The following is a 56,410-nucleotide window of genomic DNA, read 5'->3' as shown; positions in this document are numbered from 1 at the left end:
GCCGGAAATCACCCGGCAGGCCGGTCTGGCGGATTTGTCGCTGCTAAACATCGACGAAACAGGCAGCGAACAGCTGAACAGCAGCCGGGGACAGGGTACGGAGATTTTTCTGCAACGGGTTCGGTTCGATCTTAAACGCAGCGACTGGCTGTGGCTGGCCAACAGCGACAAGCTGGTGATTGCCAACACCGATCTGAGCCAGGGCGTCGACAGCCGTTTTAACTACCGGGGGCCGCTGCAACTGGACGGATGCAGCCATTTTGTACTCCGGGGAAATACCTTTACTTACGCTGTCGATGGGCTCAATCTGGACAAAACCCGCGACGGGGTTTTTGAGAACAACGTAGTCATCCGCGACGGCTCGGCCCGGTATCCAACCAATACGATCCACCACGTTCTGATCATGAATTTTGCGCAGAATGTAGCGGTGCTCAAGAACGAATTCAAGGTCGTCAACGGCCCGGCTCAGAACGGCAGAGATGGCGAAACGATCATCAGCGAGGGGGGAGGGGGCGACCGTATCGATGAAGATGCCGGAACGGTGAGCGGAGCCACGGCCACAACCTTGCAGGACCAGAGCAAGACCTGGGGGAGCTTTCGCCGGCAGCCGGTGGTGGCCATTGTAAGCGGAAAAGGGATGGGACAATGGCGCCGGATCACCAGCCGGAGCGGCTCGACACTGCAATTGGATCGGGCCTGGGACGTCATTCCGGGCGTGGGCAGCCGGTATGCGGTTTTCAACTGGGGGGCACGCAACTGGCTGATTCAGGGCAACCGCTTGTCGGGTAATCACCGCGGCATCACGCTGTATCACACATCGACAACCCAGGTAGCGATTGTCAACAACACCCTGCTCAACAGCGGCTCGATTGACCTGACACCGATTCAGCAGCAGTCGGACGGTCGTCAGCAGTTTATGCCGATGTATAACACCCAGATTGTGGGCAACACCGTTTCGAACACGAATGGGGCCAATGGCGTGTTCATTGGCGTCCATCCCGTGCAGCACGCCCAGGAAAAAACCTTTGGTACGTCGGTGGTGGGGCTGGAGGTGCGGGGCAACACGTTGCGGGCGGGCGTTCCGAACATCCCGGCGGTGGTGGATGCGGAATATCCGGAAGGGTACCTTAATTACCTGGAATATCATCCCGTGGCATTTTATCAGGATGAGCAGGTTCCGGCGATTCTGGGGAGTATTTTCGAGAACAACACGGCTATCAATTGCGCGAATGCGTTGTATCTGAACAGCGGTTCCTACAACACGCTGGTTTGCAACCTGAAGCTGGAAAGTTCACCGAACGCGATTCGGGACGACCGCTTTGATCGGGTTAGCCACGCTGCGGTGGCAACGGTTTTGTGCGTTAAACCCAGCCCGACGCCTACGGCCAATAAACCTCCGCAGCCGCCCTCTCCCACCGTATTGATTGCCCCGCTGACGGCCCAGGTGGGGGTACCTTTCTCGGGAACGCTGGTGGCTTTCACCGATCCCGAAGGCGGAACCCTGACGTATGGATTAAGCGAATTACCGGGCGGATTGAGTATGAATACCGGCAACCGAAGTCTGAGTGCAACGGCGTTCAATCACATTATCACCGGTACGCCGGTCAAAGAAGGAACCTACAAACTGACGTACTCGGCCACCGATGAGCAAGGGGCAACGAGCCAGGTCAGTTTTGATTTGATCGTTAAACCTGCCGCCGTCACTCCCGTCGTAACCGGGGATTTTGAGGGTTTTCTGGATAAACTGGAATGCGGAAGCATCCGGGGTTGGGTCTGGGATCGCAACAAGCCGAACACACCCTTGACGGTTGAGTTCTACCTTGAAAGCGGGTCGCCGGTTGTTACTACGATTTTAGGGCGCGCGGAGGCTGCGATTTACCGGACAGATTTAAAGACGGCGGGGAAGGGCAACGGGGTTCATGCGTACAATTTTTCACCTCCGGCAGGTTTAAAAAATGGCGCGATGGTTCGGGCCAGGGTGCTGGGCAGTACGTACCTTCTGAAGGGGTCTCCCAAAGCCTATCAGTGTGCGAACGCGCGTTTATCAGCCGAAGAAACAATGGATCTCAGCGTGACTGTGCTGGGAAATCCGATTATGGGGGACGCGCTGGAAATCGAGATTCGGGGCGCCGAAGACCAGCCGGTTCACTGGCAATTATCGGATGTGCAGGGTCGACTGGTCACCCAGCATCGGATAGGACGGGCCGGTGCCGTTGAGCGGCAGACGGTGTTGATTGCCGGTCAGCCGGCGGGGCTTCTGTGGCTCCGGGTCAGCACAGCCGACCAAGTCAAAACCGTACGGGTGCTGAAGGCAGACTGAGGCAATCCGGTATCTGGATTAGCAGCAACCGCCCGGTTTTCAGATCAGGCCGTGGCCACTTTCGCGTTTCCTTTCTTCATCAAAAATATTTTCAGTTTACCAGCGAAATGTAAACCGGGAAGGCGGACCGACCCGAAACCCCTTCCTTCTGCTATTCTGGAAATGCCCCGGTTGATCCGGTCACTTCGTGCTTCGGGGAGGATGCGTTTGCGCCGGAAGCCCTGCTACTCGCGCCCGGTTTGAATTATCATACATAAAAATCACCGCCATATAATAAAGTAAGGGAAATTCAATGAATAAAATTCATTGAATTTCTTTGTCTGTTAAATAGGATGGTTGATCAATACGATACAAGGTAATGACAAATTGTTGTGCAAGCAAATAAAATGGTTATAAATACTACATACCTAAGCAGGGTTAGCACAATTTGTAGAAATTATATTCCCGTAAAAACTTGAGTAATGTCTGATTTTTTACCGTTTCCGGAACGGTAGTCGATTCTGCGATCAAAGTCGTAAGGAATTCGTAAGTCATGTGTCTGATAAAAGAGATTGCGGAATTACTTAACGTATTTACAAAATTAAATTCTATTTTTATTCAATTTATAAGTATTATTTTTGTAATACAGTTGCTTCCATCAGGAATGGTAATAGCATCCAGAGAGTTTACGTAAGGATCAGGCAACCCAATCAGTACCCCGAAACGTCAGGCCGTGTAAATTGTTTTCGTTTTTTGAATTGAGTAATTTTACTTAACTTGCAAAACTTTTTGACAAGGGTAACGTCTTGTTCGCGAAGTGGATGAGTTAGTCTGGCAGTAGCAGTCCGGTTATTTGCAGAATCAGTATCATTATTTTATGAAAGTGACGGTATGAATCAATGTAAACTGGGTGTTCGGGGGGCGATTTGGGTGTTGGGCCTGTGTGCTTTTCTGACGAGTTGTATATCAAGCAAGAAACTGGTACTGTATCAGAAAAGCGGGAACGATAAAGACACCATTGCGCTTTCTCCACGGTATATTGCGACCATCAAAGTGGGCGATGTGTTGTCTGTTCAGGTGAGCAGTTTTAGCCCGGAGGCCACGGCTCTGTTCAATCCCTATACCTCCATCACAGCCATGACCGGGCAGAGTTCCGCCACAACCCCCATGCCTTACGTGACCGGTTACCTGGTTAGCGAAGAAGGGCAGATTGAATTGCCTTTGATCGGGAAAGTGACCGTCCAGGGACTCACCAGCAGCCAGGCGGCCAAACAGATCCGGCAGAAACTGCTCGATTACCTGAAAGAACCAACGGTGAATGTCAGAAACCAGAGCTTTCAGATTTCCGTCACGGGAGAAGTGGCCCGTCCCTCCCTCTTCACCATTCCCAATGAGCGCGTTACGTTGCCCGAAGCCCTGGGGCTGGCGGGTGATATTACCATTTTCGGACAGCGTACGAACATTCTGGTTATTCGTGAAGAAAACGGGCAGCGGACGTTTAACCGCGTTGACTTAACCCGGCGGGATTTGTTTCGCTCGCCATTCTATTACCTGCATCCCAACGATATCGTGTATGTTGAACCCGGTAAGGCCCGAATTGCCAATGCAGACCGGAATTATCAGTTAGTACCTATTATCCTCAGTGCGCTTTCGATCATAGCCATTGTTGTAACGCGTTAATACTATGGTAAATAACTCATACACGCCTTATCAGGCCTATGAAATAGCACCACAGCCCAATCTACGGGCTACGCTCATGCGGTATTTACGCTTCTGGCCGTGGTTTTTGCTTTCGATCGCGATCATGCTCGGAGCGGCTTATGGGTACCTGCTGTATCAGCCGCCGGTTTTCCGGGTGCACGCGAGTTTGCTGATCAAAGATGAAAAGAAGGGGGGCGTCTCGGCCGAGAACCTGATGAAAGAACTCTATCTTTTTAATAAGAACGTCAGCATCGACGACCAGATCGAAATTCTTAAGTCCTACACCCTCATGGACCGGGTGGTGAAAAGTCTGGGGCTAGACGTTCAGTATTATCACCCCACCAAAACGTACAACAAGGAAATCTACGGGGAGTCGCCCATCCGGTTGCTGGTTGAAAAAGAGCATCCAAGCCTGTTTTCCAGCGAGTTGGCGTTTACGTTCGTGGATGAAAAAACATTCCTGTTAAATGGCTACTCCTATCCGTTTAACCAAAATATCAAAACGCCTTACGGGTTGCTTCGCGTATTTGCGCTCAAGCCTATTTCGGCCAGCACACCACCCGTGCTGGTGTCGGTAGCAACGCACTCGCGAGCCGTCAACAGCTATTTGAATAAACTGAGCGTTGAACCGGCGGCCAAAGAGTCCAATGTGCTGGAAATCAGTATGGAAGAAACCGTGCCGGACAAAGCGGAAGCGATCCTGAACCAACTGGTCAATGCCTACAGCAAAGAGGCCGTTTTCGACAAAAACAAGGATGCCAGTAACATGCTCCACTTCATCGAGGAGCGGCTGAGCCTGATTGCCGGTGAACTCTCGAAAGTGGAACAGGAAGTCGAAACCTACAAATCGACCGAGGGCATTACGGATCTAAGCATCCAGGCTCAGACCTTCCTGATGACTGTCAAGGAAAATGATGCCCAGTTGAATGAAGTAAACATGCGGTTGAGTGGTTTGGCGGACATTGAGCGCTACGTGGCCAAACAGATTGGTGACAAGAGTGTTGCTCCCGCCACCATCGGACTGAACGACCCGACCCTGAACGGCCTGCTCACCAAAGTATCGGAACTCGAACTGAAACGCGATGAAATGTCGCGCATGATGGCCAGCAACAGCCCCATGCTCCAATCGATCGACAGCCAGATCAGAACCATCAAAGGCAGCATCAACGAAAACATTCAGACGATGCGGCAGCAGTTGACCAGCAGCCGCAACCACCTGCTGGCGAATAACCGGCGGATGGAAGACATGATCCGGACCGTTCCGGGGAAGGAGCGCACCCTGCTCAACATCACCCGGCAACAGGTCATCAAAAACGGGCTGTATACCTACCTGCTTCAAAAACGGGAAGAAACCGCTTTGTCGGCGGCTTCGACGGTTTCTGACAGCCGGATTGTAGACGCAGCACGCACGGACGAAGGGCCGATTGCTCCGGTAAAAACGTCCATCTTTTTGATCTTCGGCTGCATCGGCCTGGTGTTGCCCATTGGTTTTATTGAACTGAAATCGGCTCTCAATGACCGGGTAATGCGCCGTTCCGACGTGGAAGAATTCACGCAGGTTCCCATTTTAGGCGAGATTGTGAAGGGCAGTAAAATGTCCAGCGACAACCTGGTTTTCAAACCGAGAATGCGCTCCGTCATTGGGGAGCAGATTCGGGCTTTGCGGACGAATCTGCATTTTTTGAAAGGTGAAGAGCAGCGCAGCCAGGTGCTGCTCTTCACTTCCTGCATCAGTGGGGAAGGCAAGTCGTTCATTTCCCTCAATCTGGGGGCCAGCCTGGCGATGGTGGAACGGACGACGGTTATTCTGGAGATGGACCTGCGGAAACCGCAACTGCACAAGAGCCTGCACATGGAAAACCTCGCCGGCATCAGCAATTACCTGCTGGGAGAAGCGACGATCGATGAACTGCTTCAGCCCATCATGGGATACAACAACTACTTCATCATTACGGCGGGGCCACTCCTGTCGAACCCGGCGGAGTTGTTGAGTTCGCCCCGTCTGGGCCAGCTTTTTCGCGAGTTGCGGCAACGGTTCGACTACATTCTGGTGGACTCTCCACCCGTTGGGCTCGTAACCGACTCGCAGGTGATTGCGCCGTTTGCCGATGTTACTCTGTTTATGATCCGGCACGACCATACGCCCAAAAACCACCTGAAAATGGTGGACGCTCTCTACAAGGAACAGCGATTCCAGAATTTGAGCATTGTTCTGAATGCCATTGGAGAAGGCGATTCGCACTACTATAATTATGGCTATGGCGAATATTATGGGGGGACGGATCCTAATCAGCAGAGGGGAAAAGGAAAACACCGAAAAACCTGATCCGACGACCTTTTTAAGTAATTAAATCACCAACAGGCTATGTTGATCGCCTAATACCAAGCTTCGACGGCTTTCCTGACCGTCATTCTCCTGTAACGAACCCGAATTAGACAGTTAAAAGCAATATGCTAAGCCTTAACTCACAATACCAAACCCTTTATGTCTATGCGGAGGAACGGAACCGACGCAGTGATTTTACATACCGGTATTTTGGAAAGCGTGCCTTCGATATTTGCCTGAGTTTTCTGGTTACCGTGTGTATCCTGATCTGGATGATTCCATTGGTAGGCCTGTTGATCAAGTTGGGCTCACCCGGCCCCGTTCTGTTCATCCAGAAACGTACCGGGTATCGTGGTGCTTCTTTTAATTGTCTGAAATTCAGAACGATGACGCATAATCCGGCGGCTTCCTTCAAACAGGCAAAGCGAAACGATGAGCGGATCACGCCGATCGGGCGGTTTCTGCGAAAAACCAATCTGGACGAAATGCCGCAATTCCTCAATGTGCTCATCGGCGACATGAGCATTGTTGGCCCCCGGCCCCACGCCATTCAGCACAGTGCACAATTCTGGAATACAATGCCTGAATACCGGAAACGCTACCGCGTGAAACCGGGGATCACCGGACTGGCCCAGATCAATGGATACCGGGGCGAAATCGACCATGTGATGAAAATGCGCCACCGGGTCAGATATGACCGCTTCTACAACCGGAAAAAATCCATTCTGTTCGATCTCTGGATTTGCTGGCTGACGGTGAAGGCCATGGTTGGTGAAAATAAAAACGCCTGGTAACGGGATAATCTTTTGCAAGCCTATGTCCTGGTACGTATTGTATACGAAGTCCCGAACCGAAAAGGCGGTGGCCGACAAGTTGAAAGAGCGCGGGATCGAAGTGTATTGTCCGCTGGTTAAAACAAAACGAAAGTGGTCGGACCGAATGAAAACCGTCGAAGAACCACTTTTCCGGTCCTACTGCTTTGTGAATCTGGAAGAACAGCAACGCGATCGGGTATTTGGGGTACCCGGTATTGTTCGCTACCTGTTCTGGATGAATAAACCGGCCGTGGTTCGGGACTCCGAAATCGAGATCATCCGGCGAATGCTGAAAGAAACCGATAACAACCACATTCAGGTTGAGGCCTTTTCATCATCCGACCGCATCAAAATAAAATCCGGCTGTTTTCAGGATCTGGAAGGCAACGTCATGAACCAGCAGGGGAAAACACTGCAAGTGTTTATCGATTCGCTGCAAATGGTCATAAAAGTTGATTTATCGAAGACGCTGGTTACGGCTTGAAGGCCACGTTTGAGCCCCTGCAATTTCTGACTACCCTAAAACACTGCAAGTTAGGTCCAGCCTGGGACTGAAAGGGCGAAGCCGTATCAAAACCAGCCGGTATTTCTTAATTCCGGAACGTTTACGCGAAAAAAAACCGGATAACGGGCGAGAAACGACGCTCAAATCAGTCTGTCAATTCATGAAAAAAATAGCGCTGGCGGCCCTTATTTTTTGTCTCTTTCTGCTGCTGGTGGAGCTGGGCGGTCGCTATTACGGATTAACCAGCTATCCCCTCTACGACGCCAGTAACGAATATGAATACCTGCTAAAACCCAATCAGGATGTCAGGATTTACCGGAATCGATTTACCACCAATGAATTCTCCATGCGCAGTGCGCCCGTTGCCAAAACCGATACCCTCGTGGTTTTATTGGTGGGCGACTCGATCATCAACGGCGGTAATTCCATCGATCAGGATAGTCTGGCCAGCACCCTCGTAGAGAAAGAACTGCTTCGTCAATACGGTAAAAAAGTACGTGTCTTAAACATCAGTGACAAAACCTGGTCGCCCGACAATGTGGTGGCTTATTTGAAGAAATTCGGGATGTTCGGTGCCGATATGATTTTGATGGTGGCCAATAGTGGCGACGCATTCGACCCGATGACTTTTCAGCCCATTGTAGGCGTAACGTCAACGCATCCGGATAAGAATGACGCGTTTGCCTGGCCCAAATTGGTCGTAAAAGCGTGGGCAACCGTAGAAGATCGCTATTTCAGATCCGAAGAGCCCGCTACGAAAGAGGAAAAAACCGCTGAAGAACCTGAGAATCTGGTCAAAGGGTTTGCCGATTTAGACAGTATTTCCAGACAGTTAAAAATACCGTTCTTTCTGTATCTACACCGCTCCCAGTCGGAACTGACGAAAAATACGGTCGACCGGGGCGGCCTGGTAATCGAAGAATTCTGCAAAAAAAATCAGATTCCGATGCGCATCAACCGCATGGCGTTCGACATGTTCAATGATGAAATTCATTTGAACAGCAAGGGACAAAAAGCATTAGCGAAAGATTTATTGCCCATCATTCAGTCGGAATTAAAGCTGTAAAGAAGGCGTGATAGGAGAAGTTTTTGAGTTTAATCCATGATGAGCAAACCAATGTATGTCAACCACTAAACGACTGATTTCAGGTACAGCGGCTTCCTGGGCAAGAATTGGGGTTACCATGCTCACTCAGGTGGCTCTTGTTCCCATCTTTCTGAGCTACTGGGACATTCAAACCTATGGGGTATACATTGCCATTCAGGCTCTGATCAATGTTTTAAATACCCTGGGGAGAGGCTACAGCGATTATTTACAATTTGAATTTTTGAAATTTGGCACCACCAACCGACCCCAAATTGCCTCCCTGCTTTGGTCCGGGGTCAGTGTCATTCTGATTCTGAGTGTTCTGGAACTCTCCATTTTATATTACATCGCCTTTTACAGCAATATCGAGTTCTTGTTCAACGAAAAAAGCGTCAGCAATCCGGGCTTTAGAAATCAGGTTGGGTGGTCGCTCATACTGCAATGGGTTACGTGGATAGCCTCCAATATTATCGGGCTGTTTTTTAGAGCATTAAACCCCTTTGGTTACTACCCCCGGATGGAGTGGTGGAACGTGATTTCGTCCATTCTTACTTCACTCATTACGGTGGCCTTTATCATAAATGGTGCCGATTTACTGGGGGTTAACATCGCGGCATCCGTAGGGTCAATGGCGATCATGTTCATTCAATTTCTGGATACCAACACGCTGTTAAAACGGGAAAGCATTCAAATCACGACGGCTTCCGTGCGGATGGGCTTCGAAAAGTACGTTACTTCCATTACGTTGTCGGGCCGGTATTTTCTGGAAAATTTCAAACAGCAGGGCGTTCGGCTGTTGCTGTCTCCCCTGGTGGGCGCAGCCAGTCTGGCGGCTTTTGTAACGATGCGAACCGGTGCCAATGTGGCCTTGCAAGGGCTTTCTACCATTACCAACCCGTTGATGCCGGAGTTGATGCGGTTTTTGCACACCAAGGATCAGGAACGAATGCAGGTCGCTTTCGATAGCATCTGGCTGGTGGTGGTGGCTGTTCTGGCTCCTGCCGTGCTGGTGATCCATGCCATCGCTCCTTTCCTGTTTACGATGTGGACGAAAGGCCAGATTGTATACGATCCTTATTTGTTCGCGACGCTGTCGTTGAGTGTGCTGGTGTATGGCATCGCCCAACCGGCCACCGCGATCGTCACCGGGAATAATTTGCTCAAATTACAAATGGGTATTTCGCTGGTATCGTCACTGATCGTTATCGCCGGTATCTTTTTTCTCGTACCCCAAATCAGCATCGTCGGTGCCGGCATCTCGCTATTAACCGCCGAAATTGCAGCCGCTATTGGGTTCCGGTATTACGCCAGAAAATGGCTTCAGTCGCATCACATGCGCTGGCCGAACCAATCGTACGGCATCGCGATTCGATCCGTCCTGATAGCGGCTTTTGGCATGATCATGATGAGTGCATTCCCGGACTATTATCTGTTGTATCTGGCCGTATCTTTTGTGGCGTTATGCTGGAATATAAAGAAATATTGGGAGCTGTTTTCGAAGATTGGGGTGGAGAAAACCTTGTTATTATTAAGTCGTCTGCCCGTTATCGGCAAGTACTGTTACAGCAAAACTGCCTAATTCAATCATGAAGGTTACCCAGTTGGCGATCGGAAGGTTTCATCACTTCCACCTCGCAAGACAATTAGAACGATTAGGACTGCTGGAAAGGATATACACGGGCTTTCCTAAATTCAAATTAAAAGATGAACAGGGTATTCCGAAGGATAAAGTAAAAACGTTTCCGTGGATTCATACGCCCTACATGAAAAGAGGGTTGATTGGAATTCAGTACTGGGAGTGGTTATCGGAAGAGTGGGAATGGATCGATAAACAGGTGATTGATAAATATGTAGCCGGAAAAATTGACCATCCGACCATCCTGATTGCTTTGTCGGGCAACGGCTTGCACGCCGGTAAAAAAGCGAAAGACAACAACGGTTATTTCATCTGCGACCGGGGTTCATCCCACATCCGGTTTCAGGATCAAATCCTGCGCGAAGAATACGCCCGCTGGGGATTTACGTTTCGGGGAGTCGACCCGCGGGTGATCGAAAAGGAAGAAATTGAATATGAACAGGCCGACCGGATTACGATTCCTTCTGAGTTCGTAAAGAAAACATTTATCGATCAGGGCGTTCCCGAAAGTAAACTTTCTAAAATACCGTATGGTGCCCGGCTTGAGCGGTTTTATAAAGTGGCCGAACCCGGTACGGATAAATTTAAAGTACTCTGGGTGGGCAATGTCTGCCTTCGGAAAGGGTTCATGTATGCCTTACATGCCTTCCAGAATCTCCGGCATCCCAACAAGGAATTTGTCGTCATCGGAACGGTTGAATCGGAAATAAAACAATTGCTGATCGGGCAAAACCTGGACAAGGTGTTTTTTTTAGGCCTGATCCCGAACGTTCAGCTTCCCCGCATGTATAGCACCGCCAGCGTCTTTATCATTCCGAGTTTAGAAGAAGGATTGGCCATGGTGCAGGGAGAAGCCTTAGCGTGTGGTTGTCCGGTCATTGCCAGTGTGAATTCGGGATCGGAAGATTTATTCAAAGACGGTCAGGAAGGCTTTATCGTACCCATTCGGAATCCGGCGATCATGACCGAAAAATTAGTGCAGTTGGCTGATGACCCGGCCTTGCGGGATAGCATGTCGGTGGCGGCTATCGAGTGCGTGAAAAGCATGGGCGGGTGGGATCGCTACGGCGAAGGATTTCGGGAAACACTACTAGCCCTGGTCGAAGGAAAATGAGCATGGTAGCCAGTCAGAAACGGCCTCTTACATCCGCACCGCAGACGCCTGTTCTGCCGGTTCAGCCGCGCTTTATTTTTTTAGGGCTCTTCAAACGGTGGATCTGGATAGCGGTTTTTGTGGCGGCTCTGCTGCAAAGTCTGTTTTTCTTTAGTCCTGCCAATCTGTTTGCGGTGGTTTTTGTCCTCTTCGCGTGGGGATTAGCCGATAAATTTGTTCTGACGGCTTTTAACTTATCGAAATATACCTTTTCAACCGTCATCATCCTGGGTTTTTCACTCACCCAGTATGTTTTGCCGCTGATCTTTACACTGCTCGAAGGAAAACCGATCACCTATAATCTTAAATTTCCGTACAGCGTTTTTATTCATTCTTTACTGGCATTGGTGGTTTTTATAACGTCCCATCACCTCTATAAAAAATGGCGCGAAGGGCTTGCGGGCAGACTGTATTATAAACTGAGTCTGGTTTTAAAGCGGAATTATTTTTTTGCGACACCTTCCAATCTCCAAATCTGGATTATTGGCTTCGTGGGATTAGCCGGTATGGCCGTTACGTACCTCAGTGGCAGCCATTTTGATGGAACCGCCGAAGCAAGAGGAACGGTGGCGAAATTTTTTCAGGGATTGGTACCCTACGCCTATACGCCCTTATTCCTGTTATTGAGACCCTTATTCTCGTTAAAAAGACCACCTTTCGTTAAACCGCCGACGCTTAAAGTCCTGATTTTTGCTTCCATGCTGTTGTTTGTCGGCATGGGCGGAAACAGCCGCGGACTTTTCATGACCGGTATCAGTGCGGTGGGAATTGCCTATCTGATTGGGCTCTTGTTAGGCAAATTCGACCACAACATCTTCAATTTTAAAAATGCCCTCCTGGCCGGTTTAGGACTCTGGATTATAACCGGTCCGCTCGCGGATCTGGGTACATCCATGGTGATTGTCAGGGCGCAGAGAAGCAATCTGACCAGTACGGAACTGGTGCTGAAAACGCTCGAGGTTTTGCAGAATAAAAAAGCCATCAAGCAGTTCAGAGCCATGAATACGGTGATTGAAGTTCGGGACTGGGATGAGACGTATTTTGATAACATCTTCCTGTCGCGGTTCTGCAACCTGAAATACAATGATGCCAGCCTGGAACTGGCGTATAAACTGGGCAAGCCAAACGATGACATGCTCAGTTATTCCATCGATAAATTCTGGGCTATTCTGCCGTTGCCGGTTTTAAATTTTTTCCACCTAAAAGTGGATAAACTCACCGTCAATGCCTCCTCCTACGGCGATTATTTGTACGATCGATCGGGCGGTAAAGGGGGATTAGGCGGTTTTCGGACGGGCCATTTTGCCGGTACCGGTATGGCGACTTTCGGGTGGTGGTATCTCTTACTGATGGCCGTTGGCGTCATTCCCCTGTTTTTGCTGGTTGACTTATTTGTCATGTATTACCAGCAGGGTGCCGTGATGACTACCTGTTTAAGTCTGGCCGGACTCATTCAGATGAACTTCTTCTTTACCTTATTTTCGGTTTCTAATTTTTCGGAAAGCGTCGTTAATATTTATTCTTTTTTAATGCGGGGCTGGATTCAGGATGCCCTTCTCTACTGGTTTATCCTGTTGGTTCTTCGCAAACTCCGTCTTTTTTAAGGTCGTATGACGATTGTATACATTGGTGAAGACAACCCGTCCTCTACCTCCTTTCACCGGTTTCTGGCGCTGAAAAGACTGGGGCATCTGGTGACGATTTATAACCCACAGGATGCGTGTAAAGAGCAGTTGCAGGGGTTTTTAGGCTCTAAAGTTCATTTTCGTACCGGCTACCAATTTCTACAAAACCGGACCCGGAAATGGCTGTCGACGGTACTCGAAAAACAGAAAACCGTTGATTTAATCTGGGTGGATAGTGGGGAGTTAATTGGCAAATCGGCGCTGGAAACCTTAAAAGCCGCTGGTGCTCCGGTGGTTCTTTACAATGTCGATGACCCTACGGGAAAACGGGACGGCGGCCGGTTTAAATCCCTGCTGAAAGCGCTGCCCTTTTATGATTTAGTCGTCGTGGTGCGTACCGAATCCGAAAAGGAATGCCGTGAACTCGGCGCGTCCAACGTCTTGCTGGTCTACCGGAGTTACGACGAAGAAGCGCATAAACCGTATGATACGCTGGCAGAAATTCCGACGCAATTTCGCTCGGAAATCGCTTTTATCGGCACCTGGATGCGGTATGAAAAAAGAGACGAGTTCTTACTGAAATTGATCCAGAACGGTTTGCCGGTGGCGATCTGGGGCGACCGCTGGCAGAAATCACCGCACTGGAATGCGCTAAAAGCCCACTACCGGGGTGGAGCCCTGGGAGGCCGGGATTACGTGGCCGCCATTCAGGGAGCAAAACTCTGCATCGGGATGCTCTCGAAAGGAAACCGGGATTTGCACACCCAGCGCTCACTCGAAATCCCGTACATCGGCGGTTTGTTCTGCGCTGAACGCACCGCTGAACACACGGAAATGTACCGGGAAAATGAAGAAGCAGTTTTCTGGAACGATGTGGACGAATGTATGCTGATCTGCCGGGACCTGCTGGAGAATGAACCCAAAAGAGAATCGATACGCCGGGCCGGTATGCGGAGAGTCCGGGAAAATAAGGTGGGCAACGAAGACATCTGCACCCGAATCATTGAAGAGCTAAAACGCAATCAGGCCATCTAACATGCAGATCGTTATTTTTTGTCACCCGTCTTTTCCCGGTTCGCAAAGTATGCCGCGCTATGCCCGCTGGCTGGCCAGTGGTATGCAGGAACGCGGGCATGAGGTGGATTCGTGGCAACCGAAACCGTTCTTTTATACGCTGCCCGTTCCGGAAGCTTTAAAAAAATGGCTGGGCTACATCGATCAGTATATTTTATTCCCGATTCAGGTTCGGCAACGAATCAAAGGATTACCGAAGCAGACATTGTTTGTCTTTGCCGATCAAGCCCTCGGACCCTGGGTGCCGTTGGTTGCGGATCGGCCGCATGTCATTCACTGCCACGACTTTCTGGCGCAGCGATCGGCTCTGGGCGAAATTCCGGAAAATCAGACGGGCTGGACCGGGAAATTGTATCAGGCGTATATCCGGAAAGGATACCGGAAGGGCAGGAATTTTATTTCGGTTTCCATCAAAACGCAGGGCGATCTTCATCAGTTTTTAAAAGCATCTCCGGCGTTCTCGGAGGTGATCTACAACGGCGTGAATCCCAATTATACGCCGGGTCAGGCAGCGGAATCCCGCTCGGTGTTGAGTGCCCGGTTTGGCATCGATTTATCGTCCGGTTACCTCGTACACATCGGCGGTAATCAGTGGTATAAAAACCGCAAAGGCGTGCTGGAGATTTATGATGCGTGGCGAAAAGCCTATTTACAGTCTATACCGCTGCTAATGATCGGCGAAGAGCCCACAGCGGAACTGTCGGAACTGGCGCGGACGTCGGCGTTTCAAAACGACATTCATTTTCTGACGGGCGTTGACGATCAGCACGTGGTTCACGCGTACCGGGGCGCTCAGGTGTTCTTGTTTCCGTCTCTGGCCGAGGGCTTTGGCTGGCCGATCGCCGAAGCGATGGCGTGTGGGTGTCGGGTGATGACCACCAGCGAGGCACCCATGACGGAAGTGGCCGGCACAGCGGCCACCTTACTCCGGCGTCGGCCCCTCGATGAGCTCGATAGCCAGCTTTGGGCGGATGAAGGAGCCGTTCGGATTCAGCAGATCCTGAATGAAACGGCTGAAAAACGCCGGGAATGGATCGACGAAGGATTGGCAAATATCAAGCGATTTACAATCGAAAACGCGACCGATCAGCTTGAGGATGCCTACCAAAAAATCCTTGGGACGTATCGTTTTGCCGGGCAAACTCACACACTCGTTTAATTCCGGTCGTACTTATGCACGTTCTTCATGTCGTTTCGGGAATCGATCCAAAAGCAGGCGGAGTAAGCCAGGCCGTACAGACGATGATCAAAGGGTTATCGCAGCTTTCGGTTCAAAATACCGTAGTGACGCTGGATGATCCTCAGGCGGTTTATTTGCAGAACGTAACGTTCCCGGTTTTCGCAACAGGCCCCGCCAAAAGCGCCTGGCAGTATAGTGCTGATTTTTTGCCCTGGATGAAGGAGCACGTTACGCAGTATGATTGGGTGATTGTCCACGGTCTTTGGCAATACCATACCTATGCGACCCACAAAGCCCTGGCACAATTAAAAACGAAAAAGCCGAAACTCTACGTCATGCCCCACGGTATGCTGGACCCCTGGTTTCAGCGGGCCGCCGGGCGTAAACTCAAGGCCATTCGGAACTGGATTTTCTGGCAGCTCATCGAAAATAAACTGGTCAATCAAGCCGACGGTTTGCTGTTTACCTGTGAAATGGAGAAGACGCTCGCCGAAATCCCGTTTCGCCCCTACTCACCCAAAACGGAAAATGTCGTGAGTCTGGGCGTAGAAGCTCCTCCCGCTTTTACACCGGCTATGGCACTGGCTTTTCAGGCAAAATGCGGGGGACTCAGCCGGGAATTTATTCTGTTTATCAGCCGGATTCACGTTAAAAAAGGGGTCGATTTACTGATCGATGCGTACCGGAAACTGAAAGCTGCGGGAGTTTCATTGCCGCAACTGGTGATTGCCGGTCCGGGTCTGGAAACCGCTTACGGGCAGGAAATGCAGCAGCGGGCCGGTGGAGATACCGACATTCTGTTTCCCGGTATGCTCGAAGGCAACGCGAAATGGGGTGGTTTTCACACCTGTGAAGCGTTTATTCTGCCCAGTCATCAGGAAAATTTCGGCATCGCCGTTGTTGAAGCCCTCGCCTGTTCCAAACCGGTTCTTATTTCAGATCAAATTAACATATGGAAGGAAATCGAGCTTGAAAAAGCCGGCATGATCGAAAATGATACGGAAAATGGCACGTATACGCTGCTCCAACGCTGGACTGCCCTGACGGGAGACCAAAAGCAGCAGATGGCGTTGCGGGCCAAAACCGCTTTCGAGACGCATTTCACCATGTCACAGGCTTCCCGTCGGATGCTGCGTGCTTTAAACCGTAACTAATTTTACTATGCGTATTGCCATTATACAAGGGGCATTTTTGCCGGTACCGCCGGTTCGGGGCGGAGCGGTCGAAAAGATATGGTATCGAATGGGGCAGGAATTTGCTGCGATGGGGCACGAAGTTGTCCACATCAGCCGGTCTCATGCCGATTTTCCCGCCAAAGAAAACGTGAACGGGGTAAGCTACGTACGGATTCCGGGCTACGAAACACCATCGTCCCTTCTTAAACTCAAATTTCTGGATTTAATCTACTCGATTCGGGCCATTAAAGCCCTGCCTGAAAAGGTCGATATTATCGTTACCAACACCTTCTGGTCGCCCTTTTTATTGCGCGGTGAACGCGGAAAAAAAGTCTACGTCGATGTGCAGCGGGTGCCAAAAGGGCAGATGAAATTTTACCGCCATGTGGGCGTTTTAAGGGGTTGTTCACCGGCTATCTGTGAGGCCATCATCAAGGAGGTTGCGCCGGAATTTCATCACCTGATTTCCTACGTTCCCAATCCGGTTCCGTTTGAAATCAAAACGCTCCCGATCCGGCGCGAAAAAACGCTGCTCTTTGTGGGAAGGCTGCATCCTGAAAAAGGCGTTCACGTCTTGTTAAATGCCTTTCGGTTGCTGGCCAAAGAGCAGGTATCGGGCTGGAAACTGAAAATTATCGGGCCTTCGTCTTTCGAAGAGGGGGGCGGTGGAGCGGCTTATTACCAGGAACTTCAACAGCTTTCAACCGGAATGAATGTGGAGTGGATCGGGCCGGTTTTCAATGATGAGGTGCTGATTAAATATTACGCCGAAGCCGGTATTTTCTGTTATCCCGCCCAGGACGGCAGTGGCGATGCGGCTCCGGTGGCTCCGCGCGAGGCCATGGCATATGGGGCTGTGCCGGTGGTGTCGGGTCTCGGTTGTTTTCATGATTTCATTCAAAACGGGAAGAACGGTGTCTATTATGACCACACCGCCGACGATCAGGTCGGGGCGCTTGCGCAGGCACTTGCCGCGCTGATGAATGACGAAACCCGTTTAAAGTGGCTCTCGAAACAAGCCATCAAGGTGAATACCGAATATGCCATTCCCGTGATAGCCAGGCGGTTTATCGACGATTTCAGGAAGATTTATCCAGTTTCCCAAAATGATAAAAACCCATCAGCAAGCGTCAGCGTATGACAGTCCCTGGACGGTAGCGCAGCGCATAAAAATGATAAGCTGGCAACTGGTCTGGACGGTATTCTGTTCCTGGACGCCCAAACCCGCCAACCCGTGGCGCCTGTTCTGGCTGCGTGTTTTCGGGGCGCAGCTAACCGGAAAACCGTTTGTTCACCAAAACGCCCGCATTCAGATTCCCTGGAATCTGGTGCTGCATGACCGCGCCTGTTTGGGCGATGGGGCCAACGCCTATTCACTGGACCGGATCGAAATTCACGAACACGCCACGGTGGCGCAGGAAGCCTATCTCTGCACCGGAACGCACGCATTCGATGAGCCGGCCCGGAATTTAATAACCGCCCCCATTGTCATCGGCGCCCACGCTTTTATCGGCGCCCGGGCGTTTGTCATGCCGGGCGTTACGGTGGGTGCCCAGGCTATTGTCGGGGCTTGCAGTGTGGTGACGAAAGACGTCCGTCCGTTCGAGATTGTGGCTGGAAATCCCGCCCGAATCGTTCGAAAAAGAGAGGTTAAAGGCGTTAGTAAGGTCGTAAGTTGATGGCCCAGGGCCGTATTCTGCAAACAAAATGATTTCAGTACTCATACTTACCAAAAATGAAGAACAGGATCTGCCGTCCTGTTTAAAATCCGTATCCTGGTGCGACGACATCCACGTTTTTGACTCCTTCAGTGAGGACAAAACGGTGGAAATTGCCCAGGCCGCCGGTGCCACCATTACCCAGCGTAAATTCGATAACTGGTCGGCCCACCAGAACTGGGGATTGGCCAACATTCCTTTCAAACACCAGTGGGTGTTGTACATCGATGCGGATGAGCGGGTTTCCGAACAACTGAAAGAGGTGCTTTTAACGTTTGTACCCGGCGCCGATGAGGTGGTGGCCTACGAAATTCAACGGCGCGATTTTGCCTGGAACGGCCGGTGGTTGAAACACGCGCAAATGTCGCCCTTCTACCTGCGGCTGTTTCGGCCCGATAAAATGCAGTACAAGCGGCTGGTGAATCCCGTTTCGATTCCGGACGGAAAAGTCGCCCGAATCGGGGGATTCTTGGATCATTTTCCATTCAGCAAAGGCTTCCGGTTCTGGTGGCAGCGGCATTTGGGGTATGCGGATATGGAAGCCGCCATGCGGATGGTGGATATGAACGCCGGCACGTCGTTTTCGCTTCAGAAGGCGGCTTTCAGCAAAGATTTCAGCGAGCGTCGGTATCACCAGAAAGGCATCTTTTACAAACTGCCCGGTCGCCCGCTCATCAAATGGTTTTATCTGGCGATCTGGCGTCGCGGATTTCTGGATGGTCATGCGGGGGTCACCTACGCCGTGTTGCAGGCGATCTACGAATACTTTATCATTCTAAAGACCAAAGAACTGCAAACGGCGCAGTCGTAACGATCCGGTTTTGTCGGCTTACACGCTTCTTTCATGAGAATACTCATTTACGGCATCAATTACTCACCCGAACTCATCGGAATTGGGAAATATACGGGCGAAATGGGCGCCTGGCTGGCTCAGCAGAATCAGGAGGTCGACGTCATTACCGCCATGCCCTACTATCCCGAATGGGCCGTCCAGGCGTCGCACAAGCGCAAGTGGTGGCATACCGAGCGGATTGCGGGCGTACGCGTCCACCGTTGCCCCCTGTACGTTCCGCGTGAGGTAACGGCCTTGAAACGCATTCTGCACGAGTTTTCATTCGTACTCAGCAGCCTGTTTTTCTGGGTGCGGATTTTCTTTACGAAGCGCTACGATGTGGTGATCTGTGTGGCTCCCCCGTTTCATCTGGGCCTGGTGCCGACCATTTACAGCCAAATCCGGCGCGTACCGCTCTGGTGCCATATTCAGGACTTGCAGATCGATATGGCCAAAGAACTGGGCATGATCAAAAACCGCCATTTCCTACAAACCATGTTCCGGGTCGAATCCCATATTCTGAAGCAGAGCCGGGTTGTGTCGACCATCAGCGAGGGAATGGTGCGGAAAGTAGCCCTGAAAAAAGGGATTCAATCCGGGTGCGTTTTGTTTCCGAACTGGGTCGATGGGACGTACATCAAACCCTTGCCGCAAACGCAATCGCTGCGGGCCGAACTGGGCTTGCAACCTTCGGACAAAGTCGTGCTTTATTCCGGAAATCTCGGCGAAAAGCAGGGACTGGAAATCATCATCCAGGCTGCCCGGGCTTTTGTGAGCCAACCCGATGTGAAATTTTTGTTTTTCGGAACCGGCGGGGGCCAGGGCAAACTCGAAACGCTCGTGCGGGAGTATGCCTTGACGAATGTGAAATTTTACCCCTTGCAGCCCTATGAAAAGTTGTCAGCCCTTTTGGCGACGGCTGATATTCACCTGGTATTGCAGAAAAAATCGGCTTCAGACTTGGTTCTGCCGTCAAAATTAACCGGAATTCTGGCCGCCGGCGGTTTCGCTCTGGTTTCTGCCGTTCCGGGAACGACTTTGCATGATGTCGTGCAGCACCACCGCATGGGCGTCCTGATTGAACCGGAATCGGCTGTAGCCCTGAAAGACGCCATCGACAAAGCCCTGCTTGCGGATTTAACGGCTTTTCGGCACCATGCGAGAACGTATGCGGAAAAGTACCTGAACAAGGAAAAGACATTGCGTGATTTTATGCGGGAGTTGCTCAAAATTGGCGATCCGTCCTGCAAAGCATCACCGGTTTTCCTGGAAACAGCACCTGCGGAAGACGTCTTTAAGGAGCGTTTTGCGAGCGAGGAAACGGATATAGAGAAGGAGGGAATTACCCGGTAGACCGGAAGCAATACGCGGAAATCTGGAGAGTAATTGACAAATAACAGCCTGAGCATACACTTTCAACCGGTTTGATACACATGGATGAGTTCTCAAGAATGAGTTTCGATTTGGATAAAACCGTCGTCGCCTTGTTTGCCGTGCAGGTAAGAAAGTCTCCTGATCGGGTTGCCGTGCAGTTTGAGAGCCGTCAGCTCAGCTACCGGGAACTGGATGAAAAGTCGAATCAGTTAGCCGGTTTTTTACGAAAAAAAGGGGTAAAAGAAGAAACCCTGGTGCCGATCTGTGTCAGCCGTTCGCTGGAAATGGTAATCGGTATCATGGGGATTCTGAAAGCGGGTGGGGCCTACGTTCCCATCGACCCCGAATATCCGGCCGAACGCATTCAGTATCTGTTGTCCGATGTAGCGGCCCAAGTGGTTGTGACGGATTCAACTTCCGGTATGGTGCTGCCCAAACACAACCAGGAGGTTGAATCGATCTGCCTGACCACCGATTGGGAAACGATCGCGAATGAAGCCACGGAACCCGTAGAAACCGCCTTGTCGTCCGATCATCTGGCTTATGTAATCTATACCTCCGGCTCGACGGGGCGGCCAAAAGGGGTTTTAATCGAACACCGGAACCTGAGCAACTTCATCCAAAGCCAATCGCAGGAGTTTGGCATTCAGGATGATGACGCCATTCTGCAAACCAGCAACTATGCCTTCGATCCGTCGGTCGAACAGATTTTTCTGGCGCTCTGCAACGGCGCGAAACTGGTGCTGATCCGGAAAGAATCGCTGTTCAATCCCGATGAAGTGGTGCGTGTGATGCAGGAACAACGCATCACGCACCTGCATTCAACGCCGAGTTTATTGCGATACATTCCCGCTGCACCCTACGGCAGTTTAAAAAGAGTCGTTGCCGCCGGAGAGATTTGTCCGCCCGATCTGGCCAAAGCCTGGGGTTCGCAGGTCCGGTTCTACAACAAATACGGACCGACTGAAGCAACGATTAGCTCGATTCAATACCCGTATCCGGCGGAGGCCGAACTGGAAGTCGTGCCCATCGGAAAACCGATCGCCAACACGGAAGTCTACATCGTTGGAGCCGATGGAAACCGGGTTCCCGCCGGTATTCCGGGCGAAATCTACATCGGTGGTGCGGGCGTGGCGCGGGGGTATCTCAATCACCGTACGCTGACAGCGGAGAAATTTATTGCCAATCCTTTTGGCACAAAACCGGGGGAACGGGTCTACAAAACCGGCGACACGGGCAAATACCGGGCCGATGGAACCATTGAATTTGTGGGTCGCATCGACGATCAGGTTAAAATCAGGGGGCACCGCATCGAGTTGAGTGAAATCGAAACCGTCCTCGGAGCGCATGAGGCAATTGACCAGTGCGTTGTCCTTGTGCAGGACGACCGGACGACCGACCGGCGATTGGTCGCTTATGTGGTGGTCAACAGCGAACTTACGAATGGAGCCATCCGGCAGTATCTGGCCGGCAAACTTCCCGAATATATGCTGCCGTCCCTGTTCATTCAAATGGCCGCCCTGCCGTTGACCGCCAATGGCAAAGTGGATAAAAAAGCGTTGGGAACACCACGACTCGACCGCGCGTCCTTATCCGACGTCTATACGGCTCCGGTTTCCCCAATGGAGCGTCAGATCGAAACCGTATGGGCCGAACTCCTGCAACTGGACAAGGTGGGCAGGGATGATAATTTCTTCGAACTGGGCGGTAATTCGTTGCTGGCGATTTCGGCCGTCGCAGGTTTAAAAAGACGATTTGGCTACAGCGTTCCGATTACAAAACTCTATCAGCAACCGACCATCAGGGGCCTTGCGACTTTTCTGGGAACGGAAAATGACGGCCAACGCAAGATCCCGAAGCGCAAAGAAAAGGCGGCAACGCAGGATGTCGCCGTGATCGGCATGGCGGGGCGGTTCCCCGGTGCCGATTCCATCGAAGCTCTCTGGACGCTTCTAAAAGAAGGAAAAGAAACGACTCACTTCTTCACCGAAGCGGAACTGGATTCGTCCATTCCCCCCGGATTACGGAACGACGCGGACTATGTAAAAGCCCGGGGCGTTATCAACAAACCCGAAGAATTCGATCCGACCTTCTTCGGCATCAACCCCCGCCTGGCGGAATTGATGGACCCGCAACACCGCATCTTCCTGGAAATCGCCTGGGAAGCGCTGGAAAGCGCGGGCTATGTTCCCCAACAGTACGACGGCTCGATCGGCGTTTTTGGGGGGTGCCGCAACAACACCTATTACTACACCAACGTGCTGCCGCATACGGAGCTGGTGGAACGGGTTGGCAGTTTTCAGGTGATGACGGCCAACGATAAAGATTACATTGCCACCCGCACGGCGTATGCACTGAACCTGCGCGGCCCGGCGGTGACAGTGCAATCGGCTTGTTCGACCTCGCTGCTGGCCATTGCCCAGGCTGTCGACAGCATCCGGAACGGGCAGTGCGATATGGCGCTGGCGGGTGGTGCGGCCATTGCCCAGCCGATCAACAGCGGGTATCTGTATCAGGAAGGGGCCATGTTGAGCAACGACGGCCATTGTCGCCCGTTCAGTGCCGACGCGCGGGGTACGGTTTTCAGCGATGGCGCGGGCATCGTGTTGCTGAAAGGGCTGGAAGACGCCCGGCGGGATGGCGACACCATTCTGGCGGTGATCAAAGGCGTTGGCATCAACAACGACGGCGGTGGCAAAGGCAGCTTCACCGCTCCGAATGCCGAAGGACAGGCGGGAGCCATTGCCATGGCGCTCCAGGATGCCCGCGTCGATCCGTCGACCATCGGGTATGTGGAAGCCCACGGAACCGCCACGCCGATTGGTGATCCCATCGAAATCGAGGGGTTGAAAATGGCTTTTGGCGCGCAAACCGCCACCCAGTTCTGCGCCATCGGGTCCATCAAAAGCAACATGGGCCATTTAACCACGGCCGCCGGGGTGGCTGGCTTTATCAAAACCGTATTGGCCCTGCGTCACAAACAGATTCCGTCGTCCATTCACTATAGTGCCCCCAACCCGGCAATCGATTTCGGCAACAGTCCGTTTTTCGTGAATACGGCCTTGACAGAATGGGCGCAAACGTCCGATCCCCGCCGGGCTGGTGTCAGCTCATTCGGTGTCGGCGGCACGAACGTTCACGTGGTTCTGGAAGAATATCCCACGGAAATACCGGTTGAAACCGCAGCCGAACCGGCCACGAAAAAACCAGTGCAGTTGATTACCTGGTCGGCCAAATCAATCGCGAGCCGGGACTTGTACGGCCCGCTTCTGGCGAATCATCTGCAGCAAAACCGTCACCTGAAGCTGGCGGATGTGGCCTTCACGCTGCAAACCAGCCGGGCGGCTTTCCAGCACCGACGGTTTGCGGTGGCGTCCACCACCGACGAGCTGGCCGAAAAACTGCTGGCCAGTTCGGGGGCTTCGCACGAAGTAAAATCGATCAGAGAAATACCGGGTGAGGTGGTTTTCCTGTTTCCGGGTCAGGGTTCGCAATACCTGAACATGGGACGCGAGCTTTACGAAAACGAAGCCGTATACCGGCAGGCCGTCGACGCATGTGCCGAAGCGTTGGGTGCGTACCTGGAAACTGACATCCGGACGGTTTTGTATCCGAACGAGGGGAATGCCAAAGCCGAAGAGAAACTAAAAAATACGCGGTTTACCCAGCCCGCTTTGTTTGTAACCGAATATGCGTTGGCCAAACTGTGGATGAGCTGGGGCATTGAACCGTCGCTGCTGTGTGGACACAGCATTGGCGAGTTTGTGGCGGCCCACCTGGCGGGTGTTTTTTCGCTGGCCGATGCGCTGAAACTGGTTGCGGTGCGGGGTCGGCTGGTGAGCGAACTGCCCCGGGGAAGCATGTTATCGGTTCGGATGGAAGCCGATCAGATCGGAACCCTCATGCCGGAGCCGTTGTCGATTGCCGCCATCAACAGCCAAAAACTGTGCGTGGTGGCCGGTCACGACGAAGACATCGCGGCTTTTGCCAGCGTTCTGGACGGAAAAGGAATTCCGAACCGGGTGTTGCAGACGAGCCACGCCTTTCATTCGGTGATGATGGAACCCGTGGTGGCTTCGTTCCGGAAAATTGTTGATGAGGTGGTGCTGAACCCGCCCCAAAAGCGCATCATATCCACGGTGAGCGGCAGGCTATTGACGGATGCACAGGCAACTGACCCGGCATACTGGGCGAAACATTTGCGTTTGACCGTGCGCTTTTCGGAGGCCCTGGAGTGTAGCCTGGCTTTCAATCAACCGCTGCTGATCGAGGTCGGACCCGGCAATGCCACGACGACGTTTGCCCGCCAGCAGGCCGGTTCCCGACCGGTTCCCATCATCACCAGTCTGGATAAAAAAGGCGTGCAGTCGGAGTATGAATCCCTGCTGAAAGCCCTGGGGCAACTCTGGATCAGTGGCCTGGAACCCGATTGGAAGGCCTTCTATTTGAACCAAAACCGCGTGAAAGTCAGTCTGCCGACTTACGCTTTTGATAAAAAACGCTATTGGGTTGATCCCATCGTTCCCCCGCTGCCAGTTGTCGATCCCCCGGACGCGTCGGCTTTTGCGGTTATACCGATGGCTGGCCCGGTTACCGATACTACAATATCCCCCCCTATCGTGATGAGAAAAGACGTATTGATCAATAAGGTCAAAGAAATGCTGGGAGAAGCTTCCGGCCTTGAAATGGAAGGCGTGCTGCCCGACATGAGTTTTCTGGAAATGGGACTCGATTCGTTGCTGCTCACCCAGGTATCCATCACCTTAAAGAGAGAATTTGGTCTGCCCATCACGTTCCGGCAACTGAATGAAGAATACGCCACAATCGACAGTCTGGTTGCGTATCTGGACCAGGCCTTACCGGCAGAACACTACGCGCCGAAACCGGTTTCGCAGCCCATTCCACAGGCATCGGCTCCGTCACCGGCCCATCACATTCCGGCAGCCGTTGCCGTCGGCACGAATGATACGGTTCTGGGTTTAATGGCCCAGCAGGTGCAGATTCTGGCCAAACAGATTGCCATGATGCAGGGAAATCCACCCGCGTCGCAACCGTCGCCGACCGCCCTGCCCAATCCGAACGGAAAAGCATTAACTGAACCGATGGTTCCGGCCAAAACACCGGATTTGACGCCGGAAGAGGAAATTGAGATTAAAAAACCGTTTGGAGCCAGTGCCCGCATCGAGCGTCAGAGCACAGAATTAAGCCCGAAACAAAAGCATTTCCTGCAACAACTGATTCGTCGGTATAACCAGAAAACCGGCGGGAGTAAAAACTACAACCAGGCGCACCGGGCCTACATGGCCGATCCGAGGGTGGTTTCCGGATTCAAACCGCTGACGAAAGAACTGGTCTATTCCATCGTGATCAACCAGTCCAAAGGCAGCCGGTTGTGGGATGTCGATGGCAATGAGTACATCGATATGCTCAATGGGTTTGGCTCCAATATGTTTGGTTACCAGCCTGATTTTGTGAAGAAGGCGTTGCACGAGCAGATCGAAAAGGGCTTTGAAATCGGCCCGCAGCACGAACTGGCGGGCGAGGTTTGCCGGCTGATTTGTGACTTCACCGGTTTCGACCGGGCGGCTCTGTGCAGCACGGGTTCGGAAGCCGTGCTGGGTGCGATGCGGATTGCGCGGACCGTTACAGGACGCTCGCTGGTGGTGGCCTTCACGGGTTCCTACCACGGCATCGTCGACGAAGTGATTGTGCGGGGGACCAAAAAACTGAAATCGTTTCCGGCTGCACCGGGCATCATGCCCGAGTCGGTTCAGAACATGCTGATACTGGACTACGGCACGGACGAAAGTCTGAGAATTATCCGGGAACGGGCGCACGAACTGGCGGCCGTGCTGGTGGAGCCGGTGCAAAGCCGTCGGCCGGAATTCGTGCCGATCGACTTTCTGAAAGAAGTGCGGAGCATCACCGCGTCGTCGGGAACGGCGCTCATTTTCGATGAAGTCATTACCGGTTTTCGGATGCATCCCGGTGGAACACAGGCGATGTTCGGCATCAAAGCCGATCTGGCTTCCTACGGGAAAGTAGTGGGTGGCGGCATTCCGATCGGGATCATTGCGGGCCACAAGGAGTATATGGACGTGCTCGATGGCGGTTTCTGGCAATACGGCGACGCGTCGTTTCCCGAAAAAGGCGTGACCTATTTTGCCGGTACGTTTGTCCGGCATCCCCTCGCCCTGGCTACGGCGAAGGCTTCGTTGCTGCACCTGCGGGAGGTTGGGCCGGGTTTGCAAAAGGGATTGACCCACAAGGCCGAGCGCATTGCACGGGAGTTAAATGCCGAATTTGATCGCCATCAGATTCCGTTGTATGTGGCCCAGTTTGGCTCGCTCTGGAAAATCAAGCCCAAAGAAGAAATACCGTATAGCGAGCTGCTGTTCGTGTTGATGCGCGAAAAAGGCATTCACATCTGGGACGGTTTTCCGTGTTTCATTACCGAAGCGCATACCGATGCCGAAATTGATCAGGTGCTGGCCGCGTTCCGGGAATGCATTCAGGAAATGATCGACGCGGATATTTTCAAATCCATTGCGCCGGTCCGCCCACCGAAAGAAAACAAAGTGATCGCGTCCGGCCGCTACCACGAACCGCCCGTTCCGGAAGCCCGTTTGGGTCGCGATGCGGACGGGAACCCCGCCTGGTTTATCGCCAATCCCGACAAACCGGGTACGTTTTTACAGATTAAATTATAAGGTACGCTAAACCCGCTTGTGTGATGACGGAAAATATACCGACCCCAACCGTGACAACAACCGTTGACTTTAATCCGTTTGCCGGACCGGAAATTGCGCGCGTAGCGCCCAGTACGGAACCGCAAAAAGAAATCTGGACGGCTTGTCTGCTGGGTGGTGACAACGCCACCCGTGCTTACAACATGCTGACTTCGGTCGTCTTTAAAGGCGTTTTCGACCGGGTTGCCATGGAGCGGGCGATCCAGACGCTGGTTGATCGGCACGAAGCACTGCGAATGGTTTTTAGCGGGGATGGGGAATATCTGTGCATCTACAAAGAACTGGCAATTCCAGTACCCTATCTGGATATTTCGACGAAGACGGACGAAAAAAAACAGACCCTGGTAGACAATTACATTCAGAAAGAGACCTTACACGTCTTCGATCTGCTCAATGGTCCGCTGTTTAAAACGGCGTTATTCAAACTGGCCGATGACGAACACCGCCTGGTTTTGACCGCCCACCACAGTGCGCGGGATGGCTGGTCGATGGGAGCGATGCTGCTGGACTTGAGCGCCCTTTACTCGGCTTATGCGCTGGGAATGCCCGTGACGTTGCCGGACGCGCCTTCGTTTGCGCAATACGCCATCGAACAAGCCGACTTTTCGCAGAGCGCAGAATACCAGCGCATTGAGAATTTCTGGATCAATACCTACAAAGAAAACGTACCGGTTTTCGACCTTCCCACCGATTTTCCGCGCCCCGTAACCCGCACGTTTGAAAGCGGTCGACTGGACTACCCGATGGACAGTGAACTGGTGCTGGCCATCAAAAAAATGGGATTGAAAGCCGGGTGCAGCTTCGTAACGACCCTGCTGGCGGCTTTTGAAGTGCTGCTGCACCGGCTATCCGGCCAGGAGGACATTGTCGTGGGCCTACCGGCTGCCGGGCAATCGGTGACGGGAAACAACCGGTTGGTGGGCAATTGTGTCAACCTCCTGCCGCTGCGCAGCCATCTGGAACCGCAGAGCACCTTTACCGACTTTTTGAAAACGTGCCGCCGGTCGGTTTTTGACGCCTACGAACACCAGCGGCTGACCTTCAGTGATCTGGTCAGAAAACTGAACATTCCGCGCGATGCGTCGCGGATTCCGCTGGTGCCCATCGTTTTTAACATCGACATGGGAATGAATGACGGCGTTCATTTTCAGGGCCTGACGCACAAATTGATCAACCATCCCAAAGCCTACGAAAACTTCGAGCTGTTCTTCAATGCCACCGGTTCCGAGAAGGCCCTGACGCTGGAATGCGCCTACAACACGCAGCTTTTTAGCGCGGAAACAGTGGGCCGAATGATGGATGATTTCACCAATCTCCTGAAAACGGTCGTCGCGAACCCGTCCGTCGTGATCGGGGATATTCCATTTGCTTCGGAAAACAGGCTGAGCGAACAACTGGATCAGTGGAATGATACGGAGGCCGATTATCCGAAACACACGCCCCTGCACGATCTCATTGCCCAAACCGCAGCCCGGTACCCGACTAAAACCGCCATCCGGTTTAACCAGCAGGAAATCAGCTACCGGACTTTAAATGAAACCGTCAATCAGTTGGCGCACTACCTGATTCAGACCGGGATTCAGACCGGGGATATTGTCGGCGTAGCCGTCGACCGTTCGCCGGAAATGGTGATCGCGTTGCTGGCCGTGCTGAAAGCCGGAGCCGCTTATTTACCACTCGATACGGCCTATCCGCACGAACGGCTTTCGTTCATGCTGACCGACTCATCGGCCAAACTTCTCCTGACGTCGGCCAGCCAGCAGGGTCGGCTGAAAAGCCAGTCGCCCGAACTCGTGATTGAAAAAGCCCTGGCGGATTCCAAAACACTCTCGAAGGAAGAACCAGTGGGCCGGGCTGCGGGGCCTGATCTGGCGTATGTGCTCTACACCTCCGGTTCGACGGGAAAACCGAAGGGCGTTCTGATCGAACACCGGAATCTGGTCAATTTCATGTGGGGCATGATGACGGCCCCCGGCATCGGCGAAGACGACGTATTGCTGGCGGTTACGACCATCTCATTCGACATTGCCGGACTGGAACTGTTCCTGCCCCTGCTGGTAGGAGCCACCGTGCTGCTGGTGGATCTGGCCGTTGCCCGCGATGGCCGGTTGCTGCTGGATGTGGTTCGTTCCGAGCGGGTTAGCATTGTGCAGGCCACCCCCTCAACCTACCGGATGCTGCTCGATGCCGGCTGGAACAGCCCGTTGCCCGTGAAGGCACTTTGTGGCGGAGAAGCCCTCTCGAACGATCTGGCCGACAAACTGACGACTCTCTGTTCGGAATTGTGGAACGTGTATGGCCCAACAGAAACCACCGTTTGGGCCACCGTCAAGCAGATTGTGAAAGGCGAGACCATCACGATTGGCCGCCCCATCGGCAACATGAAGGCCTACATTTTGGACGAATTTCTGAAACCGGTAGCCATTGGCACGGTGGGCGAAATTTTCATCGGTGGTGATAGTGTAGGGCGGGGGTACATGAACCGGCCGGAGTTGACCACCGAACGGTTTTTGAAAAATCCGTTTGACAAATCGACCGACGGCACGATGTACCGCACCGGCGATCTGGGTAAATTTCTGGAAAACGGCGAAATTCAGTGCCTGGGCCGGATCGACCACCAGGTGAAAATCCGGGGACACCGGATCGAACTCGGCGAAATCGAGAACGTCATCGGCACCATCGCCGAGGTGAAGCAAACGGCGGTGATCGCCCACGAGACCCGCTCGGGCGATCAGGTGCTGGTGGCCTATGTCGTGCCGGAGTCGGTTCCGACGAACGACAAAGCCCCGAGTTGGCAGGAACGCTGGGACATGATTTACAACGTTGGGGTCGAACACGAAAAGGAGCAGAACTCGTCGGAGCAGGTGCTTGAACTGGCCATTGCCGAGCAGTTGAGCGGTAAAAAAGACGTCAAGGAAGAAATTGACGACTGGGTGCAGCAGTCGATCCGACGCATCAGGGCGTTGGAGCCGAAACGGATTATGGAAGTGGGTTGCGGGGCCGGGCAGTTGCTTTTCGAACTGGCACCCGCATCGACGCTCTACATCGGAACGGACTATTCGGCGACGGCCATCGAAAATTTGCGGGAGAAGCTGGCGCTGGACCCGGGCAAGTGGCGGAATGTGAAAACCGCCGTTGGCAACGCCGACGATTTCAGTGCGGTTCCGGACGCTTCGCTGGATCTGGTGCTGATTCACAGTGTGGCCCAGTATTTTCCGGATACTAATTACTTACAGCGCGTTATTGAGGAAGCTGTTAAAAAAGTGGCACCGGGCGGTTGTATTTTTATTGGGGACATGCAGGGCAAAGGAACCCTGCGGATGCACCACACCTTCGATCAGTTTCCCCGTTCGTCGGCTGAAAATACCGTTGCGGACTTCAAAAAGATCATTGACCGGCGGTTGTTCATCGAGGATGAGCTCATGGCTGACCCGGCTTATTTTTACGTTCTGCCCCAGTTCATTCCTGCTATTTCGGCGGTCGATATTCAGCTTCGCGAAGGAAAATTCCTGAACGAAACCACAAAACACCACTACGACATCTGGCTGTACGTCGGCAATCCGCCCGAAGTGGCCGAAGCCGATGCGGTCATCGACTGGAATCCCGACTATGCCCTGGAGAACCTGGAAAAAAGTCTTTCGACCCATTCCGGGGCGGTTGTGCAACTCCGTCATGTTTTCAACAGCCGCACGGCTGAAGATTATACGCTGATTCAGGACATCGACGCGTTGAGCGATGACACCCTGCTGGTGGAGGCCAAACAAAAATTGTCCCCCGTTCCGGTTAGCGTCGACCCGGCAACCTTGTGGGCGGTGGGTAAGAAACACCGCTTTACCACGCACGTCCGCTGGGCAGGTGATGGCTCCGATAACCGGCTGGACGTTGTTTTTATCCCGAACGATCAGCCGAACCGGATTCCGGCCCGGCCTGCGTCCATTCCGGTCGAAAACGTGTCGCTGACCGACGTTTCCCGCAACCCTTTCAAACACAACCTGGTGGTTCCGCAGGAGCAGCTTCAGGGGTGGAAAGAGCAAATCCGGCAGCACCTGCCCGACTACATGGTTCCGAACAACTTTGTGGTGCTGGCCCGAATGCCCCTGACGCCCAACGGAAAAATAGACCGGAAAGCGTTGCCCGATCCGATGCTGGACGAGGTCGAAAACCGCAGCAATTTTATGGCTCCGCGGACCGACGTCGAAAAGCTGGTGGCCGACATCTGGATGGAGTGTTTACGGCTGGAGAAAATAAGCGTACTCGACAACTTCTTCGAACTGGGCGGGCACTCGCTGATTGCGGTGCAGGTGATGACCCGGCTGGAGAAAAAAACCAGCAAGCGACTGCCGCTTTCGCTGTTGTTCGAATACCCCACCGTCGAAAAACTGGCTTCGACCCTGCACATGAACGGCCGGTCGGTGAGCTGGGATTCGCTGGTGCCCATCAAACCGCAGGGAACGAAAACTCCGCTGTATATCGTCCACGGAGCCGGTTTGCACGTGTTGCTGTTCAATACCCTGGCCATCAACATGCACCCGGATCAGCCGGTTTACGGACTTCAGGCCAAAGGCATCAACAGCGACGATGAGCCACTGGACAGCATCGAAGCCATTGCGGCTTACTACATCGACGCGATCATGGCCAAAAATCCGGACGGGCCGTATGCGCTGGCAGGTTACTCCTTCGGCGGGATTATTGCCTACGAAATGAGCAGACAGTTGAAAGAGCGGGGCAAAGAGGTGAAGTTGCTGGCGATGTTCGATTCGTATGCCGATCAATCGAACTTCTACGATCCGTGGTTAAAGCGGGTATGGACCGATTCGACCACCTTGCTGAAGGAACGGCTGTATATTTTTACGCTGCTGCGAAAATACCCCCACGAAACGATCAGAGAGAAAGCCGAATCGCTGAAACGCAAAGTCAATCAGTGGTACCGCCGGATTCGGTATAATGAAGATTACCTGAAAGTGTTTCATGGCAATTATTACAAAGTCAATGAAACAAACCGGATTGCGGCCCGCAATTACCGCCTGGCTCCTCAGGACGTGACGATTACGCTTTTCCGGGCCAACAAGCAAATTGCCTACAAGAAAGACTTCGAATTTCTGGGCTGGAAGCCATTTGCGCTGAAAGGTATCAAAATCCATGAGGTCCCCGGCGATCACATGAATCTATTCACACCACCCAACGACAAGGAATTTGCCCGGATTCTGCAGAATGTGCTGGATCAATGCTAAACCGGCACACGGTTGCCTATTGACTCAAATTCTGCCACCGGAATGACGGCAGCCAATAGCGTCTTTGAATTGCATCTTATCCATCTAACCATATAGCTATGTTTCTAACTCTAATGAAATCCAAAATTCACCGAGCCCGGGTGACGCAGGCCGAATTGAACTACGTTGGTAGCATTACCATCGACGAAGATCTGATGGATGCGGCCGGTATGCTTGAGCATGAGCAGGTTCACATTGTGAACAACAACAATGGGGAACGTTTGATCACGTATGTGATTAAAGGAGAACGCGGTACGGGCATCATTTGCCTGAATGGTGCAGCCGCCCGCAAGGCGCAGATTGGTGACATCATCATCATTCTGTCTTACACCATGCTGGCCGCCGATGAAGCTAAATCGTACAAGCCAGTGGTCGTTTTTCCCGATGGGAACAACCGTCTGGTGACGGCCTGATTGAATTAATTGAATTAACCCAACTCGAAAAACGTACCGTAACACAGAGCGCTGACGGTTTTAGACGCATCAGCCTTTTTTGAAAACGCCCGGTAAGGTTCGCCTTCCGGGCGTTTTTTTATGGGAAAAATGGAAGGGATCGATCAGGAAGCCGCATTTTTTCCGAAGGAGGCAATCCAGAAAATCAGGCTGAAAAATGCCGTTAAACCACCTATGACAATCAGTCCCCATTTCAGCACCGGCAGGAAATTCCACTTCGTGAGAAAGAACAAAGCGGCTACAACGGCACTGGCGAACAACGCCAGATAACCCAGGCTGATGAAGACGATATAGCCGCTGCCAACGCCCGAATTGCGACTGTCGTGGTAATCGACCGCTTCGCAAAGAATCGTAACCAAAATCACAATGCCAACGCAACCGCCCAGGACAATCCGGAGCAACCACCACCACGGGCTGCCGGGCGCCCAGAACAGGGGAACAAACGAAAGCCACACGCCAAGGAGCGGTAAAAACCAGCCAAAAGTCAGCAACTGCTCATTGCCGGCATCCGTACCCGGGTTGCGGGCCGCCAGCAAAGCGGTAACGGCCAGCATCAGAACCCAGACCAGTTCGGGACCGGCAAAATAGGAGAGGGTGCGGTTCATGAATCAAAACGCTTTGTAATTTTTTACCTCGTCCTGAAGCGACACCAGCACATTTTTGAGGTGTTTGTCGAGTTCTGTATACATCGCCCGCAAATCCTTGTCATTCTTCTGGCAATAGACTTCAACCGGAACGGACTTTGAATCCATACCGCCTTCGATGAGTTCAATATGCGTGATCGTTGCCCGGTATTTGCGGTTGGCGCATTCGATCACGAAGGTGTAACGGAAGGAATAAACACCACCGGCGGAGGTTTCGGAACGCGGCAGGGTGACGACCTGAACGGCTTTCCCGACCAGATCACCGGTTTCCTTGTCACTCACGTTGAAGATTTCGCCGGCCGACCGGAACGATTTTGCCGCCCACAACCGGGCGCGTCGGAACAGGTCGATCTGCGAAACACTGCCGCAATCGACTACCTCGGTATAGGCCACTTTTTGATTGAGAACGGGTAAAATGCCGTGGATTTTGCCGTCGGCAACCACGGGTGGACAATCGGCCTTGGCAGGTTCTGCGTTCATCATACCGGCAAGCAACAAAGTGAAGAGGATCAATTTCATCGTGGTGTATTTGTTATTTCCGGTCAAAAATACGGTTGCCAATACCACCAAGTCCAGCCGGAAGCGATACTGGGCGGTGTTGGGTGAATAAGCAGGGTCAAAAAGTGGATAATTGACGGAGCGGTGCGGGCAGGGAGGGAGACGAGATTTGGAAAAAATGTACTACTTGATCTCCTAATACTTCAAAAAAACCTTTCTGTATTTTTTACAATATGAAACCTTTCCCTATTTTTGGTGAAAGCCGTCAATGGCACACCAACCTTTAGCCGAAATTTCTATGAATCGTATGCTTACCTCCAGCGGGTTACTGATCGCGGCTCTGCTGTTGGGTTTTCAGACCCTGGCACAAACGCCCCCGCGGCAACCCACGCCCAACGATACGCTCAAATCGCCCAAAGTGCTGACCGACAACCGGGTTGCGATTCAACTTTACGCGCCCAAAGCGAGTGAGGTAACGGTGGTTGGCGACTTTATGACGGTTATGAAACCGCTGAATCTCACCAAAGATGCGCATGGCGTTTGGTCGGTGACGGTTGGCCCACTGAAACCCGATTACTACACGTATACGCTGACGGTCGATGGCGTTCGGACGATGGACCCCAAAAATCCGGTGATCAAGCAGGGCATCAGCAGTCTGGAAAATGTGATGGCGTTGCCGGGGGCCGGAACGGTTTTTCAGGACAACCGACCGGTTCCCCACGGCGAATTGCGGCAGGTCTGGTACCAGTCCAATACGCTGGGCATGGCACGCCGGATGCATGTGTATACGCCCCCGGGCTACGAAAAAGGAACGACGAAATACCCGGTTTTTTACCTGCTCCACGGCGGGGGTGACGACGATTCCGGCTGGCCGACGGTCGGTCGCGCGGGGTTTATTCTCGACAACCTGCTGGCGGCCGGGCAGGCCAAACCCATGATTGTGGTGATGCCCAATGGCAGCATGCCGCTGCCGCCCTCATCGGGAATGCCCAATCCGGACGCGATGCAGAAAATGCGGGCGTTGTTTGCCGATGAACTGCTGAAAGAAATCATGCCGTATGTGGAGAAAACCTACCGGACGCAGCCGAATCGCGAAAACCGGGCCATTGCCGGGCTGTCGATGGGTGGTTTTCAAACGCTGGATGTGGCCTTGTCCCGGCCCGAACTGTTCAATTACGTGGGCGTGTTCAGCTCCGGTTTTTTTGGCGCGACCATCGACGAAGCCGAAACCAAATACGCCCGTGCGCTGAACGATCCCGGTTTTAACAAAAACAAGAAGCTGTTCTGGATTGAAATTGGCAAAGACGATTTTGTGATGGATGCCAACAAAAAAACGATGGCGCTGCTCGATAAACACCAGATCAAGTACCAGTACAAGGAAACGTCGGGGGGGCATACCTGGACCAACTGGCGGCAGTATCTCAACGAATATGTGCCGTTGCTGTTCCGGTAAGGGCTTTCTGATTTGCTCAACTTTTGACTAAAATTATCCATGAATCCATTTCGTTACTTTCTCTTTTTTAGCTTGTTGCTGGTCGGCTTCGTTTCGTTCGGTGCCAAAGTCGATTCGCTGGACATTCCCAGTGCCGTGATGCAGAAAACCCTGCGCGCGGCTGTGGTATTGCCGAATTCCTATGCCAAAAGCAAAGCCGCTTACCCGGTTTTGTACCTGCTTCACGGCGGGGGTGGGCGGTTCAGCGACTGGCTGTCGAGTACGCCCGACAAAATGCTGCTGCACAACCTGGCTGACCAGTACAACCTGATTATCGTAACCCCGGAGGGCGAAAACCTGAGCGGGTACCTGGACAGTCCGTTTCAGAAAGACAGCCAGTTTGAAACCTACCTCACGAAAGAAGTGCTGGCGAAAATCGACCAGACGTACCGCACGATTCGGGATCGAAAAGGGCGTGTCATCACGGGCCTGAGCATGGGTGGCCACGGGGCGTTGTATCTGGCGACGCGCCACCCGGATCTCTACTGTGCCGCCGGGAGCATGAGCGGGGCGCTCGATCTGAACCCGACGCACTGGCGGATTACGCCCGAATTTGCCAAACAGATTGCGCCCCGGTTTGAGCGGATTCTCGGTCCGCTGGGTAAAACGCCCGATCCGTATGCCGATCATTCCGTGGTCTTTATGGCCGATAAAATGAAAGCCAACGGACTGAAACTGATCATCGACTGCGGGGTGGATGATTTTCTGATCGAGCCCAACCGGGAGTTACACCGGCGGCTGGTCTACAACCAGACTCCCCACGACTACACCGAACACCCCGGCGGGCATACCTGGGACTACTGGGAAAACTCGCTGCCCTACCACGTTTTGTTTTTTCACAAGGTATTGAAAACGAATGGCGTGACGGTTGCGCAATAGTATCAAGGTATTTGAAGGGTTGAGTGAGCCCAACCGGCCTTTCAAATACTGCCTGGAGTACCGGTCTTCATAATAGGTCGAACAAATCAGCCGGAAACGAGTTTAGAAAAAAACGAGTTTTTCTCGGTCCTGGGAAAGTGCGACAACGCCCCTGTTGTACAGGCGTCTGCCCGTTAACAGATTCTTATGAAGCCACTTGTATTGGTAGTTGACGACGATGAAGATGACTTGTGGCTGATGCAAAAAGCCATGTTACAGATTGGCGGCACCTGCCAGCTCAATCCGTTTAGCGATGCTGCCAGCCTTCTAACCTACCTGGACAGTGCCGTGACGGTTCCCAGTCTGATTTTAATCGACTATCACCTGCCCCGGATGGACGGGCTGGAACTGACGGAATTGCTCCGGTCAAGACCGGCGCTGAAAACCGTTCCGTTTGCGTGGATGAGCTCCGAAATCGACCCCACCTGGGAGGTTCGCTGCCGGGAACTGGACGTTTCCTGGTGCTGGGTCAAACCGACCGACTACACGGCCTGGCAGCAATTTGTCCAGCAGATTTGTGGCCCCCTGTTTGCTTCGCAATCAGGATAGGTTGCGGTATTGGGAATTTAGAGGCAACTGGCGAAAGTTCTAGAGTGGACCAATTGATTTTAAGACGAAACAACTACCGTTGTAGTAGCTGTCTATTTTTCATAATCCGGCGTAGGCCAGAACACTGACAACGAATCCTCTTCCAATGCTCTCCCACCCCTTCAAAAGCCAGTTACCCAACATTTCTAAAACATCTGTCATGATTTCTGCCTTTTAAGGATTGACTGTTTGCTGGTTGTCGGTCGTTAAATCAGGCAGGACCGGCGTGGGGGTGTAGATCATCACCAGCGTTCCTAGGCGCTTGCCCGGTGCCATAACCGGGGCTGATAGTTGGTAGGCTTCCTGCTTGGTGAAATACACATTCTCCTGCTGGAGCAGACTGGCCGGAAAACGATCCGCAAACGAAATTCCCTGATTCTTCTTGTTTGTCGAGATTTTAACGTTGCCCGTTGGGTCAACCAGCAACATCTCTTTCACACCACGGTCTTTGACCAGCGCGTTAAAGTAGGCATTGATTTCGCTCTCTTTGCCTTGCCCTAAAGCATTTCCTACCGCCCAGGCAAACGTTTTCATGCCAAACATCAACTGCTGCCGATCGCTGGCCAGTTGGTTATTTTGGGCTGTAGTATACAAGGTGTTGCGTTCAGAGGTTACCTGCCGGGTCAACTGCCAGTTCCGGTACAGCAAATAACCCGCTCCACCGATCAGAAGGATGATAACCCCATAAAGGATAACCCTTGAATTTAATCCAGTCGTTCTCCGGTCTACTGGATTGGCCGGTTTTGCGTGTTGATCTGTATTCATGGTGTTTATATAGTTTAGCTTAAAAATTCAGTCGGGCACCCACTCCACCCTGCACATGCGTGTGCAGAATAGAAGGTACCAGTTCTGAGTAAGCGCCGATTTCGGCAAAAAACGACAGGGGCTTATACCCCCGATCCAGAAAATATTCGAACCCCAGTGTACCCACCGCACCCAGTGACACATTTCTGACGTTCACCTCCGCCGTTCCGGTCTGCCCACTTTGGAGGGTAACCTCCTGCAATCGGTAATACCGGCGGTTGTTTAGCTGACCACCCAGCCCATAATACAGTTGGACATTCCGACTGTTGCCCAATCCCGTGCGCCAGAGATAGAGCAGGTTGGCCGACCAGCCAATGTCTTTATAATAACCCTGGCGGTAGGCGCGATCGTGATCCCAGAAAGCCCCATAGGTTCCAACGTTTATTTCGAGGGCATTGCGGTTATTGCGGAAGTAATTGCGTACCATCACACCACCCGGTTCACCCATTCGGGCACCAATCGCCAGACGGGTCGGTGCCCTGTATAGCTGTGCTTTCATCTGCAGGGCAGTCATACAAAGTGTAAGGATAAGGAAAGCGGCTCTCATGGTAATTCGTTGAGTTTATGGTTTGTGAAAAAGCCGTGGAGGCTAACCAACAGCCTTTTGGTGCTTGTCTGTTACCAGAGAGAACTTCGAAAAACTTAAAGAAAGCTTAGGGCAACCTTAGAATTCAATTAGAATCCATAACTGAGTCAAAGAGAACAAGTTCTGATTTACGTAATGCATGAGAAAATGGGATCAGTTTGACCAGGACCTTGCCATTTCATGATACAAAGTCTGAACTTGCCGCTTTTCATAGGGGGTTGTCAGCGTCTGTTCCGCATATTGCAACAGAAGGTGCGCCTGTTCCCGAATGAGGGCTTTTCGATCATCGTCCAGGCACTGGTTACCGACTAAAGCCAGCGCGCGCATCAAACGCCGGATTACCGCGTGATTTCCTTTGGCATTGATCCGGATCAGATCGAAGGTTTGCCGGAGGTAATGATCAAAGCCAACGGGCCGAATCAGGATATGAAGTTGCCCGTTGGCGGTGCGAAACGGCTCCGGAAAATTTCGGGATGCCAGTCGCTCCATAATGGCACCTGCGTAGTCTATCGCCATAACAGCAGTCGTCGTATCGTTAATGCCGGGAGAAAGTGCTTTCAGGGCAATGTCCACCAATTGTTGAATTCCAAAGGCGACATCCTGTTCGATGTTGCGATGGCGGCCGATCGCTATTTGATCCAGTAATTTATGAAGATGGTTGGAATCGAAGATACCGGGCTTTTCGCCGTTGGAACGTATACTGAAAAGCAGTGCTTTTTCGCCAACAAAAGAGCCAATGGTCTGCTCTACACGCAGTAAGGCCCGGTGGTCGATCGCCCAGCGAAGTACCTCATCCAGGTCGATGTGCTGAATGTAGCCCGATCGTGTGGATAAAACCGGTTGCCAGCCGGACTGGGTCTCGGCATGGCGCCAGCGAGCATCATCCCCAAGGATTGTTTCAACCGGTTTTTCAGATTCACCAGGAAATAGCGCATCGATTACCTTGATCGTTTCGTGGCTGATGTGTTCCACAATCGTACCCGTCTGCAGGGATTCGGCGATGTGATGAATAAAAAAAATAAGGGCGGCCACGCCCCCCAACGCCAAGAGCAATCCCATCAAAACCGCGGTTGATGGGACAAACTTTTGTTCTTCGGTGCCGCGAATGGTTCCGAGTACGATGAGACAGTAAGCAAATACACCAACAAAATAACCCATAACGACCTGATTGCTGCGGTCGCGCATGAAATTGCGGAGCACTCTGGGCGAATATTGGCTACTGACCTGCGTAATGGTCGAGAGGGTCAACGAAAAAACCAGGGCAGCGACCGTTAACATGGATCCGGCAATGGCCGTTAACATGCTCCGGGAGCCTTCGGCCCCTGCACCGAATAAGAGCGGAAATCGCTTGGCGCCATCAAAGGACGTTTCAGCATCGAAGGTGATCAATCCGTAGGCCATTCCAAAGGAGGCAAATACCATGAGCGTCGGAACGAACCAGAGCGACTCCTGCAAGGATTGCCAATACTGATAAAGTCGGATTTGCATTGTACGGGAGTGCTCTGAGAAAATAAGTACCGAAGCTTCAACGCCCTCACTGGTGACACTGTTGGTTTTAAAAAATCAACGTTATCATAGTGATTCTGGCGTTGGGCTCTCTTCCTAAACTAAAAAATCCAGAAACTGTCCCGAAACTCAAATTCTGTAGACCCCAGATAGGTATTCTCAGTATTATACATTGAAGCCCGATACATGCCGGTTTGAAGGCGTCAGCCGAATCAATACAGCATGTAATGCGGTTGGGTAATTGAGCCAAAATTTACGGTTTGCACGGCATGAATCGGAACAGCGCCGGTCTCGACCGGCGCTGAAAAGCGTGCCATTGGCCTGGATGCGTTCCGAAATCGATCCAGCCTGGGAGGTTCGCTGCCGGGAACTGGATGTTTCCTGGTTCTGGCAAATCTACATGGATCGTAGAAGCTCCTTTCTGCTACTTATTCACCCATGGCTACCTGCTGTTGATTGGGTGTAGTCGGGCGATTTGGACAGCTATACCTTTGTTGCGTTCAATCAATCAAACACAACAAAAACAACTATAATGAACCAGTTAGTGAAATCGTGTGCTATTGTTTTAGTTAGTCTAAGTGTAGCAACAGGCTTAACCTCCTGTGACAAAAACCAGGTAGTAGGTCCCCTGACACCAGCGGCCAAACCAACCGACCGCGAATCGGTAATGACCAACAGCCAGGTCCAGATGCGCAAGCAGTATCAGGTGAAGAAAATAGACGGGTCGGACTCGCAGGGAAACGCCCACCAAATCATCTTTCAATATCCGCGGGAAGGAGGAAAGGTAGCGACCGTGCTCCGGGGTTCCTCCCAACGCTTCGATTATACGTACGATAACAAAACCATTACGGCAACAATTTCTAAAAACAACAACGGTACTTTTCAGAAACAATCCGTATGGACTTATAAGTTGGATGGCGGTGGTCGGTGTTACGAGGCCAAGTGCCTCAATTTCAGTATGGACGGACAGCCTGGTAGCTATGAGCCGGTGTTGACTTATCACTACAATGGGGCAGGCAAATTGGTAGCCATCAAAGAAAATGGCAATAATAAGGTTGTCTTGACCTATAATGCGGAAGGTGATTTGATTAAAACCGTTAGCGAGCAGGACTTTGAGACGACTTTTTCTTACGATAAAGTCGGCCCCTACGCGGGCAATTTGCAATCGACGGGTCCTGGTGGCCAACCTTGGACAGGTTTAGTGGCGGATAACCTACCGCTCAACCCCTGGAATCTGTCTTACATCGATGAGTTTCAACCCATTTTTGGGAAGCTACGGACGCACCTTCCCCGACGCTATCAGACCCGCTTTATCCCGACGAATACGATCGGTTTTGATTGGTCATATGGGTATATCCTGAACGAGGACAATCAGGTTGTAGAAGGCAATCGGATTACGAACCAAGGCCTCACCATGAAGGACATTTATACCTACAATGTAACCCAACTTAACCAGGGTCAGCAGTAATTTCCCAAGCCGAACAAGCTTTTCCCATCCCTAAACGTTGGTCTTTCGAGATTTAGGGATGGGAAAAGCGTTTTTATGGAGTAGGGGTATTTCTGGCCTGGTATCAGGTTTGTAGGATGGGCATATTTTGCCCGATACTGACTACCTGCTTCAAGGTAACCAAATCGGCATCTGCCAAAGCGAGTGGGATTGCGATACGACTCTTACCACAATGCTAATCATTTATTTTAGCACGAATCACTCACACCGGCAGATAAACCCGAAACGTGCTGCCCTGCCCGGGCTGGCTGTGGGCGGTGATGGCTCCGCCATGGTTCTCGACTACTTTCTGGCAGATCGCCAAACCCACGCCCGTGCCGCTGTAGACCGATTTTCCGTGTAAGCGTTGAAACACTTCAAAAATCCGGTCGGCGTGTTTTTCGTCGAAGCCAATCCCGTTGTCGGTGACGCTGATCAGGTGGTAGTGGCTGGCCTGCCGGATGGGGCGGACACTGGCGGGCAAATCAGAAGCAGACCGTTTCGCGTAGCTGATCTGAACGGCGGGCGCGGAGTCCGGTCGTCTGAACTTGATGGCGTTGGATAACAGGTTCTGAAAGAGCTGCCCCAACTGAGACGCATCGCCGTTGATCGTCGGCAAATCGTCGCTTTGGATCACGGCCCCGGCCTGCTGAATCTGCCATTCCAGCGTTTCCAATACCTTCGTCAGAATGTGGGTCAAGGAAACCGGATCAAAATTCTGTTGGCGGGTCGAAATGCGGGAATAGGCCAGCAAGTCCTTGATTAACTCCGACATGCGCCCCGCCGACGATTGCATGCGGTTGATCAGATCCAGGCCATGGTCGCCCAGGTTCGAGGCATACTGGCTTTGCAGAAGGCTGCCAAACGACTGAATTTTGCGCAGTGGTTCCTGCAAATCATGGGACGCCACGTAGGCAAACCGCGTCAGGTTTTCGTTCGAGCGGAGCAAATCCTGGTTCGATTCTTTCAGTTCCCGCGTCCGCGCCTGAACCTGACTTTCCAGTTCGGCTTCGATTCGTTTCTGTTCGTGAATGTCGGTGGCCGTTCCGACCCAGAGTGTGATGGCTCCGGTTTCGTCCCGAATGGGCAGCGCCCGGTTCAGATGCCAGCGGTACATGCCATCGGAACCCCGCCGGTAGCGGTTTTCGACCACAAACACCTCCCCGGTTTTGAGCGACTTAAAATAGGTTTCCAGGGTACAGGGCAGGTCGTCGGGATGCACCACGGCCTGCCAGCCCCAGGCTTTGGTTTGCTCATAATCCAGCCCGGTATAGGTGTACCATTGCTGGTTGTAAAAATTGACTTCCCCCTCGGGCGTATTCGTCCAGGTCATGGGTGAAATGGCCTCCAGAAGCGTGCGAAACCGCAATTCACTGGCTTCCACGTTCCGGCGGGCCAACACCTGTTCGGTTACGTCAATGGCAACGTCCAGAATCGCATACACCTCACCGTCGGCATTGCGCAGCGGTTTGTACGTAAAATTGAAATAGTAAATGCCGGGTTTACCGTCCACCACCAATCTGGCTTCAGATTCCTGCGACGAAAATTCAACACCGGTTCGGTAGACCTCATCCAGAATATCCAGGAACGGTTGCCCTATCAGCTCAGGAAGGGCTTCCCGGAGCGGTTTTCCAATAACCGTATCTCCTTTCCCCCAAAACTTCAGCATCGCTTCGTTGGGCAGTTCAACGATCATATCCGGGCCAACAAACAGGCTCATGGCTGCCGGTGCTTCTTCGATCAGGTTGCGAAACCGCTGTTCGCTTTCTTTCAGTGCCATTTTTGCCTGGACCTGAGGAGTTACCTCGGTAGCCAGCACCATGACGTCGGTGATGTGCTTCCCGTTTTCCCGCATCGGGGCATAGGCAAAATTGAAATAGGCGTCTTCCCGTTGACCGTTGCGCTGCAGTTGTGCCAGCGTTTCAAACCCGTAATGGGGAACGCCCGTTTCATAAACGGTTTTCAGTAATTCGATGAATCCCTGATCCTTGAGTTCGGGCAGGGCGTCGGACAGGGGATGATTAAGAATGGAAGCATCTTTTCCCCAGAGCTCCAACATCGCGTTGTTGACGGTGTCAATTACCAGATTTTCGCCACTCAGAATGCTGATGGCTACCGGAGCCTGGGCAATGAGGTTTCCAAAATGCTCGTCCACCCGTGCCGTTCCTTCGGCCGTGCTGTTGCCCCCCGGCAACGGATACGCCCGACCGGTTTTCGACAAGTGCGTATGCCCAAAAAAATGCAGCCAGCGTCGCGCAGTCTGTTCGGTGATCTCCTGCATGGAGCCGATCAAGCGAATCGCTTTGCCATCCCGATGCTGGATGTAGCCCCGGTCGTGAATGATGGCGTAGGTTCCATCGGCCCGCCGAAACCGGTATTCCTCCGACCAGTTGAGGCCCCCCTGATCGATGATGCGGTGAAGACCGGTCACCATCCGTTCTTTATCCTCGGGATGAATGTAATCATGCCAGGACTGGGGCCCGACCCCGGCGGGCGGCATATCATGGCCGAACAATCTGGTGTAGCCCTCGCTCCACCAGACGGTATTGGTTTCGAGGTTCCAGTTCCAGACAGTATCCCCGGTTGCCCTGCTGAGCAACTCAACCCATTCATTTCCCGTTCCTAAATCCGTATTCACAAGTAAATTTCTTCGCTCATATACGTAAAATACCCTTAAAAATAACCAAATGTAGCTGAATTATCAGGGATTGCGGCCATTTCGGTAGTCCGTTCAATAGGCTTTTGGAAAAGGGTTTTGGAATAACCGGATGATATTCCGGCCCGGGTGTTTTCAAATCGGGAACTAAAAAGCGGCTTTCGAATCTTTTCAGTGCAATATTGCTTATTTTAGACGATGTACGCTGAATCAACTTATCAGGCGGCCCGGCTGGTTTCGGGAACCATAGAAACCTATTTTGCCCATCATTTTGCGACGGCAACCCGCAATGGCGGGGAGGACACCGGGCATCAGCCATATGCACCGGAAATCGAGGCCATGATCGATACGGCTTTCTGGGCCAGCCTGCGACACGAAGAAGGGGTTTCGCCCAAAGTGACGCTGGCCTTTTTGCCCCCCGAACAAGCGGGTGAACCCCTGATTTTTGGGTATCGCCTGCGGTTTACCCCCGCCGTGCTGACCAAACTGGCCCCCGCCGTCGAGCGCCCCGGCATTCATCTGGGCGTCTGGCACGAAAACGAAGAATTGTACATCTGGGGAACCACCCGCGAAATTCCGGGCAACTGCCTCGTGCTGGAAGTGATCGAACCCGGTCTGCTCGTCATCAAACACCGGCGGATGGACGGTTTTGGCAAGTTTGTCAATGTCGCCATTCTGAAAGGCGATCAGATTAAAATCGTGGACGAAGGCACCGCCCGGGCGCCCGATTGTCCGGATGTCGTCACGTCTATGCTCGGTTTCAAACTGCCGTCATTCTGGAACGATTCGATGAACATTCTGGTGCAGTTGGCGGTTTCCATGCGGGCACACGGCCGGGGCGGTTCGCTGCTGGTGGTTCCGTCGGTCAGTCAGTCCTGGCGTGATTCCATTCTTCAGCCTATTTTGTATCCGGTGGTGCCGGTGTTTTCCCGGCTGGCGGATCTGTTGCAGCAGGAATCAGACGCGGCCAGCCAGAACGTATGGCGGGGAGCGGTGAACCTGGCCGTCGAGGCCATTGCCGGCCTGACGTCGGTCGATGGCGCGACCATCATCAACGATCGCTACGAAGTGTTGGGATTTGGCGCCAAAATAGGCCGTTCCGAAACCACCGACCGGGTGGAGCAGATCATCATGACCGAACCGGTTATTGGCAATAAACCCGCGAAGGTGCAACCCACGCAGACGGGCGGAACCCGGCATTTGTCGGCAGCTCAGTTTGTGTTCGACCAACGGGATGCTGTGGCGCTGGTGGCCTCCCAGGACGGTCGTTTTACGATATTTACCTGGTCGGAAACCTACGGGATGGTACACGCCCACCGGGTCGATTCGCTGTTGTTGTAAACGATAAAAACCGCTTACAATAAGCGGTTTTGTACCGGTTGCTAAACTTATGTAACGATTTATTAATACAAGTTACTTGTATTCTGCTTTTCTACTTATTTTAGTAAAACCTCACGTTATCTCTGAAGGATGCTCCACCGTCCCAAACCGAATCGCTATTACCTCATTCACAATGAGCCCGTCCTGCTGACCGAAACGCTTCTGAAAGAACTTCAGCCGCCCAATCGTCCCCAGCCCATCAAGCTCACCAAACCCTGGCTCATCGCTTTTGGCTACTGGCCGGACCCTTCTGCCAACTCCTGGATCTTTGAAGATTCCCGACTCATTCCGGGCATGAATTGCTGGCTCTGTGTGCAAACCCGCCGGTATCTCCAGTACGTCCACGAGCTTCAGGATTTGTTTGAAGAAGAATACGAATACACCGAACTGCGGCTCCGGACCGATCCGAACAAGCTGCACCTCCCGACCATTCGCCAGCAGTTGGCGTAACGTATATCTTCCAAGCGTTTCTACTTTACCGAAGACGTCAGCTTCGTGTATTCCAGGGTCGGAATGACAATTCCCGATGCCGATTTGATAACGAGTTTAGTCAGATCCGTGTCCGGGAAAAAGATGTCCGTCATCACAGTCAGTCCGCCATCGGCAAACAGCTCGACCGAAGCCACATCGACCAGCAGCGTGAGCGAAATCTGCGGATCGACCGACAAACGCGGAGCCGTATGCCGCTTGCCAAAGCCTTTTTCAAAACCGGTTTTTCCCGCTTTGCTCCGGTCAATGTAGTACACATTCGCGGTTTTATCATACCCGATCACCACCTCATTCCCCTGTTCATTGGCCAGCACAAGGGCAAAATCGCCGGCGGTTTTGGTGGTGAGTTCCAGCCTGAACAGGCCCGATTCATTCCGGGTTTTGGCCGTCAGCTCATACCGGTCTTTTACCGTCAGGTCGTTGACCAATACGGTTTCCTGATTCAGGGCGCCGAGTTCTTCCACCGGTACCGACGTCAGAAATAAGTCCTTGTTCACTTCTTTCAGGCCCAGTTCACGCGGCACCGTGGTAGCACTGCGCCAGGCAGTGGTCGGCACGACGTTGGCATACTGCCAGTTGCTCATCCAACCCATGAGAACCACGCGATTGCCGGTATTGGCAAACGTCACCCCGGCGTAATTATCGGTTCCGTAATCCAGCCACTTCGTTGCGGTGGAATACGGTTTGAAGGTTTTTCCGTCGAAATCGCCCACGAAATACTGGGTGGCCGAGCCGCCATTGGGGCCGCCGGGGTTGATGCTCACCAGCAACGTCCAGACGGTTTTGCCGTTGTGGGTCAGCGGGAACAGATCCGGGCATTCCCAGACACCGCCGTGCGCACCGACGGTGCTGCCAAACTCGCTTTCCCGGGTCCAGTTTTTCAGGTCGGGGGAGGAATAAAACGTGATCCGGTCTTTGGTCGCCAGCGTCATGATCCACTTCTTCTGCGGTTCATACCAGCGCACTTTCGGATCGCGGAAATCGGAAATGCCGGGATTGGGCAACACCGGGTTTCCGGCGTATTTGGTCCAGGTTTTGCCTTCGTCGAGGCTGTAGGCCAGGCTCTGGTATTCGTGTTTGCCCGTCTTCTGTTTTTCCAGAACCGGGTTGTGGTGCGTAAAAATGGCAACCAGGGGCGTCTGTCCGTTTTTGCCAAAACCGGTCGTGTTGTTCACATCGACCACCGCACTGCCCGAAAAAATATACCCCAGACTATCCGGGAAAAGTGCAATCGGCTGTTCCTGCCACCGCACCAGATCCTTGCTGGTCGCGTGACCCCAGTGCATCGGCCCCCAGGTGGTGCCGTCGGGGTAATACTGAAAAAACAGGTGATAGGTCCCGTTGAAATACACCATTCCGTTGGGATCGTTCATCCAGTGCGCCTTGGGCGAAAAATGATACTGCGGACGATGGGGTTCCGGACTTGCCGCAACGACGGGTTGATTCATCTGGCTAAAGGAAAAGGAGTTGCTCAGGAGCAACATACCAACGAAAGCGAGCAAGTTATGCATACGGATAGGATTTGTCAATGTACAAAATAGGATGCATCGGGCGGCAGATGGGGCCGGAAGGGGTTGCCGAAGCAAAACCGAATCCCGGCCGTCATCCACCTTTCACATAGGTATAGCACTCGGTTAAAATCCGGGGTTCTGCTTATACAGACCCTTCGTAAAATTGATTTCGCGCTGCGGAATCGGCAGGTATTCGTCGCGACCTGCCGTGAACTTGGCTCCGCTCAGAAACGACCGCCGGGTTTTTTCTTTGGCAATGTAGGCATTCAGCGTCGGCTCGGCAATGCCCCAGCGAACGAGGTCGAAGAAGCGCGGACTTTCGGTGGCAAACTCCAGCCGCCGTTCAAATTGCAGGGCTTTCCGGGCATACGCCTGTGTCCAGTTCGTGGCCGCATACGGTTTGATCAGGTAGTTGGACGGGTTGGTGCCGTCCGCTTTCTTCGTGCGCCCGGTGCTGGCGGCTGCCCGCGCCCGGATTTTGTTGATCAGCGGTAAGGCCAGCGCCGGTTGCCCCAGTTCGATGTAGGCTTCGGCCTGCCAGAGCAACACGTCGGCATACCGGATGATGTCGATGTTTTTCGATGTACCGATAAACGGCCCCTGCTTTTTATAGGTCGAACTGGTCGCGGCCTGTTGCTCTTTCATGCTCTGGAAAAAACCGTAGACACCCGGATCGCGCACCCAACTGTTGCTGAAGAGAATGGCCGGATTGTACTTGTACGGATGGCCGTCGATGCCGATGGTGTGGTCCACGCGCGGGTCGACGGTGGCGGTTTTGAAATCGATGACCGCATCATTGAACGTATCGAGTTTGGGCAATCCGTTGGCGTCGGTTCCGAAGGCGTTGGCGAGGTTCTGGCTGGGCTGGTGAAAACCGCAGCAGCCGTATTGCGGAGCGCCGTGGGGGTAGTTCAGGCCGGTTTCAAAGTTGAGACGCCCCACCGTCGTTCCGTCGTTGATTGAATACTGAACCGCAAAAACCGACTCGACACCGTTGTCGAATTCCGGCAGGAAGTTTTCCGCAAAATCGGGTTGCAGGTTATACTGGCCCGAGTTGATCACCAGATCAGTCAGCTTTACCACTTCCTGCAATTTGGTTTTGTTGATATTGACCACCTTGTTGTTATCGTCCTGTTCATAAGCCTGATACAACCGCAGTTTGGCCAGATACGCAGCCGCCGACAGTTTGTTGGCGCGGCCCACCTGCGTCTGTTTTTCGGGCAGATTATCCACCGCAGCCTGAAAGTCCGTCGCAATTTTATCCCACAACTGGTCATTGGTCATGGCGCGATTCGAAATGGTCAGAATTTGTTCGTTCGACAGCGTTTCATCGATGTACGGAATGTTCTTGAACAGCATTTTCAGCATGAAATGCGCGTGTCCCCGCAAAAACCGCAACTCTGCCAGGCGGGTTTTCCGCTCCGGAAAGCTCGCATCGGTCAGGGCCGTGATGGAACGCAGGGCCACGTTGGCGCGGGAAATGGCCTTGTAATAATTCTCCCAGGTATACGGGTGATACAAACCGCCCCCCTGCTGGGGCTGTGTCAGGTTGTGCTGCTCGTAGAAGTTGATGTCTTCCAGATCGGCCACCCCGCCACCGCCTTTGTAGGCATCGTCGGACCGGATGCTGCCGTAGACCCACATGCTGGCGATGGGGCCGATCATTTCGCCGTTGCCAATGGACGCATAAGCCGCCGTGACGAGCGCATCGGCATTCGCGGCACTCTTGACATTGTCGGACGAAAGTGTGCCCTGCGGCTCATAATCCAGGAAGTCCTTGCACGCGGAAGTCAGTAGCGTTCCGGCGGCAATCAGAAGGAGGGAAAGTGCTTTATTTTTCATGATTTGAAGGCTTTTGAGCGGTTTTCGGTATTCGGTTTACCGTTTTCGGCGGGCTGACGCGTTCTTGTTCGTGCATCAGCCAACCGTAACCGTATACCGAAAACCGTAAACGTTAGAATGACACATTTAAACCAAAAGTGAACGTACGCGGTACGGCGACGGCGTTGACATCGACCCGCTCCGGATCGGGACCCAGGAAGGTTTTGCTTTTCAGCCAGAACACGTTCTCGACCATTCCGTACAGGCGCAGGCTCGTCAAGCCCACTTTCCCGATCACATCTTTGGGAAAGGTGTAGCCCACCTGCACATTCCGGATCTTGAAATACGAGGTGTTGACGTTGAAATAATCCGAGGTGCGCGTCTCGTTATTGCCATCCGACAGCGTCAGCGACGGAATGGTGGATGCGGTATTCTGCGGACTCCAGGCGTTGAAAACCCCCGGCCCGACGTTGTCGCGTCCGCGGATGAAGTTGTTGTAGAATGTGTAGGAGTCGAAACCGGTCCGGCCCGCAATACCCGATCCAAAGACCGAGAAATCGAAGTTTTTGTAACCGAGGTCGATGCGCGTTCCGTATTCCAGACCGGGCAGCGTGGTGCCGAAAAACTCCTGATCCAGCGCGTCGATTTTATCATCGCCGTTGAGATCGCGGTACCGGATTCGGCCCGGAGCGGCTCCCACCTGCGTCGCGTGGCTGGTCACTTCTTCCTGATTCTGGAAAATACCGTCGGCGCGGTAGCCGAACAGATCCAGTTGCGAATGCCCGATGATCGTCGTAACCGCATTGCCCGCAAAAGCTGAGCGAACTTCTTCCGGTAAAACCGTTATTTTGTCGCGGAACCGGGCAAAATTTGTTGAGATGCTGTAGGTGAAATCGCCGATGGGTTTGCCAAAATAGGCCAGCGAAAGTTCGAAGCCCTTGTTGGTTTTGGTAGCGCCGTTCACAAATTTTAACTGTCCTTCGCCCACCGCCGATGCGACGGGCGGCTTGATCAGAATGTCTTTGGTTCCGCGGGTGAAGTAGTCAAACGATCCTGCCAGACTTCCGTTCAGGAAGGCAAAATCCAGCCCGACGTTCAGTTCGTTGGTAGTTTCCCACTTGAGGGCCGTATTTTCACCCTGCGTTTGCACAAAACCCGACGGCAGGGTTCCCGCACCGGCCCCGTTCAGATCGTAGGCCGTTCCCACGTTCCAGTATTGATCAAAAAAACCGTTGTGACCATTCGGCACCTGCGACGCCAGGGTTCCGTAGCGGGGTTCGAACAACCCAAACCGGGCCAGATCCCCGATGTCCTGGTTGCCAATCCGACCCACACCCGCCCGCAGTTTCAGGTTGCTGATGGCCCGGACGTTGCTCATGAACGCTTCCTTGTCGATCCGCCAGCCCACCGATGCCGACGGGAAAAAACCGTAGCGGTTGTCGGCACCAAAGCGCGAAGAACCGTCCCGGCGCAGGGTCACAGCCGCCAGGTAGCGATCCGAAAAACCGTAGTCGATCCGGGCGAATTGCGAGAGCAGGCGGCTGCCCGTCGACGTCCCGTTGCTGCTGGCGTTGCCCGACGCGGCACTCAGCACAAAGAACTCTTCCGATTGAACGGCGAAGTTTTCCCGGTACGACGTCACGTCGTTCAGATTATCCCGGATGGCTTCAACCCCGGCCAGCAGTTTGAAATTATGGTCGCCGAGCGCGAAATTGTACCGCAGGGTATTGGTCCAGGTCAGACTCAGAAACTTGTTGGTGTTGAGTGTGAGGCTGTTGAGCGAGCGGGCGATAAAACCGTTCTGGAACGATTGCTCGATGTTTTTGTTGGAATACCCCGCATTGTCCATCCCCAGTGACGACCGGAAAACCAGACCGGCGAGGGGTTCGATTTCGGTGAATACGTTGCCAAACACAAACGTCCGGTTGATCTTATCCCAGCGGTTGATATACTGCATGAACAACGGGTTGTTCCGGTCGGAGTAGCCCGAGCCGATGGGTCCGGCATAGTCACCGGTTTTGGTATACACCGGGATTGTCGGAGCCAGCGTCACGGCCAGACCGGGGGTTGGTGCCCCGCCGAGATCGGTTGCAATGGGTGTTTCGCGGGAACTGGTCATTTGCAGATTCACCCCGAATTTGAACCGGCCGTCGAATTTACTGGTCAGCCCGTTGATGCGGCCCGTCAGCCGGTCATACCCCGTGTAACGCAGCATCCCCGAATTATTCAGATAGCTTACATTGACCAGAATCGAGGAGGTTTTGGTTCCGCCCGTAATCGTCAGGTCGTTGTTGGTGACATAACCCGTTTTGTACATCTCTTTTTGCCAGTCTGTATCACCCGCCGGGACATTCTGGTCACCCCCCACGAACGGTTTGACGGTTACGCTGTTCAGGACCGGATTCTGGAAGTTTTTGTTCCAGTCGAAACCGTAGATATCGCCGTAGCCGGAAGCCGGATCGACGCCGTCGTTGACCGACGCCTGCCAGAGCGCCCGCCCGCGATCCACGGCGTTCAGCATCTTGAACCGTTGCGGTTTTTCGGTTTGCGCCGAGATGCTGGAATTGAACTGAACGTTCAGCTTGCCGTCGGAATTGGCTCCGTTTTTGGTCGTCACAATGATGACGCCGTTCGATGCCCGCGACCCATAGATGGACGCCGATGACGCATCTTTCAGCACCTGAATCGACTGAATGGCCGTGGGGTTGAGGCTCTGGAACACCTGCGACCGCTTGGTGGGCATCCCGTCGATGATGTACAGCGGGTCGTTGTTTCCCAGTGTATTGGCTCCGCGAATCAGAATCCGGCTGGCGTCGCCCGAGGGCGTTCCTGATTTTTCAATGTACAGACCCGGCACGCGGCCCTGCAAAGCCTGCATGGGATTCCCGGAACTGGTGTTTTTGGTGGCCGCTACCTCGATAACGGCGATGGCCCCGGTCAGATCTTCTTTTCGGGCGGTGGTATAGCCCAGCACGACCACTTCGTCGAGTTGCCCGCCGGACACCAGCGAAACCGTCACGGTAGCAAGTCCTTTGACCGGCACTTCCTGGGCCAGATAGCCGATGAAAGACACCTGAATGGAGGTCGAACTTTCCGGGATTGTGAGCGAAAATTTGCCTTCCGCATCCGCCGAAGTACCGGTTGTCGTTCCGGGAACGACGATGCTGGCACCCACCAGCGGCTCGTTATTTTTGGCATCCAGGACGGAGCCCGAGAGCTTGCGCTGGGACCAGGCCAACGGTCCGATCAGCAACAGGGCCGTCAGGATAAAAAGCGATTTTCTTAAGTTCATGGGAGTACGTTTTAAAATCATAGGAATCAGGATGGTAGGGAATACAGCGTTAGATCAGTTCTTTCCAGAAGGCATTTTTGACCAGTATTTCTTCCGAAACCGGGGGCGTGGCACCCCGTTGGGTGGCGACGTACGCACCGGTCGCACAGGCAAATTCGAGGGTGGTTTGGGCGGTTTCGCCCTGCAGCGTTTTGTAGAGAAAAGCCGCCAGAAAAGCGTCGCCACTGCCGATGGTATCTTCCACCTCGACCGGAAAACCGGGTTGGTGGACAAAGCCGGTTTCGTCCAGCAGAAAGGCTCCTTTTTCGCCGAGCGTTACGCACAGTTTTTCGAGGTTAAACCGCTCCCGAAGTCCATACATCGCCGATTTGGCGTCAGTCGGTCCGCCGAACCAGCCGGTAATTTCGCTCAGTTCGTGTTCGTTCAGTTTGGCGATGTCGGCCTGTTGCAGCAGTTCCAGAACGGTTGCCGGTTCGTAATGGGGAGCGCGAAGGTTGACGTCGAAGACTTTGCGGGGTGCCACCGCCAGCAGAGCCAGCAGCGTTTCGTGGGTTTGCGGACTGCGGGCGGCCAGACTGCCGTAAATGAAAAACGCGCTTTGCTGCACGGTTTTGAGCAGCCCCGGCTCCAGTTGAATGTAGTCCCAGGCCACGGGCTGGACAATTTTGTAGGTCACCTCGTTGCAGTCGGAGATGTTGGCTTTGGCAACACCCGTCAGGTGCGACTGCCCGGTCTGGATGCGGTCGAGCGGCAGGCCTTTCTGCGCGACGAATTCCAGCAATTCGTGTCCCAGTTCGTCGTTCCCCACCCGGCTGATGAGTTGAGCATTCAGGCCGAAATTGCGGAGGTGGACGGCGACGTTCATCGGCGCTCCACCGGCCTGTTTACTGGTGGGCAATACATCCCAGAGAATTTCGCCGAAGCAGGTAATGAGAGGTGTCATTGGAATAGAGCGTAATAAGGTGAGGGAGTGATTCGGGTGCTGTTAATGGACGACGAAAGTCTTTTCGATTTGCTCCAGGCTGGTGCCTTTGGTTTCGGGCATCAGCCGCACGACAAAAAGCAGTTGCAGCACCATCATGGCAGTGAAAAAGAGGAAGGTGTTTCCTCCGCCGAGTTTTTCGGCCAGATACGGGAACGTGAAGGTGATGATGGCGGCCATCAGCCAGTGCGTGAAGCTACCCAGGGCCTGCCCGCTGGCGCGGACTTCGTTCGGGAAGATTTCGGAAATAAATACCCAGATCACCGCGCCCTGCGAAAAGCCGAAGAAAGCGATGTAACCAAAGAGCAGAAACGGCACTGTCATGCCGCTGAAATCCTGTACGTAGAAAGCGCGCGCGACCAGTCCCAGTGTCAGGATGAGACCGACCGAGCCAATTTTCATCAGCGTCCGGCGGCCAAACCGGTCGATCAGGTTCAGGGAAATCAGCGTGAAAATGAGGTTGATCAAGCCAATACCGGCAGACGACAGCAGGGCTGAACTCTTGCCGAGACCCGTCATTTCGAAAATCCGGGGGGCGTAATAAATGATGGCGTTGATGCCCGAAACCTGATTGAAAACCGCAAACAAAACCGCCAGCGTGATCGGCGTTTTGTAGGTTGACGAAAACAGCCGGGCTTTCGTTTGGGTCTGGGCGGCACTCAGTTCCAGCGCCAGCAGCGTTTGCCCCGCCGTTGCCGGATCGATCATGATCAGCACGTCGCGGGCTTCTTCCACCCGGCCTTTCTTGAGCAAAAGCCAGCGCGGACTTTCCGGAATATTGAGAACCGCCATCAGGAAAATCAGCGAGGGCAACGCCTGAACACCGAGCATCCACCGCCACGATTCGGCCCCCATCCCCGCCAGCAGGTAGTTGGAGAGGTAGGCAATCAGAATGCCCAGCACGACATTGAACTGAAACAGTGCGACCAGCCGTCCACGGGATTTGGCCGGGGAGATTTCGGTGATGTACATCGGTGCCGCCACCGATGACGCGCCGACCCCCAGACCGCCCAGAAACCGGAACACCAGAAAGAGATTCCACTCGGGCGCCAGGGCCGTTCCGATGGACGAAACCAGATACAGAACGGCGATCCAGAACAGGGTCTTTTTACGGCCCAACCGGTCGGCGGGAATCCCGCCCGACATCGCACCAATGACGGTTCCGATCAGGGCCATCGAAACCGTCAGGCCGTGTTCCCATACGCTCAGGCCCCATAACGATTGCAGCGATTGTTCGACGCCCGAAATAACGGCGGTGTCGAATCCGAACAGAAAACCGCCCAGTGCGGCTGTGATGGACCAAAAGAAGATGCGTTGTTTTTGACTCATGTCTGACAGGGTAAATCCCGGTTAAATGCCGATCATGAACCAAAGCTACCGAAAGCCACCGGAGCGGACTTTCGGGAATTGTTCTAATTATTTCAAATTAAGTACTACTGTTAATGTGTTGATTTGCAGGTATTTGTGATTATTTTTAGAAATAACTTTTCGATTTTGTTACACGGTTTTTTGAATTTGATTCAGGGGAGATGGGGTGAGTGGTGAGGGATTAAAAATGGAAAAATTGTCAAAGTGAACTTGTATACTTATCTTAGTGAAAAAGTTCACTCGTATGGCTACCGTCGCTTCCACTCCGGGTTCTTTTCGGAATCAACTCGTTCCATCGCGTTCGTTTACCGAGCAGGAGATTATTGCGCGCAGTCGGCAGGGGGTGCTGCGGTCGGAAGCCGATCGGGTGGCTCAACTTGTTGGCCTGACCGACAAAGAGGTTGCTGCGGCTTTGGGTTTATCCGCCAGTTACCTGCATCGTCAGAAAACCGACCAGCGGATCAGTCAGGACGCTTCCGAGCGGTTGCTGCTACTCGAAAATCTGCTGTACCATGCGCTGGATACGTTCGATCAGCGGACGGCAACGGTTTTGGGTTGGCTTCGTACGCCATTACGGGAACTGGACAACCAGACTCCGCTGCAAACCCTGGATACGGTTACGGGCTATACGCTGGTTGATCGGGTGTTGGGTCGGATCGATCACGGTATTTTCGGATAGGTATGGCGTTGGTGTATCGCGTTGTCCGCCAGAAATACGCCGACCGGCCTTTGGATGTGGCAGGAACCCGGCTGAACGGCGGTCGCTGGAATCCACCCGGTGTCGGTATCCTCTACACCGCCGAGCATCCTGCGCTGGCTCTGGTCGAAATCCTGGTTCATATGCCGCAGGTACCTTACGAACACTTGCCGACCTATCGTCTCTTCACACTGGAAATTCCTGAAAATAGCCAGCGCATGGTGAAGCCGGAGGAGTTGCTGCCGTATTGGAACGAAAACACCTATGCCAGAAGCCAATACCTCCTTCAGGATTGGCTGACAAAACCGGATACGCTGGCTTTGGGAGTTCCTTCGTCGGTATTACCAGCCGGAATCAACTACCTCCTGCACGTCAGTCATCCCCAGTTTGCCGACATTCGAATCATTGCAGAATCGGATCTGGTGATCGATCCCCGGTTGCGGAATGGGTGATGTCCTGCCAGCTTTCCATTTTGTCCGGGTCTTAAAGTCGATAAAAGCGTAAGCCGAATGGTGAAAACCACTAGCAAAGACAGTATTTTTCTTTACCAGTTGGCTTCTTTATACTGTACTGGATAGCTGGAGTTTTCAACGGTTTTGGCCAACGTATCAGCATCCATCAATCTTAAGCAATCTGTTTTCAATGGAGAACTCCAGAAGAGATTTTATCAAAAAAGCCGCGTTAAGCACCGCCGGAATCACCTTTGGCGGAATGGCGACGG

Annotated in this window: 39 protein-coding genes (1 of these 39 cut by a window edge); 28 read left to right on the top strand and 11 right to left on the bottom strand. The window is 53.0% G+C overall.

The window, feature by feature from the left end:
- The 19 genes from FH871_RS33230 to panD all read left to right on the top strand — a co-directional run.
- Nucleotides 1-2,320, top strand: a 2,320-nt coding sequence (locus tag FH871_RS33230; RefSeq protein ID WP_229317506.1) for a putative Ig domain-containing protein, incomplete at its 5' end; no start/stop codon positions are given.
- Nucleotides 2,321-3,190: 870 nt separating this feature from the next.
- Nucleotides 3,191-3,979 carry a polysaccharide biosynthesis/export family protein gene (locus FH871_RS22915; protein WP_138993757.1) on the top strand — a complete coding sequence of 263 codons (789 nt, stop codon included), beginning with the start codon at nucleotides 3,191-3,193 and terminating at the stop codon, nucleotides 3,977-3,979.
- Nucleotides 3,980-3,983: 4 nt separating this feature from the next.
- Nucleotides 3,984-6,326, top strand: coding sequence for a tyrosine-protein kinase (locus FH871_RS22910; protein ID WP_138993756.1), 2,343 nt, complete (start codon nucleotides 3,984-3,986; stop codon nucleotides 6,324-6,326).
- 125 nt (nucleotides 6,327-6,451) lie between these two features.
- Nucleotides 6,452-7,120, top strand: a complete 669-nt coding sequence (locus tag FH871_RS22905) for a sugar transferase (RefSeq protein WP_138993755.1) — start codon at nucleotides 6,452-6,454, stop codon at nucleotides 7,118-7,120.
- Nucleotides 7,121-7,142: 22 nt separating this feature from the next.
- Nucleotides 7,143-7,625, top strand: a complete 483-nt coding sequence (locus tag FH871_RS22900) for a UpxY family transcription antiterminator (RefSeq protein ID WP_138993754.1) — start codon at nucleotides 7,143-7,145, stop codon at nucleotides 7,623-7,625.
- Between the two features lie 181 nt (nucleotides 7,626-7,806).
- Complete coding sequence (locus tag FH871_RS22895; protein ID WP_138993753.1) at nucleotides 7,807-8,712, top strand: hypothetical protein; 906 nt, start codon at nucleotides 7,807-7,809, stop codon at nucleotides 8,710-8,712.
- A gap of 55 nt (nucleotides 8,713-8,767) precedes the next feature.
- The gene (locus tag FH871_RS22890) at nucleotides 8,768-10,312 is read left to right on the top strand and encodes a lipopolysaccharide biosynthesis protein (RefSeq protein WP_138993752.1); all 1,545 of its coding nucleotides are present in this window, start codon (nucleotides 8,768-8,770) and stop codon (nucleotides 10,310-10,312) included.
- A gap of 184 nt (nucleotides 10,313-10,496) precedes the next feature.
- On the top strand, nucleotides 10,497-11,483 hold the full coding sequence (locus FH871_RS22885; protein ID WP_229317501.1) for a glycosyltransferase family 4 protein: 987 nt from the start codon (nucleotides 10,497-10,499) through the stop codon (nucleotides 11,481-11,483).
- Nucleotides 11,480-13,126: a hypothetical protein gene (locus FH871_RS22880; protein WP_138993751.1), complete on the top strand. Its 1,647-nt coding sequence runs from the start codon at nucleotides 11,480-11,482 to the stop codon at nucleotides 13,124-13,126. Before FH871_RS22885 ends, FH871_RS22880 begins: the two co-directional genes overlap by 4 nt.
- 6 nt (nucleotides 13,127-13,132) lie before the next feature.
- A complete protein-coding gene (locus FH871_RS22875) occupies nucleotides 13,133-14,182 on the top strand; it encodes a glycosyltransferase (protein ID WP_138993750.1) in 1,050 nt (349 codons plus the stop codon).
- Nucleotide 14,183: 1 nt separating this feature from the next.
- On the top strand, nucleotides 14,184-15,380 hold the full coding sequence (locus FH871_RS22870) for a glycosyltransferase family 1 protein (protein ID WP_138993749.1): 1,197 nt from the start codon (nucleotides 14,184-14,186) through the stop codon (nucleotides 15,378-15,380).
- A gap of 14 nt (nucleotides 15,381-15,394) precedes the next feature.
- On the top strand, nucleotides 15,395-16,555 hold the full coding sequence (locus FH871_RS22865; RefSeq protein WP_138993748.1) for a glycosyltransferase: 1,161 nt from the start codon (nucleotides 15,395-15,397) through the stop codon (nucleotides 16,553-16,555).
- A gap of 7 nt (nucleotides 16,556-16,562) precedes the next feature.
- On the top strand, nucleotides 16,563-17,717 hold the full coding sequence (locus tag FH871_RS22860; RefSeq protein WP_138993747.1) for a glycosyltransferase family 4 protein: 1,155 nt from the start codon (nucleotides 16,563-16,565) through the stop codon (nucleotides 17,715-17,717).
- A complete protein-coding gene (locus FH871_RS22855; RefSeq protein ID WP_138993746.1) occupies nucleotides 17,683-18,255 on the top strand; it encodes a DapH/DapD/GlmU-related protein in 573 nt (190 codons plus the stop codon). The genes FH871_RS22860 and FH871_RS22855 overlap by 35 nt, the downstream gene beginning before the upstream one ends.
- 28 nt (nucleotides 18,256-18,283) lie before the next feature.
- Nucleotides 18,284-19,105, top strand: a complete 822-nt coding sequence (locus tag FH871_RS22850; RefSeq protein ID WP_138993745.1) for a glycosyltransferase family 2 protein — start codon at nucleotides 18,284-18,286, stop codon at nucleotides 19,103-19,105.
- Nucleotides 19,106-19,138: 33 nt separating this feature from the next.
- Entirely contained in the window at nucleotides 19,139-20,479 is a 1,341-nt protein-coding gene (locus FH871_RS22845) for a WcaI family glycosyltransferase (protein ID WP_138993744.1), read from the top strand.
- A gap of 80 nt (nucleotides 20,480-20,559) precedes the next feature.
- Nucleotides 20,560-27,210, top strand: a complete 6,651-nt coding sequence (locus FH871_RS22840; protein WP_212768258.1) for a polyketide synthase — start codon at nucleotides 20,560-20,562, stop codon at nucleotides 27,208-27,210.
- 23 nt (nucleotides 27,211-27,233) lie between these two features.
- A complete protein-coding gene (locus FH871_RS22835) occupies nucleotides 27,234-32,480 on the top strand; it encodes a non-ribosomal peptide synthetase (RefSeq protein ID WP_138993743.1) in 5,247 nt (1,748 codons plus the stop codon).
- Nucleotides 32,481-32,578: 98 nt separating this feature from the next.
- Entirely contained in the window at nucleotides 32,579-32,932 is a 354-nt protein-coding gene (gene panD / locus FH871_RS22830; protein WP_114406898.1) for an aspartate 1-decarboxylase, read from the top strand.
- Nucleotides 32,933-33,075: 143 nt separating this feature from the next.
- Here the strand turns inward: panD and FH871_RS22825 are convergent, their stop codons facing one another.
- Nucleotides 33,076-33,576 carry a hypothetical protein gene (locus FH871_RS22825; RefSeq protein ID WP_138993742.1) on the bottom strand — a complete coding sequence of 167 codons (501 nt, stop codon included), beginning with the start codon at nucleotides 33,574-33,576 and terminating at the stop codon, nucleotides 33,076-33,078.
- Between the two features lie 3 nt (nucleotides 33,577-33,579).
- Nucleotides 33,580-34,134 carry a DUF4468 domain-containing protein gene (locus FH871_RS22820; RefSeq protein WP_138993741.1) on the bottom strand — a complete coding sequence of 185 codons (555 nt, stop codon included), beginning with the start codon at nucleotides 34,132-34,134 and terminating at the stop codon, nucleotides 33,580-33,582.
- 277 nt (nucleotides 34,135-34,411) lie between these two features.
- Between FH871_RS22820 and FH871_RS22815 the strand changes: the two genes are divergently transcribed.
- The 3 genes from FH871_RS22815 (at nucleotide 34,412) to FH871_RS22805 (ending at nucleotide 37,072) form a co-directional block, all read left to right on the top strand.
- Nucleotides 34,412-35,566, top strand: a complete 1,155-nt coding sequence (locus tag FH871_RS22815; RefSeq protein ID WP_138993740.1) for an esterase — start codon at nucleotides 34,412-34,414, stop codon at nucleotides 35,564-35,566.
- 39 nt (nucleotides 35,567-35,605) lie between these two features.
- Nucleotides 35,606-36,484: an alpha/beta hydrolase family protein gene (locus tag FH871_RS22810; RefSeq protein WP_138993739.1), complete on the top strand. Its 879-nt coding sequence runs from the start codon at nucleotides 35,606-35,608 to the stop codon at nucleotides 36,482-36,484.
- A 186-nt stretch (nucleotides 36,485-36,670) separates the two neighbouring features.
- The gene (locus FH871_RS22805) at nucleotides 36,671-37,072 is read left to right on the top strand and encodes a response regulator (protein WP_138993738.1); all 402 of its coding nucleotides are present in this window, start codon (nucleotides 36,671-36,673) and stop codon (nucleotides 37,070-37,072) included.
- 213 nt (nucleotides 37,073-37,285) lie between these two features.
- Here FH871_RS22805 and FH871_RS22800 read toward each other — a convergent pair whose 3' ends face one another.
- The 3 genes from FH871_RS22800 to FH871_RS22790 all read right to left on the bottom strand — a co-directional run bounded on the left by FH871_RS22800 (nucleotide 37,286) and on the right by FH871_RS22790 (nucleotide 39,989).
- On the bottom strand, nucleotides 37,286-37,876 hold the full coding sequence (locus FH871_RS22800) for a hypothetical protein (RefSeq protein WP_138993737.1): 591 nt from the start codon (nucleotides 37,874-37,876) through the stop codon (nucleotides 37,286-37,288).
- Nucleotides 37,877-37,895: 19 nt separating this feature from the next.
- A complete protein-coding gene (locus FH871_RS22795) occupies nucleotides 37,896-38,414 on the bottom strand; it encodes a hypothetical protein (RefSeq protein WP_229317499.1) in 519 nt (172 codons plus the stop codon).
- 240 nt (nucleotides 38,415-38,654) lie between these two features.
- Nucleotides 38,655-39,989, bottom strand: a complete 1,335-nt coding sequence (locus tag FH871_RS22790) for a DUF2254 domain-containing protein (RefSeq protein ID WP_138993736.1) — start codon at nucleotides 39,987-39,989, stop codon at nucleotides 38,655-38,657.
- A 550-nt stretch (nucleotides 39,990-40,539) separates the two neighbouring features.
- Here FH871_RS22790 and FH871_RS22785 point away from each other — a divergent pair.
- Nucleotides 40,540-41,475, top strand: coding sequence for a DUF4595 domain-containing protein (locus tag FH871_RS22785; protein WP_138993735.1), 936 nt, complete (start codon nucleotides 40,540-40,542; stop codon nucleotides 41,473-41,475).
- A gap of 241 nt (nucleotides 41,476-41,716) precedes the next feature.
- Here the strand turns inward: FH871_RS22785 and FH871_RS22780 are convergent, their stop codons facing one another.
- Nucleotides 41,717-44,131, bottom strand: a complete 2,415-nt coding sequence (locus FH871_RS22780; protein ID WP_138993734.1) for a PAS domain-containing protein — start codon at nucleotides 44,129-44,131, stop codon at nucleotides 41,717-41,719.
- A gap of 216 nt (nucleotides 44,132-44,347) precedes the next feature.
- Between FH871_RS22780 and FH871_RS22775 the strand changes: the two genes are divergently transcribed.
- Together FH871_RS22775 and FH871_RS22770 are read left to right on the top strand one after the other, a co-directional pair.
- On the top strand, nucleotides 44,348-45,490 hold the full coding sequence (locus FH871_RS22775) for a putative sensor domain DACNV-containing protein (RefSeq protein ID WP_138993733.1): 1,143 nt from the start codon (nucleotides 44,348-44,350) through the stop codon (nucleotides 45,488-45,490).
- Between the two features lie 129 nt (nucleotides 45,491-45,619).
- Nucleotides 45,620-45,979 (top strand): hypothetical protein, encoded by a 360-nt coding sequence (locus tag FH871_RS22770; protein ID WP_114406907.1) that lies wholly within the window; start codon nucleotides 45,620-45,622, stop codon nucleotides 45,977-45,979.
- A 20-nt stretch (nucleotides 45,980-45,999) separates the two neighbouring features.
- On the opposite strand, the gene FH871_RS22765 is transcribed toward FH871_RS22770, so the two are convergent.
- The 5 genes from FH871_RS22765 to FH871_RS22745 all read right to left on the bottom strand — a co-directional run bounded on the left by FH871_RS22765 (nucleotide 46,000) and on the right by FH871_RS22745 (nucleotide 54,953).
- Nucleotides 46,000-47,466 (bottom strand): glycoside hydrolase family 32 protein, encoded by a 1,467-nt coding sequence (locus FH871_RS22765; protein ID WP_229317509.1) that lies wholly within the window; start codon nucleotides 47,464-47,466, stop codon nucleotides 46,000-46,002.
- Between the two features lie 186 nt (nucleotides 47,467-47,652).
- The gene (locus FH871_RS22760) at nucleotides 47,653-49,371 is read right to left on the bottom strand and encodes a RagB/SusD family nutrient uptake outer membrane protein (protein WP_138993731.1); all 1,719 of its coding nucleotides are present in this window, start codon (nucleotides 49,369-49,371) and stop codon (nucleotides 47,653-47,655) included.
- A 112-nt stretch (nucleotides 49,372-49,483) separates the two neighbouring features.
- Complete coding sequence (locus tag FH871_RS22755) at nucleotides 49,484-52,642, bottom strand: TonB-dependent receptor (RefSeq protein WP_138993730.1); 3,159 nt, start codon at nucleotides 52,640-52,642, stop codon at nucleotides 49,484-49,486.
- 49 nt (nucleotides 52,643-52,691) lie between these two features.
- Nucleotides 52,692-53,585, bottom strand: coding sequence for a carbohydrate kinase family protein (locus FH871_RS22750; RefSeq protein WP_138993729.1), 894 nt, complete (start codon nucleotides 53,583-53,585; stop codon nucleotides 52,692-52,694).
- A 42-nt stretch (nucleotides 53,586-53,627) separates the two neighbouring features.
- Nucleotides 53,628-54,953, bottom strand: a complete 1,326-nt coding sequence (locus FH871_RS22745) for a sugar porter family MFS transporter (protein WP_138993728.1) — start codon at nucleotides 54,951-54,953, stop codon at nucleotides 53,628-53,630.
- 283 nt (nucleotides 54,954-55,236) lie between these two features.
- Here FH871_RS22745 and FH871_RS22740 point away from each other — a divergent pair, with 283 nt between their 5' ends.
- The 3 genes from FH871_RS22740 to FH871_RS22730 all read left to right on the top strand — a co-directional run.
- Nucleotides 55,237-55,671: an antitoxin Xre/MbcA/ParS toxin-binding domain-containing protein gene (locus FH871_RS22740; RefSeq protein ID WP_138993727.1), complete on the top strand. Its 435-nt coding sequence runs from the start codon at nucleotides 55,237-55,239 to the stop codon at nucleotides 55,669-55,671.
- 2 nt (nucleotides 55,672-55,673) lie between these two features.
- Nucleotides 55,674-56,141 (top strand): RES family NAD+ phosphorylase, encoded by a 468-nt coding sequence (locus FH871_RS22735; protein ID WP_138993726.1) that lies wholly within the window; start codon nucleotides 55,674-55,676, stop codon nucleotides 56,139-56,141.
- Between the two features lie 190 nt (nucleotides 56,142-56,331).
- Nucleotides 56,332-56,410 carry the 5' portion of a Gfo/Idh/MocA family protein gene (locus tag FH871_RS22730; RefSeq protein WP_114406913.1) on the top strand. Its footprint extends 1,265 nt past the window's final position, so 79 of the gene's 1,344 nt are visible here — the first part of the coding sequence; it begins with the start codon at nucleotides 56,332-56,334; the stop codon falls past the right edge of the window.

This window comes from Larkinella sp. C7 (assembly GCF_006149005.1).
Lineage (GTDB): Bacteria > Bacteroidota > Bacteroidia > Cytophagales > Spirosomataceae > Larkinella.
Note: the sequence above shows the minus strand (reverse complement) of the source record. Positions and strands in the feature narration are given on the sequence as shown.

Coding starts and splice junctions, on each gene's coding strand:
- FH871_RS22740 (WP_138993727.1), top strand. CDS start 55,237: ATGGCTACCGTCGCTTCCACTCCGGGTTCTTTTCGGAATCAACTCGTT.
- FH871_RS22805 (WP_138993738.1), top strand. CDS start 36,671: ATGAAGCCACTTGTATTGGTAGTTGACGACGATGAAGATGACTTGTGG.
- FH871_RS22885 (WP_229317501.1), top strand. CDS start 10,497: ATGAAAAGAGGGTTGATTGGAATTCAGTACTGGGAGTGGTTATCGGAA.
- FH871_RS22765 (WP_229317509.1), bottom strand. CDS start 47,466: ATGAATCAACCCGTCGTTGCGGCAAGTCCGGAACCCCATCGTCCGCAG.
- FH871_RS22875 (WP_138993750.1), top strand. CDS start 13,133: ATGACGATTGTATACATTGGTGAAGACAACCCGTCCTCTACCTCCTTT.
- FH871_RS22735 (WP_138993726.1), top strand. CDS start 55,674: ATGGCGTTGGTGTATCGCGTTGTCCGCCAGAAATACGCCGACCGGCCT.
- FH871_RS22795 (WP_229317499.1), bottom strand. CDS start 38,414: ATGAAAGCACAGCTATACAGGGCACCGACCCGTCTGGCGATTGGTGCC.
- FH871_RS22910 (WP_138993756.1), top strand. CDS start 3,984: ATGGTAAATAACTCATACACGCCTTATCAGGCCTATGAAATAGCACCA.
- FH871_RS22905 (WP_138993755.1), top strand. CDS start 6,452: ATGCTAAGCCTTAACTCACAATACCAAACCCTTTATGTCTATGCGGAG.
- FH871_RS22745 (WP_138993728.1), bottom strand. CDS start 54,953: ATGAGTCAAAAACAACGCATCTTCTTTTGGTCCATCACAGCCGCACTG.
- FH871_RS22755 (WP_138993730.1), bottom strand. CDS start 52,642: ATGAACTTAAGAAAATCGCTTTTTATCCTGACGGCCCTGTTGCTGATC.
- FH871_RS22890 (WP_138993752.1), top strand. CDS start 8,768: ATGTCAACCACTAAACGACTGATTTCAGGTACAGCGGCTTCCTGGGCA.
- FH871_RS22800 (WP_138993737.1), bottom strand. CDS start 37,876: ATGAATACAGATCAACACGCAAAACCGGCCAATCCAGTAGACCGGAGA.
- FH871_RS22845 (WP_138993744.1), top strand. CDS start 19,139: ATGAGAATACTCATTTACGGCATCAATTACTCACCCGAACTCATCGGA.
- FH871_RS22815 (WP_138993740.1), top strand. CDS start 34,412: ATGAATCGTATGCTTACCTCCAGCGGGTTACTGATCGCGGCTCTGCTG.
- panD (WP_114406898.1), top strand. CDS start 32,579: ATGTTTCTAACTCTAATGAAATCCAAAATTCACCGAGCCCGGGTGACG.
- FH871_RS22835 (WP_138993743.1), top strand. CDS start 27,234: ATGACGGAAAATATACCGACCCCAACCGTGACAACAACCGTTGACTTT.
- FH871_RS22820 (WP_138993741.1), bottom strand. CDS start 34,134: ATGAAATTGATCCTCTTCACTTTGTTGCTTGCCGGTATGATGAACGCA.
- FH871_RS22900 (WP_138993754.1), top strand. CDS start 7,143: ATGTCCTGGTACGTATTGTATACGAAGTCCCGAACCGAAAAGGCGGTG.
- FH871_RS22860 (WP_138993747.1), top strand. CDS start 16,563: ATGCGTATTGCCATTATACAAGGGGCATTTTTGCCGGTACCGCCGGTT.
- FH871_RS22760 (WP_138993731.1), bottom strand. CDS start 49,371: ATGAAAAATAAAGCACTTTCCCTCCTTCTGATTGCCGCCGGAACGCTA.
- FH871_RS22775 (WP_138993733.1), top strand. CDS start 44,348: ATGTACGCTGAATCAACTTATCAGGCGGCCCGGCTGGTTTCGGGAACC.
- FH871_RS22750 (WP_138993729.1), bottom strand. CDS start 53,585: ATGACACCTCTCATTACCTGCTTCGGCGAAATTCTCTGGGATGTATTG.
- FH871_RS22825 (WP_138993742.1), bottom strand. CDS start 33,576: ATGAACCGCACCCTCTCCTATTTTGCCGGTCCCGAACTGGTCTGGGTT.
- FH871_RS22915 (WP_138993757.1), top strand. CDS start 3,191: ATGAATCAATGTAAACTGGGTGTTCGGGGGGCGATTTGGGTGTTGGGC.
- FH871_RS22770 (WP_114406907.1), top strand. CDS start 45,620: ATGCTCCACCGTCCCAAACCGAATCGCTATTACCTCATTCACAATGAG.
- FH871_RS22840 (WP_212768258.1), top strand. CDS start 20,560: ATGGATGAGTTCTCAAGAATGAGTTTCGATTTGGATAAAACCGTCGTC.
- FH871_RS22880 (WP_138993751.1), top strand. CDS start 11,480: ATGAGCATGGTAGCCAGTCAGAAACGGCCTCTTACATCCGCACCGCAG.
- FH871_RS22895 (WP_138993753.1), top strand. CDS start 7,807: ATGAAAAAAATAGCGCTGGCGGCCCTTATTTTTTGTCTCTTTCTGCTG.
- FH871_RS22865 (WP_138993748.1), top strand. CDS start 15,395: ATGCACGTTCTTCATGTCGTTTCGGGAATCGATCCAAAAGCAGGCGGA.
- FH871_RS22810 (WP_138993739.1), top strand. CDS start 35,606: ATGAATCCATTTCGTTACTTTCTCTTTTTTAGCTTGTTGCTGGTCGGC.
- FH871_RS22850 (WP_138993745.1), top strand. CDS start 18,284: ATGATTTCAGTACTCATACTTACCAAAAATGAAGAACAGGATCTGCCG.
- FH871_RS22785 (WP_138993735.1), top strand. CDS start 40,540: ATGAACCAGTTAGTGAAATCGTGTGCTATTGTTTTAGTTAGTCTAAGT.
- FH871_RS22855 (WP_138993746.1), top strand. CDS start 17,683: ATGATAAAAACCCATCAGCAAGCGTCAGCGTATGACAGTCCCTGGACG.
- FH871_RS22790 (WP_138993736.1), bottom strand. CDS start 39,989: ATGCAAATCCGACTTTATCAGTATTGGCAATCCTTGCAGGAGTCGCTC.
- FH871_RS22870 (WP_138993749.1), top strand. CDS start 14,184: ATGCAGATCGTTATTTTTTGTCACCCGTCTTTTCCCGGTTCGCAAAGT.